Source organism: Paraburkholderia sp. BL25I1N1 (assembly GCF_003002025.1).
Taxonomy (GTDB): Bacteria; Pseudomonadota; Gammaproteobacteria; order Burkholderiales; family Burkholderiaceae; genus Paraburkholderia.
The window spans coordinates 1-57,671 of the sequence record NZ_PVZB01000021.1 but is presented as its reverse complement, the minus strand read 5'-3'; the positions used below and the strand labels follow the sequence as shown (position 1 = coordinate 57,671).

At 63.3% G+C, this 57,671-nt stretch carries 49 protein-coding genes (1 of these 49 running past the window's edge); 26 read left to right on the top strand and 23 right to left on the bottom strand.

Going from position 1 to position 57,671, the window contains the following annotated elements:
* Positions 1-288, bottom strand: the 5' portion of a protein-coding gene (locus tag B0G73_RS28080) for a TAXI family TRAP transporter solute-binding subunit (RefSeq protein ID WP_106284446.1). Its footprint begins 1,206 nt before the window's first position; the window shows 288 of its 1,494 coding nt (coding positions 1-288); its start codon is at positions 286-288; its stop codon lies off the left edge, out of view.
* A 605-nt stretch (positions 289-893) separates the two neighbouring features.
* Between B0G73_RS28080 and B0G73_RS28075 the strand changes: the two genes are divergently transcribed.
* Both B0G73_RS28075 and B0G73_RS28070 read left to right on the top strand, forming a co-directional pair.
* Complete coding sequence (locus B0G73_RS28075; protein ID WP_106284445.1) at positions 894-1,247, top strand: BON domain-containing protein; 354 nt, start codon at positions 894-896, stop codon at positions 1,245-1,247.
* A gap of 250 nt (positions 1,248-1,497) precedes the next feature.
* The gene (locus B0G73_RS28070) at positions 1,498-1,746 is read left to right on the top strand and encodes a hypothetical protein (RefSeq protein ID WP_106284444.1); all 249 of its coding nucleotides are present in this window, start codon (positions 1,498-1,500) and stop codon (positions 1,744-1,746) included.
* Between the two features lie 57 nt (positions 1,747-1,803).
* On the opposite strand, the gene B0G73_RS28065 is transcribed toward B0G73_RS28070, so the two are convergent.
* Positions 1,804-2,592: a sulfite exporter TauE/SafE family protein gene (locus B0G73_RS28065; RefSeq protein ID WP_106284443.1), complete on the bottom strand. Its 789-nt coding sequence runs from the start codon at positions 2,590-2,592 to the stop codon at positions 1,804-1,806.
* A gap of 389 nt (positions 2,593-2,981) precedes the next feature.
* On the opposite strand from B0G73_RS28065, the gene B0G73_RS28055 reads away from it, so the two are divergent.
* Complete coding sequence (locus B0G73_RS28055) at positions 2,982-3,884, top strand: DMT family transporter (protein WP_106284441.1); 903 nt, start codon at positions 2,982-2,984, stop codon at positions 3,882-3,884.
* A 52-nt stretch (positions 3,885-3,936) separates the two neighbouring features.
* On the opposite strand, the gene B0G73_RS28050 is transcribed toward B0G73_RS28055, so the two are convergent.
* Positions 3,937-4,584 (bottom strand): LysE family translocator, encoded by a 648-nt coding sequence (locus B0G73_RS28050; protein ID WP_106284440.1) that lies wholly within the window; start codon positions 4,582-4,584, stop codon positions 3,937-3,939.
* Between the two features lie 345 nt (positions 4,585-4,929).
* Between B0G73_RS28050 and B0G73_RS28045 the strand changes: the two genes are divergently transcribed.
* From B0G73_RS28045 to B0G73_RS28030, 4 genes are all read left to right on the top strand, one after another.
* Positions 4,930-5,823 carry a LysR family transcriptional regulator gene (locus B0G73_RS28045; protein ID WP_106284439.1) on the top strand — a complete coding sequence of 298 codons (894 nt, stop codon included), beginning with the start codon at positions 4,930-4,932 and terminating at the stop codon, positions 5,821-5,823.
* Between the two features lie 235 nt (positions 5,824-6,058).
* Positions 6,059-7,036, top strand: a complete 978-nt coding sequence (locus tag B0G73_RS28040; protein WP_106284438.1) for a hydroxymethylglutaryl-CoA lyase — start codon at positions 6,059-6,061, stop codon at positions 7,034-7,036.
* Positions 7,033-8,277, top strand: coding sequence for a CaiB/BaiF CoA-transferase family protein (locus tag B0G73_RS28035; protein WP_106284437.1), 1,245 nt, complete (start codon positions 7,033-7,035; stop codon positions 8,275-8,277). The genes B0G73_RS28040 and B0G73_RS28035 overlap by 4 nt, the downstream gene beginning before the upstream one ends.
* Positions 8,278-8,349: 72 nt before the next feature.
* On the top strand, positions 8,350-9,834 hold the full coding sequence (locus tag B0G73_RS28030; protein WP_106284436.1) for an MFS transporter: 1,485 nt from the start codon (positions 8,350-8,352) through the stop codon (positions 9,832-9,834).
* Between the two features lie 47 nt (positions 9,835-9,881).
* Here the strand turns inward: B0G73_RS28030 and B0G73_RS40675 are convergent, their stop codons facing one another.
* The 3 genes from B0G73_RS40675 to B0G73_RS28020 all read right to left on the bottom strand — a co-directional run bounded on the left by B0G73_RS40675 (position 9,882) and on the right by B0G73_RS28020 (position 12,415).
* A complete protein-coding gene (locus B0G73_RS40675) occupies positions 9,882-10,022 on the bottom strand; it encodes a hypothetical protein (RefSeq protein ID WP_166679071.1) in 141 nt (46 codons plus the stop codon).
* A 126-nt stretch (positions 10,023-10,148) separates the two neighbouring features.
* The gene (locus tag B0G73_RS28025) at positions 10,149-10,616 is read right to left on the bottom strand and encodes a hypothetical protein (RefSeq protein ID WP_106284435.1); all 468 of its coding nucleotides are present in this window, start codon (positions 10,614-10,616) and stop codon (positions 10,149-10,151) included.
* A gap of 257 nt (positions 10,617-10,873) precedes the next feature.
* Complete coding sequence (locus B0G73_RS28020) at positions 10,874-12,415, bottom strand: hypothetical protein (RefSeq protein ID WP_258193586.1); 1,542 nt, start codon at positions 12,413-12,415, stop codon at positions 10,874-10,876.
* On the opposite strand from B0G73_RS28020, the gene B0G73_RS41425 reads away from it, so the two are divergent.
* A complete protein-coding gene (locus B0G73_RS41425) occupies positions 12,390-12,836 on the top strand; it encodes a hypothetical protein (protein WP_258193585.1) in 447 nt (148 codons plus the stop codon). The genes B0G73_RS28020 and B0G73_RS41425 overlap by 26 nt on opposite strands.
* A gap of 834 nt (positions 12,837-13,670) precedes the next feature.
* Positions 13,671-14,756, top strand: a complete 1,086-nt coding sequence (locus B0G73_RS28015; protein WP_106284433.1) for a glycosyltransferase family 4 protein — start codon at positions 13,671-13,673, stop codon at positions 14,754-14,756.
* Positions 14,757-14,786: 30 nt separating this feature from the next.
* Here B0G73_RS28015 and B0G73_RS28010 read toward each other — a convergent pair whose 3' ends face one another.
* From B0G73_RS28010 to B0G73_RS28000, 4 genes are all read right to left on the bottom strand, one after another.
* Entirely contained in the window at positions 14,787-17,177 is a 2,391-nt protein-coding gene (locus B0G73_RS28010; RefSeq protein WP_106284432.1) for a PIG-L family deacetylase, read from the bottom strand.
* A 131-nt stretch (positions 17,178-17,308) separates the two neighbouring features.
* Positions 17,309-17,761, bottom strand: a complete 453-nt coding sequence (locus tag B0G73_RS28005; protein WP_106284514.1) for a GDP-mannose mannosyl hydrolase — start codon at positions 17,759-17,761, stop codon at positions 17,309-17,311.
* A gap of 45 nt (positions 17,762-17,806) precedes the next feature.
* The gene (locus tag B0G73_RS40670; protein ID WP_166679073.1) at positions 17,807-17,956 is read right to left on the bottom strand and encodes a hypothetical protein; all 150 of its coding nucleotides are present in this window, start codon (positions 17,954-17,956) and stop codon (positions 17,807-17,809) included.
* A gap of 113 nt (positions 17,957-18,069) precedes the next feature.
* Entirely contained in the window at positions 18,070-20,358 is a 2,289-nt protein-coding gene (locus B0G73_RS28000) for a hypothetical protein (protein ID WP_106284431.1), read from the bottom strand.
* Positions 20,359-21,160: 802 nt separating this feature from the next.
* Between B0G73_RS28000 and B0G73_RS27995 the strand changes: the two genes are divergently transcribed.
* The 9 genes from B0G73_RS27995 to B0G73_RS27955 all read left to right on the top strand — a co-directional run bounded on the left by B0G73_RS27995 (position 21,161) and on the right by B0G73_RS27955 (position 33,529).
* Positions 21,161-22,150, top strand: coding sequence for a helix-turn-helix domain-containing protein (locus B0G73_RS27995; protein WP_106284430.1), 990 nt, complete (start codon positions 21,161-21,163; stop codon positions 22,148-22,150).
* An 85-nt stretch (positions 22,151-22,235) separates the two neighbouring features.
* Complete coding sequence (locus tag B0G73_RS27990; RefSeq protein ID WP_106284429.1) at positions 22,236-23,783, top strand: mannose-1-phosphate guanylyltransferase/mannose-6-phosphate isomerase; 1,548 nt, start codon at positions 22,236-22,238, stop codon at positions 23,781-23,783.
* Positions 23,784-23,836: 53 nt separating this feature from the next.
* Positions 23,837-25,222 (top strand): undecaprenyl-phosphate glucose phosphotransferase, encoded by a 1,386-nt coding sequence (locus tag B0G73_RS27985; protein ID WP_106284428.1) that lies wholly within the window; start codon positions 23,837-23,839, stop codon positions 25,220-25,222.
* Between the two features lie 65 nt (positions 25,223-25,287).
* Positions 25,288-26,427, top strand: a complete 1,140-nt coding sequence (locus tag B0G73_RS27980; RefSeq protein ID WP_106284427.1) for a polysaccharide biosynthesis/export family protein — start codon at positions 25,288-25,290, stop codon at positions 26,425-26,427.
* 49 nt (positions 26,428-26,476) lie between these two features.
* Positions 26,477-28,711, top strand: coding sequence for a polysaccharide biosynthesis tyrosine autokinase (locus tag B0G73_RS27975; RefSeq protein ID WP_106284426.1), 2,235 nt, complete (start codon positions 26,477-26,479; stop codon positions 28,709-28,711).
* An 88-nt stretch (positions 28,712-28,799) separates the two neighbouring features.
* Positions 28,800-29,918, top strand: a complete 1,119-nt coding sequence (gene gmd, locus B0G73_RS27970) for a GDP-mannose 4,6-dehydratase (RefSeq protein ID WP_106284425.1) — start codon at positions 28,800-28,802, stop codon at positions 29,916-29,918.
* 5 nt (positions 29,919-29,923) lie between these two features.
* Complete coding sequence (locus tag B0G73_RS27965) at positions 29,924-30,883, top strand: GDP-L-fucose synthase (RefSeq protein WP_106284424.1); 960 nt, start codon at positions 29,924-29,926, stop codon at positions 30,881-30,883.
* 112 nt (positions 30,884-30,995) lie between these two features.
* A complete protein-coding gene (locus B0G73_RS27960) occupies positions 30,996-32,138 on the top strand; it encodes a glycosyltransferase family 4 protein (protein WP_106284423.1) in 1,143 nt (380 codons plus the stop codon).
* A 56-nt stretch (positions 32,139-32,194) separates the two neighbouring features.
* Positions 32,195-33,529: a glycosyltransferase WbuB gene (locus tag B0G73_RS27955; RefSeq protein WP_106284422.1), complete on the top strand. Its 1,335-nt coding sequence runs from the start codon at positions 32,195-32,197 to the stop codon at positions 33,527-33,529.
* A gap of 31 nt (positions 33,530-33,560) precedes the next feature.
* On the opposite strand, the gene B0G73_RS27950 is transcribed toward B0G73_RS27955, so the two are convergent.
* Positions 33,561-34,085 (bottom strand): hypothetical protein, encoded by a 525-nt coding sequence (locus tag B0G73_RS27950; RefSeq protein ID WP_308706151.1) that lies wholly within the window; start codon positions 34,083-34,085, stop codon positions 33,561-33,563.
* 173 nt (positions 34,086-34,258) lie between these two features.
* Between B0G73_RS27950 and B0G73_RS27945 the strand changes: the two genes are divergently transcribed.
* Both B0G73_RS27945 and B0G73_RS27940 read left to right on the top strand, forming a co-directional pair.
* Complete coding sequence (locus B0G73_RS27945; protein ID WP_106284420.1) at positions 34,259-34,879, top strand: DapH/DapD/GlmU-related protein; 621 nt, start codon at positions 34,259-34,261, stop codon at positions 34,877-34,879.
* Positions 34,880-35,098: 219 nt separating this feature from the next.
* A complete protein-coding gene (locus B0G73_RS27940; RefSeq protein ID WP_106284419.1) occupies positions 35,099-36,838 on the top strand; it encodes an FAD-dependent oxidoreductase in 1,740 nt (579 codons plus the stop codon).
* Positions 36,839-36,940: 102 nt separating this feature from the next.
* Here B0G73_RS27940 and B0G73_RS27935 read toward each other — a convergent pair whose 3' ends face one another.
* Both B0G73_RS27935 and B0G73_RS27930 read right to left on the bottom strand, forming a co-directional pair.
* The gene (locus tag B0G73_RS27935) at positions 36,941-38,161 is read right to left on the bottom strand and encodes a glycosyltransferase (protein WP_106284418.1); all 1,221 of its coding nucleotides are present in this window, start codon (positions 38,159-38,161) and stop codon (positions 36,941-36,943) included.
* Complete coding sequence (locus B0G73_RS27930) at positions 38,158-39,651, bottom strand: hypothetical protein (RefSeq protein ID WP_106284417.1); 1,494 nt, start codon at positions 39,649-39,651, stop codon at positions 38,158-38,160. Before B0G73_RS27930 ends, B0G73_RS27935 begins: the two co-directional genes overlap by 4 nt.
* Positions 39,652-39,936: 285 nt before the next feature.
* Between B0G73_RS27930 and B0G73_RS27925 the strand changes: the two genes are divergently transcribed.
* Positions 39,937-41,091, top strand: coding sequence for an acyltransferase (locus tag B0G73_RS27925; protein WP_106284416.1), 1,155 nt, complete (start codon positions 39,937-39,939; stop codon positions 41,089-41,091).
* A 122-nt stretch (positions 41,092-41,213) separates the two neighbouring features.
* Here the strand turns inward: B0G73_RS27925 and B0G73_RS27920 are convergent, their stop codons facing one another.
* Entirely contained in the window at positions 41,214-42,419 is a 1,206-nt protein-coding gene (locus B0G73_RS27920) for a glycosyltransferase (protein ID WP_106284415.1), read from the bottom strand.
* A 330-nt stretch (positions 42,420-42,749) separates the two neighbouring features.
* On the opposite strand from B0G73_RS27920, the gene B0G73_RS27915 reads away from it, so the two are divergent.
* Together B0G73_RS27915 and B0G73_RS27910 are read left to right on the top strand one after the other, a co-directional pair.
* Positions 42,750-44,003, top strand: a complete 1,254-nt coding sequence (locus B0G73_RS27915; RefSeq protein WP_106284414.1) for an oligosaccharide flippase family protein — start codon at positions 42,750-42,752, stop codon at positions 44,001-44,003.
* Complete coding sequence (locus tag B0G73_RS27910; RefSeq protein ID WP_106284413.1) at positions 44,003-45,076, top strand: glycosyltransferase family 4 protein; 1,074 nt, start codon at positions 44,003-44,005, stop codon at positions 45,074-45,076. The genes B0G73_RS27915 and B0G73_RS27910 overlap by 1 nt, the downstream gene beginning before the upstream one ends.
* Before the next feature lie 65 nt (positions 45,077-45,141).
* Here B0G73_RS27910 and B0G73_RS27905 read toward each other — a convergent pair whose 3' ends face one another.
* From B0G73_RS27905 to B0G73_RS27865, 9 genes are all read right to left on the bottom strand, one after another.
* Positions 45,142-46,197: a hypothetical protein gene (locus tag B0G73_RS27905; protein WP_258193561.1), complete on the bottom strand. Its 1,056-nt coding sequence runs from the start codon at positions 46,195-46,197 to the stop codon at positions 45,142-45,144.
* Positions 46,198-46,448: 251 nt separating this feature from the next.
* Positions 46,449-47,042 (bottom strand): hypothetical protein, encoded by a 594-nt coding sequence (locus B0G73_RS41420; RefSeq protein WP_106284411.1) that lies wholly within the window; start codon positions 47,040-47,042, stop codon positions 46,449-46,451.
* Between the two features lie 408 nt (positions 47,043-47,450).
* Positions 47,451-49,241, bottom strand: coding sequence for a chloride channel protein (locus B0G73_RS27895; protein ID WP_106284410.1), 1,791 nt, complete (start codon positions 49,239-49,241; stop codon positions 47,451-47,453).
* 6 nt (positions 49,242-49,247) lie between these two features.
* Positions 49,248-49,661 carry a MarR family winged helix-turn-helix transcriptional regulator gene (locus tag B0G73_RS27890; RefSeq protein WP_106284409.1) on the bottom strand — a complete coding sequence of 138 codons (414 nt, stop codon included), beginning with the start codon at positions 49,659-49,661 and terminating at the stop codon, positions 49,248-49,250.
* Positions 49,662-49,750: 89 nt separating this feature from the next.
* A complete protein-coding gene (locus tag B0G73_RS27885) occupies positions 49,751-50,917 on the bottom strand; it encodes an HPP family protein (protein WP_181196657.1) in 1,167 nt (388 codons plus the stop codon).
* 194 nt (positions 50,918-51,111) lie between these two features.
* Positions 51,112-52,572: an efflux transporter outer membrane subunit gene (locus tag B0G73_RS27880; protein ID WP_106284407.1), complete on the bottom strand. Its 1,461-nt coding sequence runs from the start codon at positions 52,570-52,572 to the stop codon at positions 51,112-51,114.
* A 12-nt stretch (positions 52,573-52,584) separates the two neighbouring features.
* Entirely contained in the window at positions 52,585-53,727 is a 1,143-nt protein-coding gene (locus B0G73_RS27875; RefSeq protein ID WP_106284406.1) for an ABC transporter permease, read from the bottom strand.
* Positions 53,724-54,668 (bottom strand): ABC transporter ATP-binding protein, encoded by a 945-nt coding sequence (locus tag B0G73_RS27870; protein ID WP_106284405.1) that lies wholly within the window; start codon positions 54,666-54,668, stop codon positions 53,724-53,726. Before B0G73_RS27870 ends, B0G73_RS27875 begins: the two co-directional genes overlap by 4 nt.
* A complete protein-coding gene (locus B0G73_RS27865) occupies positions 54,665-55,648 on the bottom strand; it encodes an HlyD family secretion protein (protein WP_106284404.1) in 984 nt (327 codons plus the stop codon). The genes B0G73_RS27870 and B0G73_RS27865 overlap by 4 nt, the downstream gene beginning before the upstream one ends.
* A gap of 264 nt (positions 55,649-55,912) precedes the next feature.
* Between B0G73_RS27865 and B0G73_RS27860 the strand changes: the two genes are divergently transcribed.
* From B0G73_RS27860 to B0G73_RS27845, 3 genes are all read left to right on the top strand, one after another.
* Positions 55,913-56,599, top strand: a complete 687-nt coding sequence (locus tag B0G73_RS27860) for a TetR/AcrR family transcriptional regulator (protein WP_106284403.1) — start codon at positions 55,913-55,915, stop codon at positions 56,597-56,599.
* A 472-nt stretch (positions 56,600-57,071) separates the two neighbouring features.
* The gene (locus B0G73_RS27850; RefSeq protein WP_106284402.1) at positions 57,072-57,356 is read left to right on the top strand and encodes a YtcA family lipoprotein; all 285 of its coding nucleotides are present in this window, start codon (positions 57,072-57,074) and stop codon (positions 57,354-57,356) included.
* A gap of 19 nt (positions 57,357-57,375) precedes the next feature.
* A partial coding sequence (locus tag B0G73_RS27845) for a biotin/lipoyl-binding protein (RefSeq protein ID WP_146144243.1) occupies positions 57,376-57,671 on the top strand: 296 nt, incomplete at its 3' end.

Below are 57,671 nucleotides of genomic sequence, written 5' to 3'. Positions count from 1 at the left end.
GAGATTCTGCAACGAGCCTTCAGACGGCAGCACGTTCAGCGTGATGCGGTTGCGCGCCAGGATCTCTTTGTACTTTTGCGCCGCGGTCCAGAAGGTGCTGCCTTCGGGGCCGGCGCTGATGGTCAGTGTGCTGGGCGGCGCGGGCTGGATCAGCCGCACGGCGACCCAGATCGCGACGGCGGCGATCAGCAGGATCGGTCCGAACGAGACGGCGAGATCGCGCCAGGAGATCGCGACGAAACGGGCGACGAGACGGGGAGGGCTTTTGCGGCCGGTGGCTGGCTTCATCGGATGACGTGACGGCTACGGTCGAAGGTGAACAAGGGCGGCGCTTTGGCGGTGCGCAAGCCGGGCGAAGCGCTCGCGCCGGCCCGCTTGCCGTGAGTGGCGCGCAAGCCGCGCCGCAGCGCGCGTCGCGCCGATGGTACCTGAGATTGACCGCCCGGCGAAACGCGTGGCGGCAGGCAGCGCCGACAAACCCGTAACAAATCGTGAACGTGGCGTGACAGCCCGCGCGCCTGACGCGATTCGCATCTTACGCGTCTCGAGTATGACTAAACCCGTCTAAACCCTTTGCGCTTCTGGCCCGGCTAGATTAAATTGTGCATCGCTGCCGCGAACGGATGTTTGCGCGGCGCGACCCGGCACGACACACAAGTGAACCGGGCGCGTCGGCGGACCTCGCGGCTTGCCGGTTTTCGTACCGCACTGCATGCCCGCCATCGCGGGCGGCAACGGCAATCGGCCTCTCTCGCCTCTCGCACATCGTGTTACTGCCATAGTCGGCCGTTTGCCGGCCGCGCCTTGTCGCGCGCGCCTGGCATGGCCGCCGGAAGTCGTAACGAAGCCGCTTGTAGATGCGGTCCAATGTGAAGCAAAGGAGAAGAAAAGCTATGAAATCGGTCGGTTTTCTGAAAACGCTGGGTTCGGTTGTGGCAATGGTGGTGGCGTGCAATGTGTACGCTCAGGCAAGCGACGCAACGGCAACCGGCACGATGGCCGCGCCCGCTGCGAGCGCCAAGTCGACCAAGAAGGCGAACAGCCAGCTGGGCCGCAAGGTGCGTAGCGCGCTGGCCAAGACACAAGGTGTCGACGTGTCGAACATCGCCGTGCGTGCTCGTGGCGGCGCGGTGACGCTGACGGGTTCGGTGCCTGACCAAGGCCAGATCGACGCTGCCGGCCAGGCCGCCAAGGGCGTCGCCGGCGTGACGTCGGTGTCGAACAAGCTGACCGTTGTGCAGCAGTAAGCAGGCTGCGGCAACTGGCGCGGACGGCTCGCGCCGTCATGCGCCAGTGTGAGGCAGGCGTGCACCAGGGTTCCGGCAAAAAAACCGGAGCCTTTTTTTATTTTCTCTGGCGATTATTGAAGCGGCGATGATAGGGCTTAGCCGTTTCGAACTGAACGGCGGCACGGCCACGGTCCGTCTGTGCGCTGTGACACACTGCCGACGCACTTCAGAGCGTACTGTGAGGCGTTGGGAACCGGAGTCAAACGCCATGGAAACCCCGCTTTTGCGTTATACCGATCTACCCATCGGCGATCGGGCGGCTTTCGAACTGGTGTGCGCGCGACACGGTTTCGCGCCGGCCCATTTCGACATCAGTGCCTGCGCGGATCCGGGCGATGTGGCGCACGAGCGTCTCGTCACCGTGCGGCGCGGCGGCTGGGCGCAGTCCTATCACGATCATCACGGTCAATGGATCCGGCAGTTCGAGTCCGATCTGACCTGCCGGTTCTTCAAGTAGCCGCGGGACTTTCGCATTGCCGAGCGTCGAATTTGCTCGTTTCGGCGTCAGCCGGTTTCAGGCCAGCACGAGGCGCACGCCGACCAGCGTGAGTGTGGCGGCGAGCAGGTTGCGCAGCAGCGCGTCCGGCGCGCGCGAGGACAGATAGCTGCCGATCGCGATGCCCGGCAGCGATCCCACCAGCAACGACAGCAGCATCGACCAGTCGACCGAACCCAGCAGCCAATGGCCCGCGCCCGCCAGCAGGGTGAGCGGCACCGCGTGCGCGATGTCCGAGCCGACGATGCGCGTGGTGGGCAGCAGCGGATAGAGCAGCAGCAACACCGTCACGCCGATCGCGCCCGCCCCGACCGAAGTCAGCGACACCAGCACGCCGAGCACCGCGCCGGTCAGCATGGTGAGCGCGAGCGTGCGTCCCTGACTTGGCGTGCGCAGTTTGCGCGCGCCGAGTGCCGCGAGTTGCGGACGAAACACCAGCGCCACCGCCGTCACCAGCAATGCCACGCCGAGCACGACCTGGATCAATCGGCTGGCGCCGGGCGTGTCCATCCCGTAACGATGCAGCAGGATCAGCGTGATGGTGGCCGCCGGCACGCTGCCGGCGGCGAGGCGCAGCGTGACCTGCCAGTCGACGGAGCCTTTCAGGCCGTGCACCAGCGTGCCGGTCGCCTTGGTCGCCGCCGCGTACAGCAGGTCGGTGCCGACCGCGGTGGCCGGATGCACGTTGAACAGCAGGACGAGGATCGGCGTCATCAGCGAGCCGCCGCCGACGCCCGTCAATCCGACCAGAAAGCCGACAAACAGGCCGGAGATGGAGTACAGCAGATCGATGTGGGGAAGTGCCATTGAGCGGACCGCTAACGGTCGGGTGGGTTGGACGGGTTATAGGCGGCAAGGCCGGCGCGCCGGCCTTCGACAGTCGATGGAGGGCGGCGGGAGGGCCGCCGCGGCGCGGCGAAAGCCGCTATTGTCGCAAAACCGCTGCGTTTGCGTATGAAGCGATGCGCGTACGGTCGATCAGCGTTGGCATTTCGGGCTGGCTCGCGGCTTTCGCGTGCACGAAGTAATACACCAGCGGCGAGGTACAAGCCTTCTCGGGCGACGAGACAGACGCTTTCGAGGCTGGCAAGTGGCGGCCGGGCGGCCGCCGCGTGCGGCGAGGTGTGAGCCACATTTACATCGCAGTGTTCATTTGTGTTCTAGCTTAGCAACTCATCTCAAGGCACGATCACGCTATGAACACACTGACTTCGCCCCGTCCCTCGCGCTTTGCGCGTCAGCCGCTGTTGGCGGCCGGTGCGGTCGCCTTCACGATTGTGTCGTGGGCGTCCGCGTTTCCATTCATCCGCATCGGCTTGCAAGGCTTGCCGCCTTTGCAGCTGGCGTCGGCGCGATTCGCTACCGCTGCGCTGCTGGTGCTGGCCTGGCTCGCCTACCGGCGCCCGCGCCTGCCGACCTGGCCCGACAGCCTGCGTTTCGCGTTGTGCGGTTTCCTCGGCATCGCGCTCTACAACGCGCTGCTCAATACCGGAGAGAAGACGGTGGCCGCTGGCGCGGCGAGTTTCATCGTCAATACGCTGCCCATTTTTACTGCGCTGCTGGCGGCCGTCATACTCGGCGAGCGTTTCAACCGCTGGGGATGGCTCGGCTCGCTGATAAGCCTCGCGGGTATCGGCGTGATCGCGCGCGGCCAGCCGGGCGGCCTGACGCTCGGCGCGGGCAGCACGCTGATTCTCGGCGCCGCGCTGTGTTCCGCCAGTTACTTCGTGCTGCAACGGCGTCTGATTCCGGTCTACGGCGCGCTGACCTGCACGGCCTACACCTTGCTGGCCGGCGCTCTACTGCTGACGCCCTGGCTGCCGGGCGCGTTGCATTCGCTCGACGGCGCGCCACAGGGCACGCTGCAGGCAGTGCTGGTGCTCGGCGTGTTTCCGGCGGCGCTCGGTTATGCGACGTGGACCTTCGCGCTCGGCCATTTCGGCGCGGCGCGCGCGGCCAATTTTCTCTATCTGACGCCGGCCGTGGCGACAGCGTTGTCCGCGCTGCTGACCGGCGAGCGCCCGGGGCTCGCGACGCTATGTGGTGGGTTGATGGCGATTGCCGGCGTGGTGGTCGTGGCGCTGCGCGGGCGCTCGTAAAACTGAGGCCGCAACCGCAGCGCCAGGGTAAGGCAATGTGTTCCAACGCCGCTCAAAGCGCCCGGCGAATTTCCACGACGCCGAACGCCGCCAGCGTGAACCCGACAACCCGGTCGATGGCCACGCGCAGTTTGCTGCCGATGGCATGGCGCGCGAGCGACACCACGGTCACGAGAAAACACCACCACGCGATCGAGCCGCAAAACACGCCGCCTACCGTGGTCAGCGCAACGCTCGATGAAAACGCGCCGCGCGGGGCGAGCGTCGTGAACAGCGCGGCGAACATGATGACGGTTTGCGGATTGGTCAGCGTGAGCAGCAAGGAACTCGCGTACGCGCGCAGCGCGCCGGCGCGGCCCACTTGCGCGAGTTTGCCGTTGCCTTCGCCGTTGCCGTTCGGCGCATCGGCGGGCGCCTTTTGCAGCAGCGTGCGCACACCCAGATACAACAGGAACAACCCGGCCAGCAGATGCAAGGGCCGGTCGTACGCGAGCATGAATTGCGAGATGCTGACGAGGCCGAGCGCCGCGATCAGACCATAGGCGGCGTCGCCGGTTGCGATGCCGAAACCGATGGCAAGCCCGGCCTGCGGACCGCCGGTCAGCGCGCGGCGGATGCACAGCATGCCCATCGGGCCGACCGGCGCGGCAATCGCGAGGCCGACGCCCGCGGCGGTGAGGAAGAGACTGGTGGTGGACATGGCTATCTCTGGTTGATTGTTCTGGTTCGTGCCGCGATTCGCTTGCTGCGCAAAGGTTCGCGGCCGGCAAGGCCCTCAGGATAGCCAGACCGGAAAAGCCGGGCAAGTGCGGATGGGATTGCAGGTTGAAGCGAGGCGGGTGGTCTAAGCGGCTGCATGGCCAAGTGATCCATGCGCCGGCCCGGCTGAAACGATTCCGGCAGCCTGAGCGAACCGGCCAACTCAAGCGAACCGGCATCCCAGGCACCCCAAGCAACTCCCGCGGTGGATACCCTGGGATGGCCTCGGCCGCGGTCATCGTCGGGCATAATTTTCCCACTTCAAACCGTGGGAGCACGCCCGCTCATGTGGCAGATCGATCAGGTGACCTTGCGCTTGTTCATTGCCGTCTGCGAGGAAGGCACGATCGCGCGCGCGGCCGAGCGCGAGTTCATCGCGCCGTCAGCGGTCAGCAAGCGGCTCGCCGATCTCGAGGCGCTGGTCGACGTCGCGTTGCTGTCGCGCAGCCAGCGCGGCGTGCGCGCGACCGCCGCGGGCGAGGCGCTGCTGCGGCATGCGCGGCTCATCATGCGCGGCCACGAACGCCTGCAGGCCGAACTCAGCGAATACGCAGCCGGCGCGCGCGGCCATGTGCGCGTGCTGGCGAACGTGTCGTCGATGGTCGAGTTTCTGCCCGAGGCGCTCTCGGCGTTTCTGAAAGCGAACCCGCGAATTCGTGTGGACGTCGAAGAGCGCGTGAGCGCGGAGATCGTGCGAGGGCTGGAGGAGGGCGTCGCCGATCTCGGCATTTGCCGCGACGCGGTGCCGCTGGGCAGTCTCGACGTCGTGCCCTATCGCTCCGATCATCTCGCGCTGATCGTGCCGCGCAATCATCCGCTCGCGGGCGAGGCCGCGATCAGCTTCGAGCAGACGCTGGCGTTCGACCACCTCGGACTCTCGTCGAATGCATCGGTGAACGCGCTGATGCAGCGCATCGCGGTGGAGAAGGGCCACGAACTCAACTATCGCACCTACGTGTCGACGTTCGACGCCGCCTATCGTTTCATCCAGGCCGGTCTCGCCGTGGCGATCCTGCCGCGCGAAGCGCTGCCCCGCCATGCCGCCGACGAATACGGCATCATCGCCGTGCCCTTGCGCGAAGCCTGGGCCGAACGGCGCTTCGTGATTTGCATGCGCGACCGCCAGGCGCTAACGCTCGCGGCGTCGCATCTGCTCGATCATCTGTTGAACGCGGTGTGAGCCGAAGCCCGCGGACCCAGCGGCGTCCGCGCATCAAGGCCCTCTGAAAAGCCCTTAAGGGTTTCCCCTTTGCGACGGCTCACGCCCGTCCCGCCTGCCTGAGCCGTCATCGTGAGCGGCGATGGAGTGCGTCGCCAACGCAGACTTTCGCGCACGCCGATGCGCGGGCACGCTGTCACTCAGTTGCTTCATCTCCCCGCATTCTCCGCGGCATTAAAGACCGGGATTCAAGACCATGAGTGACATCCAGGAGCGCGTCGTCGTGACCGAAGTCGGTATGCGAGACGGTCTGCAAAGCATCGCCCGTACGATGCCCACCGAGTTCAAACGGCGCTGGATCGACGCCGCCTATGCGGCCGGCGTGCGCCATATGGAAGTCGCCTCGTTCGTGCCGGCGAAGCTGCTGCCGCAGATGGCCGACGCCGACGAAGTCATCGCCCACGCGCTCACCTACGACGATCTGATCGTGACGGCGCTGGTGCCGAACGTGAAGGGTGCGCAGCGCGCGCTCGAATCCGGCGTGCACCGGATCGTCGCGCCGATTTCGGTGAGCACCGCGCATAGCCTCGCGAACGTCCGGAAGACGCCGGCCGAGATGATCGAGGCCTTCGCGGCGATGCGCGAGTTGATCGACGGCGCGTCGAAAGCGGGCGCGCGGCGCGTCGAATTGATCGCGGGGTTATCGACGGTGTTCGGTTGCACGCTGCAAGGGGCGGTGTCGTACGCGGATATCGCCGCGATCGCCCGCGCCGCGGCGCAAGCGGGCGCCGATGTGATCGCGCTCGGCGACACCACCGGCGAAGCGACGCCGCGCCAGGTCGGCGAGATCATCGAACTGGTGCGCGACGTCGTGGGCGGCAAGCTGCGCTCGCTGCATTTCCACGACACGCGCGGTCTCGGTCTCGCCAACACACTGGTCGCGCTGCAACACGGCATTCGCGAATTCGACGCGTCGCTCGCCGGGCTAGGCGGTTGTCCGCATGCGCCGGGCGCGACCGGCAACGTCAACACCGAAGACCTCGTGTTCATGCTCGACAGCATGGGCTATGAGACCGGTATCGATCTGGACCGTCTGCTCGCGTCGCGCGCCGTGCTCGCCGACGCTTTGCCCGGCGAACCGCTGTACGGCTATCTGGCGCGCGCCGGCTTGCCGAAACAGTTCAGCGCCGCCCGTCAACGTTTCGAATCCTCCGACTCGCAGGTACTGCAATGAATCCGCTTTCTTCTCCTTCTCCTTTTTCTTCGGCGCCGCAGCCGCAGTCTGGCACGCTGCCGCTCGCGGGTATTCGCGTGGTCGAGTTGTCGCATATGGTGATGGGCCCGACCTGCGGGATGATTCTCGGCGACCTCGGCGCCGAAGTGATCAAGGTCGAACCGCCGCGCGGCGACGGCACGCGTCGTTTGCTCGGCACCGGCGCGGGCTTTTTTCGCACCTTCAATCGCAACAAGAAAAGCGTGGCGCTCGACCTCGATAGCGAAGCGGGACTGGCTGCGCTGCACAAACTGGTCGATACGGCCGATGTGTTCGTCGAGAACTTCAAGCCCGGCCGCATGGCGAGCCTCGGTCTCGATTACGCCTCGCTGCGCGAGCGCAATCCGAAGCTTATCTACGTCTCGCACAAAGGCTTCCTGAACGGTCCCTACGAACACCGTCTCGCGCTCGACGAAGTCGTGCAGATGATGGCCGGCCTCGCTTATATGACGGGACCGGTGGGCCGCCCGCTACGCGCGGGCAGTTCGGTCAACGACATCATGGGCGGCATGTTCGGCGCGATCGGCGTGCTCGCCGCCTTGCACGAACGGCACGCGAGCGGCCGCGGCAAGGAAGTGCAGAGCGCGCTATTCGAGAACTGCGTGCTGCTCTCCGCGCAGCACATGCAGCAGTTCGCCGCGACCGGCGTGCCCGCCGCGCCGATGCCCGAGCGCATCAGCGCATGGGCCGTGTACGACGTGTTCACGCTCGCCAACGAAGAGCAGATGTTTATCGCCGCGACCGGCGACGGTCAGTGGCGCGCGCTGTGCGCGATTCTCGGCCGGGCGGATCTGCTGGCCGACCCGCGCCTCACCACCAACAACGACCGCGTGCAGGCGCGCGAATGGTTGCTGCGGACGCTCGGCGAAACGCTGAGCCAGTTCGAAGGCGCGGCACTGGTGCCGCAGTTCGAGCGTGATCACATTCCGTTCGCGTCGATCACGAAACCCGAAGAGCTGTTCGACGATCCGCATCTGAACGAGAGCGGCGGTCTCGCTCGCCTGACGCTTGACGACGGTAGCGAAACCGCCATGCCACTGCTGCCGATTTCACTCGACGGTGCGCGTCTGCAACCGCGTCAACCAATCGCGAAGATTGGCGAGCACACCGCTCAAGTACTACGCGATCTGGGCTACGACGAAGCGCAGATCGCGGCGCTGAACGGCGGCTCGAATCAGATGCCGCGTGAAGTCGCTGCCTGAGTGCTGTGCCCGAGGCATCGAACTTAGTCAATCAATCTCATCCGGCGCAAGACCGGACCAAGGAGACAGACGATGAAGTCGTCGAATCAAGCGGTATATGCAACGGCGGTCGGCGATGCCGGCGCGCTCGGCGGATTGCCCTCCGGCGCGGGCGCATCCGCGAATGGCCTTGCCGACGAAATCGCGCGAGACGGCGCGCGCATTTCGGCGCGGCTCGACCGCCTGCCGGCCACGCGTTCGATCTGGAAGCTGGTGATGCTGCTGAGCCTCGGGCTGTTCTTCGAACTGTACGACCTCATGTTCTCCGGTTACATCGCACCGGGACTCGTGCGCAGCGGCATTCTCACCGCGACGACACACGGGTTGTTCGGCACGAGCGGTGTGGCGAGTTTCATTGCGGCGTTGTTCGCGGGTCTGTTCATCGGCACGGCCGCGTGCGGGTTTCTCGCCGATCGCTTCGGCCGTCGAGCGATCTTCACGTGGTCGCTGCTCTGGTACACGGCGGCCAACATCATCATGGCGTTTCAGGATACGGCGCTTGGGCTCAATCTGTGGCGTTTCATCGCGGGAATCGGCATTGGCGTGGAGATCGTCACGATCGGCACGTACATCTCCGAACTCGTGCCGAAGCATGTGCGCGGCCGGGCGTCGGCATGTGCGCAGGCAGTCGGGTTTTGCGCGGTGCCGATTGTCGCGTTTCTCTCGTATCTGCTGGTGCCGCATCGTTACTTCGGTATGGATGGCTGGCGTCTGGTCGTGCTGACCGGCGTGGTCGGCGCGATCGTGGTGTGGTGGATTCGCCTGCGTTTGCCGGAGAGCCCGCGTTGGCTCGCGCAGAAAGGCCGGATCGACGAAGCGGACGCGATCATGACGCGGCTGGAAGCACGCGTCGAGCGTGAATACGGACGGCCGCTGCCGGAACCGGCGTTGCCCGAACCGGTGCGCGCACGTGCGGCGTTTCGCGATCTGCTGGTGCCCCCGTATCGCAGGCGCACGTTGATGCTGATCGTCTTTCACGTATTTCAGACGATGGGGTATTACGGCTTCGCGAACTGGATTCCGACCTTGCTGATCAAACAGGGCATTACGGTGACGACGAGTCTGATGTACGCGAGCATCATCGCGATTGCCGCGCCGCTCGGGCCATTGCTGGGACTGCTGATTGCCGACCGCTTCGAGCGTAAGACGGTGATCGTCTGCATGGCGGCGGTGAACGTGGTGTGCGGCCTGGCGTTCAGCCAGGCGCGCGAGACGGTCTTGCTGGTGAGCCTGGGCGTGTGTCTCGTGCTAGCGGGAAATATTATTTCGTATAGCTATCACGCGTATCAGGCCGAGTTGTTTCCGACCAGTATCCGGGCGCGGGCCGTGGGATTCGTTTATTCGTGGAGCCGGATTTCGGCGATGTTCTCCGCGTTCGTGATCGCGGGATGTTTGAGCCGCTTTGGCGTGGACGGCGTGTTCGTGTTTATTTCCGGAGCGATGGCAGTGGTGATGCTGGCCATTGGAATGCTCGGGCCGAAGACACGGGACGTGGCGCTGGAGGATATTTCGAAGTAATTCGCTGATGAGAATGCCCGCCTGTGTGTGGCGGGCTTGCTTGCTTTTTAGTGCTTCTTCTGCGTTGCCGACACGCTCGGTGCTACGCGGATCGGCGGCGCGCCGGATGGCGAAGTGGCAGGTTGGGGTTTCTTCGCTTGCTTCGGTTTCTTGACTTCGCGGTTACTGCGCATTTGACCTTTTGCCATGATGGACTCTCCAATTGGCGGTTTTTGCTCTACATACGAGCAATACGCTAGTGTGCGCCTGTTTTAGCACTTAATGTTGGGGTTTCTGTTTTCAAGGCGCTTGCCTGGCTTGGGTCGCAGCGAAACTTACATCAAGCCCAGCAGCCTGGCCGGCGCGCAAGTCACGCAAGAAATCTGGCCGGTTTTTTCCAGTGCGATGAAAGCAATTGCCAGCGCCACGAGAATAATCGACGCGACGGCGAATATGTGTTTCTTGCGCGAGCGTCGCGAAACGGCGTCGGCAGCGGTCGCGATCTCAGGCACGGCAGCCACGGTCTGGACCGCTACTGCGGGCTCCGCATGCAGCGCGTCGACATCCTTGACGAGTTCCGAGAGCACGCCCAGTTTTTTGCCCACAATTTTTCGCTTGAGATGGACGCGCTTGAGTTCGCTCTCGAGTTCGGTGAAATACGACTCCAGCGAATTCGATTCGGCTTTCAACCGTTCGAGCATCGACGATACGTCTTCGGCTGCTTCGGGTGTGGGGAGGGGAATGTTGTGATTCCAGCTTTCAGCGATCGGATTTCTGTAGTTCATCTGGTAGGTGTTGCTCACGTCTTACCTCGCCCGCTGAGATTACTGGCCTATCGACCGTTTAAAGGAATAGTGGATTGTAGGCAGCCCAAACTTGCTTAGCTATAAGACAAATCTCAAGGTATTGGTGCGATCCTGCGACATCGTGGCTCGTTTTCGATACCGACCTTGCGGTGCCTGTTTCGAACGGTCAAAAAAAGAACGTCAGCCGGCCCATGAGCCGGCTGACGTTTTCATGTCCGCCGAGTACCCGAATCCGGGTCTGTCAACCGCGCGTCTTACATAGCGGCGTAACCCACCGGCGTCGTCGCGTTGGCCTTGGCGACCGACGCATTGTTCGACACCACATACACCGGCGATTCGGTCAGGTTTAGCGTCAGCACACCATTGCTGTAGTTCGCATTGGTTGCGTTGCCCATCATGTCCACCACCTTCACGGTGCCGCTCGTGCCCGGCGCGTCGACGTTGAGGCTGTACGCGACGCTATAGGTCGAGCTGAAGCCCGCGCTCGCGCTCCACACGTTATTGTTGTGCGCCCACAAGGCGGTGACGACCGCGCCGTTGCCCACTTGCTGGAACGCGTAGGCGTAGACGCCAGTCGGCGTGCCGTTCACCGGACCGAGTGTGGTGGTGCCGTCGAGCGTGTGCGTCATCGCGCTGATCGCCATGGCGACCGGCTTCGGACTGATATTGGTCGCGCCGTACGCGCCTTGCGCATCGCTTAGGTCGAAGAAGGTGCCGTAGCCGACTTCATCCGGATAGTCCGCGCCGTAGAACACGTAGGTCTGATCCGCGCCTTCGCCGAGCGTGATGATGTGCATGCGCGCCGCGACCGCCGCTTGTGCGTACAACACGTTCGCCGTCGGATAGTTCGGACCGTACGACGTGCCGAGGTCGTAGCTGATGCCCGCTTCCGTCGAGAACAGATGCATGCCGGTCCGATAGTCGGTGGCCATTTCCGCGCGCAGGTTGCGCATCTGGCCGCGCAATGAACCGTCGGCGGTGGACGGGTCGCTGTCGTAGCGCTCAGGCGGATGCGACGGCGACGTGCCCGCGTCGTAGTAACCATGCGTGGCGACCGCGTCGATGTATTGGCCGAAGCCGAGCGACGCGAGGCGCTTCAGGTGCGAAGTGGTCAGGCTCGGGAAGGCATCGGCCGGGCCCATCACCATCGCGTGCGGGTCGGTCGAATGAATGCCCTGGTAGGCCGCCTGGTACAACGCGACAAAGTTGGCGTCGGTGTCGGTCCACATCTGGTTCGGTTCCCACGTCACCTGATAGTAGTTCGCCGACTGGGTCGGGAAGTACGCGGCGCGAATCGCGTTCGATTCCGTGCCGACACGGCTCATATAGCTCTGGTAGTACGACATGTCGGTCGGCAGCCTCGTGTCGTCCTGGAAGGCGCCGGTGCTGCTCGCCCACGCGGGAATGCCGTCGAGGCGGATCAGGCGCATCACGTTGCCGCTCTTGTAGAACGAGTCGAGATTATTCGCCGACGGGTTGAACGTGTTCGGTCCGTTCGGTTCCGTGCTGGAGAGCTGGCGATCGTCGATGGTCGACGAAATGCCCAGCGCGGCGAGCAGCGGACCGTTGTCGTTCGCACCCTGCATGCCGAAGCGATGCTGCTCCTGGCGGGCATACGTCACGGCCGGAACGACGCCGGACAGGTTCGGCGTGACGCCGAAGCTGGCGATGCCGACCGGACGCGTGCCGGCTTGCGGCAACTGTCCGCCGTTCTTGGCCAGCGTGCCCGTCGCCGCGAAATAGCCGGCGAGTGTCGAGGTGCAATCGAACGTGATGGTTTTCGCGCCGCTCGGCACGGCGGTGCTGCCGCTCGCGGCGACGCGGCCGAGCGTGTCGGTGACGGCCCAGTTCAGCGTGTCCGCGCTCGGCGCGTTGGTGTTGAAGACGAGCTGGAAGGTGCTGCCGGACGCGAAGATGCGCGTGCCGTCGGCGCTCGGCGTATCGGCCGAGATCGTTGCGCTGCCCGAGCCGCCCGAGGTGGTCGGCGAGGCGCAGCTCATCGCCGCGGTGGCGCCCGTGGCGCTCAATGCAGCGGTGCCGGTGCTGGCGTTGCCGGCGGCGGAGGTGCTGGCGGAACTGCTTGAACCGCTGGTGCCGCCGGACTGCGCTGCCGCGGTGCTGGCGGCGCCGTTACTGCCGCCGCCACCGCCGCCGCATCCGGCGAGTGCGAGAGAGAGTGTCGAGAGTAGGAGTAGTCGTGATTTCATCAATCTGTAAGCAATGCGTTAGCTGATCATGCGTCTACGTCCTCGCGCAAAGCGCGTTGGGGAGGTCGAGCGAACAGCGGGGTTCATTTGCAAGCCAGCCGATGACCGAGGCTTCGACACTGGCGTCCTGAGTGCGCAGCGTCGTGACTGCGCGAGGGTGATGCCTTCCCGGGATGCCGGCTCCGAAGCGCTTCTGTGCAAGAAGCGTTTGTCATACGAAACCGCACCGCTGACATGAGCGGGTTTTGGCGGAATCGGACGACCGGGGAAAGTACGACGAAAACGGCCAGCCTATTGAGGAGTAGCGCGATTCAAATCGCAGCACGTGAAGTCACGGCGCGAGCCGACGAACTTTTTACTGTCCGTAGGCTGAAACAACTCAGTTTGGGAAGAATCGACCGCAACGATACGCATTAGTATGCTTAAAAGACGTAACGAGTCGTTACGTATGAACATTCATGCAGTACTAATTGCTTTGATCGCATCAATATATCTGTCAGGCGAGAATAGTATTTGTCCGCCACATCGAATTAGGGTCGTAAAAATTTGAAACGGATGCCTAACTATCCAGCGCGATCAATCGACTGAGAAATGGGCGTTAGCGCTCATTGGTCAGCCGAAAAGCTCTTAGGGTTGGCGTAAAAGTGCTGGACCTTGGGTGTAAGGTTTCTTCGCGACATGGACTTCGTAGCGGAACTGTCGCTGTTTTACAAAAGTATTGATGCGCTCCGAAAAGCGGAACGCGCCAACCACGATGTTGGATGCCGGCGTTATTTTGCGTCTGCAATAACGGGGGCGGCATCCCTCCGCTGCGCAAAAAGGCGGTTATCCAGAGAGATAGATCGTGAGGATTCTTCAACTGGTTCATGCACCGCGTTTGTCCGGGGCGGAAGTACTCGTAAAGGGATTGGCCATTCATCATCAGCGCGGTGGCCATGAGGTCTGCATGACATCGCTGCTCCCGGAGCAGGAGGATTTCGCCGCCATTCACGCAGAACTTCAGGCAGCCGGCGTCACGTGTCTGTTTCCCGAGGTTCGCTACGGCAGGGTGGGAAAGCTACTGCATCTGTATCGCGTGGTGCGGCGGTTCCGGCCGGATTTCATCGTGGCTCACGCCACGCTTGCCGCGCTCTATGTGCGCCTTCTGCCGGTCCATACGCCGATCGCATGGGTCATGCATTCCGGCGTCAACGATTTCGAGAACGGGGCGCTCAAGCGCGCCGAACGCCTGCTCTCGCGACGCGCGAGAGCTGTCATCGGCGTGTCGCAGCAGAATATCGACGACTACCTTCGCGAGATTGGCCGGCATCCCTCCATGGTCGTGATTCCGAATGGTGTGGATGCGCAATTGTTCTCGGAAGACAACGACGTCGTCGCGCCGGATATCGGCGTGCACCCGAAGCAGATCGTCCAGCTCGGCCGCTATATCGAAGGCAAGAGCCAACTGGACACGATCCGCGCGTTCGAGCGCGTGCTGCAATCGGAGCCGGAGGCGCGGCTGTTGTTGTGCGGCGTCGTCGAAGATCTCGACTATCACAGAGCGGTGCTGTCGCTGGTTCGTCAGCTCGGCCTGGAAAGCAAGGTGACGGTGGGCGGGCCGCGTTCCGACGTCGCCGCGATTCTGCGCGCCTCGCGTGTCTTCGCGATGCCGTCGCGTTTCGAAGCACAGAGCATTGGTTTTCTCGAGGCGCTTGCGTCGGGCATTCCAATCGTGGCGAGCCGGATTCCCTCGTTCGGTTTTGCGAGCGCGTTTGCCGGTGTCAGCCTGGTCGACACGACCGATGCGGAAGCCTATGGCCGCGCGCTATTGCACGCACTCGACACACCGCGCGCGAACCGGCAGCTGGCCGGCTACACGCTGCACGACACCGCGGATCGTTACATGACGATCGCACGCAAGTTCGTTCACCCGCTCCGGGTTTCGGCCTGACGTCGATCGGGCCGGCCGGCTTGCGTTACGTTATTGCGCGAGCCGGTCGATTCGCACGGTTTCCGAGAAAAGCCCCGGCAGTTTGCCGAGTTCCTGCGCTTCGCCCAGCGCCAGGCCGTTTCCGGATGGATAGCGCGTGATTGCCGGTGCGCCGCCGGTGAAATAGAAATCGCCGAGGGTGGCGTCGGTCCGTCGAAACAGCACGAGTGCCGCCCCCCGTTTGTCACGCACGAATTCCGGAAACACATCCGACCACGACATGCCGTGCAATGTCGCCGCCTGGGCCGGCGCGCTCGCCGCGCCGCTCAGGTCGAGCGTGGCGACGTCGATCATGGCTTCTTCGCTCGATTCGTCCAGATGCGGCGTCAGCAGAATCAGCGTATTGCCGTCGCGGCCATGCACGGCGCCCATTGTCACTTTCACGAAGCCGGGGGCAAAAGTCGCCGGCAACACGTTGCGCTCGCCGACGCTCATGCGCGTGCCCTCGTTGGCGATCGGCGTGATCGCGAGGCGTCCGTCGGCGCCCTCCACCGCGACCAGCGAGGCGCGCGAGCCGGCCGTTTCGCGTGTCAGCAGATTGACGTTCTGCGGCAGATTTCTGGCCTGCGCCCAGAGCACCGGCGCCGATCCCGTTGAGATGCCCGATCCTTGCGCAGACGCCATCCATAGATCGAGCCCGCTGTCGGGCCGCTTCTGCGCGATCAGCACGCTGGCCCGTCCGGTGCCGGTAAAGTCAGCCGCCACATATTGCTGCGTCAGTTCCGGCCTGAACGCGTTGCTCGTTTGCAGCCACAGGCGTGGAGGCTCGAACGATTCGCCGGTACTGCGAAGCAACCAGAACGCGGTCCCGCCCTGGCGCGCCGCGACGATCATCAGATCTGCCTTGCCGTCGCCGTCGAAATCAGCGAGCAGGAAGCGCACGCTGTCGAAACACAGTTTGTCGCCGGCGCAACTCGGCGCGCTCGCCAGGGGATCGAAGGGGACGGCGCTCGCGTACCACAGCGCGGGCGCCGACGCCTTGGTGAGCGACGCGGCATACACGTTGAATCCTGGACCGTCGTGTTGCCGCTGCACGTACACCACAGACTGTTCGCCCGAGCCGGCGATGTCGCCGACCATCGCCGCGGCGAGCCTCAGGTCGTTCGCCTGCGTGTGTTGCGTGGTGGCCCAGCGGTAGCGCGTGGTGAGCGCGGTGCAGCCGCGCATGGTGAGCTTGCCGTCGTTTTCGCCGAGACAATGCCGCATCGGCGTATAGACGAGGCCGAAGTCCCACGGCGTCCAGCTTTGCGCCACATCCCATTGATCGCAAGTCTCGGCGACCAGGTAGCCGTCGCGCTCGGCGATACATTGCGAGGTCGCGACGCTCACGAGCGCGGCGTTGCGCGTATTGCCGGGATACACGGTCAGCGGATCCCATCGCCATTGCTGCGCGGACGAGTCCGTGCAGGCGGCGAGCGTCGGCGCGCGGCCTGGTCCCGCGGAAGTCAGGCAGCGGCTCGCCGCCGCGTTGAACAGCTGGATCGGATGAGACACGAAATCCGGCACGCGGCGATCGGTGCGATCGGCAACCACATAGCGGCGCGAAATCCAGTTGCCGTCCCACTGAAACTCGCCGAATACGTGGGACGACTCGCTGCCGTCGATGGAAAAATAGCTGGCGACGATGTCACGCTTGCGCTGCACTTCGGCAGCGGGAAGATTACCGGGCCAGCCGCCGGTCGGATAGGTGACGTGGTAGACGATCGGCACGCCTTTGCCAAGTGTCTGCGCAACGTGGCGAGTAATACGCGCCGAATAGATATGATCGGGATGCTCGATAAACGGGACGGTGTCCGGATTGAGCGTGTAGATCAGCGTGGCCGGCGCAAGCATCGCTTTTAAAGTAGCCGACAAGGAATCGCGATCGTATTTCACACGCACGGAGCCGTCCGCGTTCATCGGATACGTGGAGATCGTGGCGTGTTGTTCCCACAACAGGCCGAGCGGTACGCGGCCGCCGCGCACGGCGCCGCCGGGCAGGCGAAGTTCGAGCAGGCGCACTTGCGGCCTGGCCTTCAGCACCATCTGATGCACGAGCTTGCCGGCAATCGTAACGTTTGATTCGAGCCACTCGTCGGGCACGCCGGCCATGCGCGCGTAAGCGAGCCGCGAAGCCCGCTCGCGGGTTTGAACGTATGCGAAATCCGCACCGTTGGCACCGCCGATCAGATGCACCGTAGTGATGCACCAGCCCGCGTCGAGACGCTCGCTGATGGCGGGGTCTACGAAGAGCAGATCGTCGTCGAGGTGCGCGACTACCGTGACCAGTGTGCCGGGGCCGCACTCAGCCGCGCGCGCCGCGCCCGGCGGGAAGGCGAAGAAGAGCACCGCGAGAAAAGCAAAGAATGCATCGCGAACGAGCGGGCTTGCCGATAATCGCATAGTGATTCGAACTCTGACGGTGAGCTCGCATCATACTGCGGCGGCCATGACCGGCGCGTTGCCGAACTCACAGTCGGTGACAAATCGCGATCCGGCGTGGGTTCAGCCTCGTGCGACGGCCTGCGGCTGCGTTAGAGGAAGTAGGCTTTGGTGTTGTCGTGGACGTCCGCGCGCGCGAGCAGTTCCGAACGCGCAAGCCAGAGGTATTCGCTGTGCTGCTCGGGCCGTCCGAGCGGCGCGGTGCCCGGGAGCGTGAGCGAATAGGCGAGCACGATGTAATGCGTCGACACGTCCGGCTCGCCCGCGAAGTTGTCGCTGTAGTGATGCTCGAACACGCCTTCGAAGCGTGCCGTCGAGCGCGACAGTTTCGCGACGCCCAACTCGGCGTCAGCGATGCGGGCAAACGCGGCGTCGAGTGTTTCGTCTTTGTGGATGCGGCCGCCGGGAACGAACCAGGTGCCACGGGCAGGGCGGTTGCGGCGGCGGCCGACCAGCACGCGCCCTTGCGTATCGCTGACGATCAGATCGAACGCGACCAGAGGCGTGAGGCGGACCACGTCCAGGAAATCGATCTCGGTCAGCAGCATGTCATCTCCCGCGTTTCTCGCGCCGGTTGAACGCGTCATCAGCTAATAGTCGCGATGGTGATCATCGTGTCGCGTGAGCCGGCCCGAGACGCTCGTCAGAAAAAGCGCGAGCACAATTGCGCCGATCGTCGCGAAGAGAAACGCGCCGATCAATGCGGCCAGTATCAGCGTCATCCATGCAAGGCCGTTCATGTCTCGGCTCCGGCGTGTTGGTAGGCATGCTAACGTGCATCCGCTTGCATACTATGTGCGCCAGTCGCCGCAGAGGCTGTCCCATCACGCCGAAGTATCGGCACATCGCGCCGCTAATGCGTCACGTAACCCTCGGGCGTGGTGACAGCGTCCTTGAAGACGTCGGCGTTGCCGGAGACGACATAGACCGGCGCGGGCGAAAGTTTCAGGTTAGCCACGCCGTCGCGGTACGGCAAGCTCGTCGCGTTGCCCATCATGTCGAACACCGTCACTTCGCCGGCCGTGCCCGGCGCATCGACTCGCAGACGATAGTCCACGCTGCGACTCGCGTCGAAGCCGCTTTGGGCGTTCCACATGTCGTTGTCGTGCGTCCATAGCGCGGTGACGATCTTGCCGCCGCCGAGCCGGCGGAACGCGTAGGCGTAGACGCCTTTGGGCAGATCCTTGAGCGGGCCGAGCGTGTCGGTGCCGTCTATGATCCGCGTCATGGCCGCTACCGCGAGCGCCGCGGGTTTCGGGCTGATGCGGGCCGGACCGTAGGCGCCCTTCGGATGATCGAGCTCGAAGAAAATCCCGTAGCCGGGCGCGGCGTCCGGCATATCCGCCAGATAGAACACGTAGGTCATGTCGGCGCCTTCGCCGAGCAAAATCAGATGCGTGCGCGCCGTCACCGCAGCCTGTGCGTACAGCACGTTCGCGCCCGGATAGTTCTTGCCATACGACTGCCCGATGTCGTAGCTGATGCCGGTTTCGGTCACGAAGAGCGGTGCGCCGGGCTTCAGGTACAGACGCATTTCGTGGCGCAGCGCGCGCATTGCGGAGGGCAGCGCGCCCGGCACGGTGCCCTGATTGCCGGTATCCGCGACGCGCTCGGGCGGGTGCGAGGGCGTGGTGCCGATGTCGTAGTAACCGTGAATCGTCATGCCATCCATATAGCGGCCGATGCCTTGCGGGCCGAGTTTGCGCATCCACGTGACATTACCCTGCACTGACGAATAGGTCGGACCCATGACCACCGCATGCGGATCCGTCTGATGGATGCCCTCCCAGACGGCCTTGTACATGGCGATGAAATTCGCGTCCGTGTCGCGCCACGGCAGACCGCCGTCCGCGTCCGGTTCCCACGTCACCTGATAGTAGTTATCGCGCTGTTTGGGAAAGTAAGTCGTGCGCACGCGATTCGACTCGGCGCCCACCTTGGCCATGTAGTCCTTCATCTGCGCGGGCGATTTCGGCGCATAGCTGTGCGTCTCGGTCTTCGTGGGACTCGCCCACTGCGGAATGCCGTCGAGCTGGATCAACCGCAGCAGGTCGCCGCGCCGGAAGAACGGCGTGAGCTGTTTGCTGGCGGGCTCGAACGTGCCCGCTTGTTTCGGCTCCTCCATATACCAGTTGCGATTGTCGTTGACCCACGTGAGGCCGAGCGCGGTATAGACCGGCCGGTAGCCGTCGCCGTCACAGCAGTGTTGCCCCGGCGCAAGATAAGCCGCGCCCTGTCCGCCGAAGCGGTGCAGATCTTCATACGGAAAGCGTACGACGGGTAACGCAGCGGACGCATCGGGCAGCACGCCGAATGTCGCGATACCCGCGGGGCGCGTGCCGCGCGAATCGAGCTGACCATGAGCACGTTCCAGCGACGCGGACACCGCGAAGTAGCCCGCCACGCTGGACGCGCAACTCAACGTGGACAGCGTCGCTCCCGCCGCAACGGGAAAGCGTCCGCTGGCGCGCACGGCATTCCACGTGTCGCGTATCTGCCAGTTGAGCGTGTCGCCTTGCGTCGGGCGCGTGGCAAAAACCAGCGCAAACGGTTTGTTCACGGCGAACAGGCGCGTGCCGTCGCTGGGCGTATCGGCTTCGAGCAGATCGCCGTTCGCGGCAGCAGGTACTTGCGATGAAGGCGACGAGCAACGCAGCCCTTGTCCGGGCGGCGCCTTCAGGTTCGTGGGCGCGGCAGATTGCATTGCCGCACCCGGCGCTGCGTCGGGCTTTGCGACAGGCGCCGGTGCGTTGCTCGCCACCGTCGGTGCCATCGCGCAACGTTTCTCCACCCCGGGTGCAGGATCGCCGAATACGCCGTTATTGCACTCCGCACTGGTCGAGAACGTTTTGACGACGTGTTGCTCCGGCGTGCCATACAGCACGTCGCGCGTGCCGTTGAAGCGGCACGTGCCGTACTCCGCCGCGCACGGCGTCCACTTCCTGCCGTCTGCGGTGAATGGGCCATTGCTCACACCATTTGCCTGCGGCGCAGCATCGGCGGCCATGCATCGGCCGGCGGCGACGCCAAGCAGAATGACGGCCACTGCCGAGATAGCGAGGGCCATTTCCTGCCGTACTCCGCCGCCGGTAAAGGTGCCGTCGCGGCTTCGCGGCGCGCGCTGTTCGCGTACATTCGACATGTGCTCCCCGTGTCGTTCGCTGTCCTTCCAAGGCCACAGACGCGTCGCCCAATTACTAGTTCACCAGGTCAGAGCCGCCTCGTATGACACCTTCGTGCAATGTGTTGCGGAAACCGCATAGTGTATTTCCGCACACCGCTGGCGGAAATAGTCCGGTCCCGTCTCGACACATTCCGCCATTGGCCCGTCTATTGCCGTGCGACCTAAAGGTATCTTATTTGTGTGTTTCAGGTTTGAAACATTAATCGTCGTGTTTATATGCGTGCGATCCAATAACAACCAAGTAAATAATTTTGTCGAACTCTCAAGTGTTTATATTGGTTGTTCGTTTTACTTATTGCCATCCCCGCGCATATATCGTCAGAAGAAACCTTAGTGGGCACGGGCTACGGCAGACGTCGGGATTGTAAAGCCGGTTGCACTCATTCTGACGCCCTGACGGGGAAAAGTCACTTCAAATCCACTTCGCGATGGATAGATCGAATTGTAACTGCGCCGTTTTCGAGTAGTCGTGGTGTGTGCGGTGGCGTACGAAATGGCGTTTTTATTTGCATTAACATTCGCAGAATGCAAATTCATTCCTATGCGGAATCGGCAATTAATTCGTTGAAAAGACGGCGGTTGCGGGGTTGTTCCGAAAATCCCTGGTTGGTCACCCTGTCCATACGCCAACATGTCTGCGCTTTCGGTCATGGCGGCTAAGTGCTTGAAGGGCGGTGACTATGATGCGCTGCACAGAGGATGGCCTCTTTGCGGCCTTCCAAGGTGAAAAGTAGATCCGTTTTCTGGTGAGAGGATGACTATGACCTGCGCGAGTCTCGAGTCCGCAATGCTGCGCTGGGTGCACGCTCCGAGCAAGGGTATGCGTCGCATCGCGATACTGATGTTCAACGACTGCTCGCTGCAGGGAGCAGGGGTTGTCGCCGAGGTGTTCCAGGCAGCCAACGAAATGGCTTCGTCCGGCTCGGGCGGTTGGTTATACGACGTTTCGTTCCTGTCGGCCGACGGCGGCATGGTGACTTCGTCGTCCGCGCTGCGGGTCTGGACCGACGGACTCGACGCGCGGCATTACGGCGGTTTCGACGCGTTGTATGTAGCGGGTGGCAAAGGCGCATTGGCTGCCGCCAACGACGAACGCCTGATTGCGTGGCTGCGCCGTGTGCGCCGCAATACCGGCATGATCCGGCCGATCGCGGAAGGTCGCGCGTTGCTCGAGGCGGCGTTCGTGCCCGACAACCACGAGCTTGGCGATGCGCATGCACAGTCGGCGCCGACGCCGGCGCGCCAGCCTGAGCAGACGGCCGATGCGGGCGATCGTCTCGAATCGATGCGAAGCGCGCTCGCCATGATCAAGCGCGATCTCGGCGGCGCCACGGCGCGTACCGTCGCCGAGCGTCTGCTGGCGGACTCATGCTCGAATCTCGCGCCGCTGCTCGGCGAAGACGGCGGCCTGAGTCCCGGCGACAAGGTGCGCGCGGCAGCTCGCTGGCTGCAAGAGAATTGCCAGCAGGCGATTTCGATTGCCGACGCGGCGCAGTTCGCCGCGATGAGCGAGCGCAACTTTCTGCGCCGCTTCAAGATGGAAATGGGCATTACGCCCTCGAGTTTTCTGTTGCACGAGCGCCTTGCGGTGACCTGCAGCCTGTTGACCGAATCGGAATTGCCGGTCGACAAGATAGCCCGCCGCACCGGCATGGGCAACGGCGATCGACTCGCGAAAGTGTTTCGTAAGCGGATGAGAATTTCGCCGACCGAATTTCGAATTCAAAGTCGCCGACTAGTCGGCGAATAGCGACGGGGCCAGCCGGCGAGCCGTGTGGCAACACGGCATCCGGTCCGTACTTCCATCGACTTTGGGAATTATAAGGAATGCGAATATGTTGACTCAGGGAGCTGTAGGCGCCGCGTCGGCCGGCACGCATGCGGCGGGTGCCGCGACGGCGGGCGCGGGTTCCACGCGCATTGTTCCAGTCATTCTGGCGGGCGGCTCCGGCACGCGCCTGTGGCCGGTATCGCGGGAAAACTATCCGAAGCAACTGATCGACGTCGTCGGTTCCGACTCGCTGCTGCAAGCTACCGCGCGGCGCATGGACGGCTTTCCGGCCGGCTGGAGCGTGGATGCCTCGCCGATCATCGTATGCGGCGAAGAACATCGCTTCGTGATCGCAGAACAACTTCATGAAAATGGCGTCGACGCTCGTCTTATTGTCGAGCCCGCTCGTCGCGATACGGCACCCGCATTGACGCTGGCGGCGTCGCTGGCGTGCTCGGAGGGCCGCGACGCGATTCTCGTCGTCATGCCGGCGGATCATTCGATCGCCGACGTGCCCGCCTTGCAGGCCGCGCTGGAACTCGCAGCGCGCTACGCCGAGCAGGGTTCGATCGCGACACTGGGCGTGCCGCCCACGCGCCCCGACACCGGCTTCGGTTATATCCGCGTCGGCGCCGAACTGGCGGGCGGCGGTCATGCGATCGACGGTTTCGTCGAAAAGCCCGCGGAAGAACTCGCGGCGAAGTATGTGGCGGCGGGCATGTACTGGTGGAACAGCGGCATCTTCATCGTCCGCGCCAGCGTGTGGCTGGACACGTTGAAGCGTCTGCAACCGGACATGCACTCGGCCTGCGAACGCGCATTCACGGGCGGCCGCATGGACGGTGCGTATTTCCGGCCATTGGTCGATGCATTTCTGGGTGCGCCCGCCAACTCGATCGACTACGCGGTGATGGAGCGCCTCACCGAGACTGTCGGCCCCGACACACCAGACAGCGCGCCGGCGACACCGGCAGGCGTCGTGATCGGACTGAATGCCGGCTGGTCCGACCTGGGTTCCTGGGACGCCGTTTGGGCCGCGATGGAGAAGGACGCCAACGGCAACGCAGGACGCGGCCGTGTGACGTTCGAAGGGGCGTTCTCCAGCTATGCGCATTCGGAAGGCCGGCTGGTTGCCTGTGTCGGCACCACCAACGTCGTGGTGGTCGAAACCGCGGACGCGGTGCTGGTGGTCGACCGCTCGCACGTGCAGGACGTGAAGGGGCTGGTGTCGCGCATCAAGGCGCAGCACGCGCCGGAGGCCGACGCGCACCGCAAGGTGCGCCGTCCTTGGGGTTTCTACGATTCGATCGACCATGGCGAGCGTTTCCAGGTCAAGCGCATCGTGGTGACGCCGGGCGCGCAACTGTCGTTGCAATTGCATCACCACCGCGCGGAACACTGGGTCGTCGTGCGCGGTACGGCGCTCGTCACGCGCGGCGAAGAGCAGTTTCTGTTGAGCGAAAACGAATCGACCTATATCCCGCTCGGCATCAAGCACCGGCTCGAAAACCCGGGCAAGGTGCCGCTCGAAATCATTGAAATCCAGTCAGGCGCTTATCTCGGCGAAGACGACATTGTGAGGTTCAACGACAACTACGGCCGCTGCTCCTAAACAGCACGCCGGATTCAACTGCGGACAAGAACGGCAAGAACGAGGTGACCAGAATGCGCAAGTTTCAGGATTTGCTCGCGCGAGTTTTCGATGTTGCATTGGTATTGGTGGGTGCGGCGGTGGCGTCGCAGATCCGCTTTGACTACCTCGCTCAATCCGGATTCTATTGGGCCCTCGTGATGTTTTCCGCCGCTTTCGCGTTGGCTATCTTTCCGGCGTTCGGCGTCTACGAATCATGGCGCGGCCGCTCCAAGCTGGTGCTGGCCGGCCAGGTGTCGCTCGCGTGGCTGATGGTGCAGGTCAGCGCGCTCGTGCTGATGTATTCGCTGCATCGTATCGACTTCGTGTCACGGCTGTGGTTCTCATACTGGACGGCGGTGACCGGCGGCCTGCTGATCGCGTACCGCCTGATGACGCACGCCGTATTGGCGAGGGCACGCAGCGCGGGACTGAATCTGCATCAGGTCGCGATCGTCGGCAGCGGCTCGCAGTGCGACGCGATCATTCGCCGGATCAACGCCGCGCCGACTACCGGTTTTCGCGCCACGGCCGTGTACAACGCGCGTCCGGATGTGTCGCCGGTCGCGAGCCCCGGAGTCCCGGTGTTCGACACGGTCGACGCGCTGGCCGGCTACATGCGGACCAACGACGTCCACGAACTGTGGCTGATGCTGTCGCTTTCCGAAGAGCCGCTGATCTGTTCGCTGGTCAGCGAATTCCGCGACGACCTGGTGAACATCCGTTTCATGCCGGACGTGCGCAGCCTCGCGCTATTCGAGGGCAGCGGCGTGATCGATCTGCTCGGCGTGCCGGCGATCAATCTGGTGGCTTCGCCGCTGTCCGCGAACTCGATGCTGAAGAAGGAAATCTTCGACCGCCTGTTCGCCTTGACCGCCTTGATCGCGCTCGCACCGGTCATGCTCGTCATCGCGATCGCGGTAAAGCTGTCCTCGCGCGGTCCGGTTCTGTTCAAACAGAAACGCAAAGGCGCCGACGGTCGCGTGTTCACGATCTATAAGTTCCGTTCTATGCGGTTGCACACGGAGCAAAAAGGCACCGTCAGGCAAGCTACGCGTAACGATCCGCGAGTCACGAAAGTGGGCGCCTTCCTGCGCCGCACGAGCCTCGACGAATTGCCTCAATTCTTTAACGTGTTGCGTGGCGACATGTCGGTCGTAGGACCGCGTCCCCATGCACTCGAGCACGACGACCTCTATCAGAAAGTGGTCGCGGGCTATATCAATCGCTACCGCATAAAACCGGGGATCACGGGGTGGGCACAGATCAACGGTTTTCGTGGCGAAACCGACCGCATCGAGAAGATGGAACGTCGCGTCGAACATGACCTGTATTACCTGGGCCATTGGTCGTTCGCGCTCGACATGCGGATTATCGGCGCGACGATAGTCGCCGGACTGGTGCATCGAAACGCTTATTAGTTGTTAACAAAACGCTGCGCGCTTCGTCCCTTGAGGAAAAACGCCGTGGCACAAGGAGGAACATCATGAGCTCGCTTGGTCTACGCACGGGAAGTCTCCTGGTTTTCGCTACGGCAACACTGCTTTCTGGATGCGGAATCGCGCCCGGCCAGCGGATGATCACACCGGCCGCCATTCAGGACACCGGTGGTGATTACAGTACTGAGCCGTCGCAGCAACAGCAGATTCCGATTACCGATATCAATCTCTCGCTGCTGCGCAAGATGAACCAGGCGCAAATGGCGTCGACGCTGCCGCCGGCAACGACCGCACTGTTCGGCAAGCCGACCGCTTACAAGGTCGGCCCCGGCGACGTGCTGCAGATCGTCGTGTGGGATCACCCGGAACTCGCGGCCGCGCTCGGCCAGCCGCAGCAGAACGCGAAAACGTCGGACGCCGCAGCCGGCTTCCTGATCGACGAAAACGGCGACGTGCAGTTCCCATATGCCGGTACGGTACATGTGGCCGGCAAGGACGCCACGACGATCCAGAAGGAGCTCTACAAGCGTCTGAGCAAGGTGTACCAGAAGCCGGAAGTGACGGTGCGGGTGGCTTCGTTCCGCGCGCAGCAGGTTTATATCGACGGCGAAGTGCGCACGCCTGGCGCGCTGTCGGTTACCGACATTCCGATGTCGCTGACGAACGCGATCGGCCAGGCCGGCGGCCTCAGCGCCAATGCGGATCGCAGCCGCGTGGTGTTGCTCCGCAACGGCGTGCCGTATCACTTGAACGTGGACGACCTGATCAAGCGCGGCCGCAATCCGTCGGACATCTACCTGCAACCGGGCGACGTGCTGCGGGTGGCGTCGCGTGAAGACAGCGGTGTCTACGTGATGGGCGAAGTCAACAAGCCGGCGACCATCCTGCCGATGCGCAACGGTTCGTTGACGCTTTCGCAGGCCATCTCGGACAGCGGCAGCTTCGACTCGAACACGGCCGCGGCGCGGCAACTGTTCGTGATCCGCAACTCGACGAGCGAAACGCCTGAGGTGTACCACCTCGACGCGACCTCGCCGGTGTCGATGGTGCTCGCGAATCAGTTCGAACTGCAGCCGAAAGACGTGGTGTATGTCGGTCAAGGCGGGTTGGTCCGCTTCAACCGTGTGTTGAACCTGCTGCTGCCGGCGATCAACGCGGCTGTGACGGGCGCCGTCCTCGCGAAATAGTAACCGCACAGCGTGAACTTGAACCTCCGGACCTTGTTGGGTGAAGAAAATGGCAATCAACTTTGAAAACCGTTACACCGACGTGTCCGGTCCGGACGAGCTTCACCTGTCGGACTATCTGCGCACGATCGTGCGAGGTTGGCGCACGATCGTCGTGGTGACGCTGATCGCGCTCGCGCTGGGATGCGCGTACGCTTTCCTCGCGCCGCCGACGTACCGCGCGGATGTTCTGTTTCACGTAGAGGACAAGACGGCGAATGCCAATGCGAACGGCAAGGATTCATTGCCGCCGCTCACCGGCATGTTCGACACCAAGCCTTCGACGGCGGCGGAGATCGAGTTGCTGAAGTCGCGGCTCGTCACGGAAGAGACCGTCAAGAAACTGCACCTCGATATCACGGCTGCGCCGCGCTATTTTCCGTTTATCGGCGGAATGATCGCGGGGTTGGTGAACGGGCAATGGGGCTTCAAGTTGCCGCAGTTCATTAACCTGTCCGGCTATGCATGGGGTGACGAGAGCATTTCGGTGTCGCAGTTCGACACGTCGAAGGAAATGTACGACACGACCTTCACGCTGATTTCCGGCAATGACGGGTCGTACGTACTGCGGGACAAGAACGGCATTGCGATTCTGTCGGGGAAAGTCGGCGAAACCGTCGAAACGGATACGGCCGACGGCCCGATCACGCTGCGCGTCGATAAGCTGGTCGGCCCTGCCGGCTCGCGTTTCGAATTGCAGCGCGCCTCGACGTTAAGCACCGTGGACCGTTTACAAAAGGCTTTGCTGGTGCAGGAAACCACGCTGCAATCCGGTGTGATCCGCGCGAGTCTGGAAGGCGGCGACGCCGGCTTGACGGCGGCGATCGTCAACAGCATGGCGCGCGAGTTCGTGCGTCAGGATGTGGAGAGCCGTTCGACCGAAGCCGAGCATATGCTGGCCTTCCTCGATCAGCAACTGCCGGGCTTGCGCAAGGAACTCGACGACGCCGAGCAACGCTACAACAAGTTCCGCAACACGCATGGCACGGTCGACCTGGGCGAAGAAAGCCGCCTGCTGCTGCAACAGATCGTCGATAACAAAACCAAGCTGATGGATCTGCAGCAGCAACGCGCGGAGATGTCGCAACGCTTCACGGCGAATCACCCGGCGGTGGCCTCGCTCGACGCGCAGATCGCCGCATTGCAAGGCGCCGCGGCCAACATGAACCGCAGCGTGGCGGTGATGCCGGATACGGAGCAGACCGCCTTGCGTCTGCTGCGCGACGTGCACGTCGATACGGAGCTGTACACCAATCTGCTGAACAGCGCGCAGCAACTGCGCGTGGCGAAGGCGGGACAAGTGGGCAACGTGCGCGTGGTCGATTTCGCCGAAGCGCCTGATGAACCCGTGCGGCCGAAACGCGTGATCGCGATCCTGATCGCGCTCGGCGGCGGCCTCGTGCTCGGCATTCTGCTGACCTTCTTCAAGCGCGCGATGTACGGCGGCGTTGAACGTCCGGACGAACTCGAAGGCATGCTCGGCGTGCCGGTGTTCGCCGTGGTGCCGCGCAGCCAGACGCAGTTGAAGCTGCAGGAAAACGTCATGCTGCGCCGTCGCGGACTGCATGTGCTGGCGCAGCAGGCGCCCGAAGACATCGCCGTGGAAGGCGTGCGCAATCTACGCACCTCGCTGCAGCTCTCGCTCGATCACGCCGAGAACAACGTGGTGATGATCACCGGCTCGCGGCCCGATTCCGGCAAGTCGTTTCTGTCGGTGAATCTGGCGGCGCTGGTGGCGTCGGCGAACAAGCGCGTGCTGATTATCGACGGCGATATGCGGCGCGGCGACGTGCATTCGCATTTCGGTGTCGCGCATCAGCCGGGTCTGTCCGATGTGCTGAGCGGCGGCGACCTGAGTTCGATGATTCAGCGCGATGTGCTGCCGGGTCTCGACGTGCTTGCCAAGGGCACGCTGCCCTCGCATCCGGCCGAACTGCTGATGAGCAAGCGCTTCGAAACGATGCTCGAAGAACTGAAGTCGCACTACGACCTCGTGATTGTCGACACGCCGCCGGTTCTCGCGGTGACCGATTCGACGGTGATCGGCAAGTATGCGGGCACGACGCTGCTGGTGGTGCGCCACGGCCGCCATCCGCTCAACGAAGTCATGGAGACGGCCAAGCGGCTGCGCAATGGCGGCGTGGGGCTGAGAGGCGTTCTGTTGACCGATGTGCCGCAGGAAGGTGCGTTCCTCGGCTCGGGCTATCAGGGCGGCTACTACGGCTACGACAGCATTGCCGGTTGAGGCAGCGGCCGACGGCGGGCGGCGCAACAAAGCCGCGCAGCCAGGCTTCCGGCACTCGGATTGCACAGGTTAACGAGGAGAAGGCTCCATGAAACGTAAGGTCGCGCTGATCACCGGCATCACTGGACAGGACGGGTCGTATCTGGCGGAGCTGCTGCTCGCCAAGGATTACGACGTACACGGCATCAAACGCAGGTCATCCCTGTTCAACACAGACCGGATCGATCATCTTTACCGCGATCCCCACGATCCGGACCAGCGGCTCTTTCTGCACCACGCGGATCTGACTGACTCGACCAGCATTTTGCGCGTGATCCAGCGCGTCGAGCCGGACGAGATTTATAACCTCGCCGCGCAGAGCCACGTCGCGGTGTCGTTCGAGGAGCCGGAATACACCGCCAACGCGGACGGCCTCGGCGCCTTGCGGATTCTCGAAGCGATCCGCATTCTCGGCTTGCAGGAGAAAACGCGCTTCTACCAGGCCTCGACCTCGGAGCTATACGGTCTCGTGCAGCAGGTGCCGCAGTCGGAGACGACGCCGTTCTATCCGCGCAGCCCATATGCGGTCGCCAAGCTGTTCGCGTACTGGACCACCGTCAATTATCGCGAGGCTTACGGTCTCTACGCGTGCAACGGGATTCTGTTCAATCACGAATCGCCGGTGCGCGGCGAGACGTTCGTGACGCGCAAGATCACGCGCGCTGTCGCGCGTATCGCGGTGGGCATGCAGAAGACCCTGTATCTCGGCAATCTGTCGGCGCTGCGCGACTGGGGCCATGCGCGCGACTACGTGGAGATGCAATGGCGCATGCTCCAGCAGGAGCAGCCGGAGGATTACGTGATCGCCACCGGCGTGCAGTACAGCGTGCGTCAGTTCGTGCAGCACGCCGCCGCTGAACTGGGCGTCACCGTGCGTTTCGAAGGCACCGGCGTGGACGAAATCGGCATCGTCGAAAAGGTGGAAGGGCGCGAGATCAGGATGTCGCCGGGCGACGTGATCGTGCGGGTCGATCCGCGCTACTTCCGGCCCGCCGAGGTCGAGACGCTGCTCGGCGATCCGTCGAAGGCGCATGCGAAACTCGGCTGGCAGCCGACCACCTCGTTCGCCTCGCTCGTCAAGGAAATGGTGCGCTCTGACTATCAGATCGCTCGACGTGACGCGCTTGTCACGCTGGCCGGATTCACGGCGCTGGAACATCACGAGTAACGGCGATGAACAAACAAGCACGCATCTTCGTCGCGGGCCACCGTGGCATGGTCGGCTCCGCGCTGGTCAGGCGTCTTGCCGCCGAGGGGTATCAGAACGTGATTACCCGCTCGCGCAAGGAGCTCGATCTCACGGATCAGGCGGCCGTGAACCGCTTCTTCGAAAGCGAAAAGATCGACGTGGTGCTGCTCGCGGCCGCGCGCGTGGGCGGCATTCTCGCGAACGCGACGCAGCCGGGTGAGTTCATCTACGAAAACCTGGTGATCGAAACCAACGTGATCCATGCCGCGTATCGCGCCAAGGTCGAGCGGCTGGTGTTCTTCGGTTCGTCGTGCATCTATCCGAAGCAATGTCCGCAGCCGATCCGCGAGGAGTATCTGCTGACCTCGCCGCTGGAGCCGACCAACGACGCCTATGCGATCGCGAAGATCGCCGGCGTGAAGCTGTGCGAAGCGTACAACCGCGAGTACAACACGCAGTACGTCGCGTTGATGCCGACCAATCTGTACGGCCCGAACGACAACTACGATCTGAAGAGCAGCCACGTGTTGCCGGCGCTGCTGCGCAAGGCGCACGAAGCGAAGCTGAACGGCGACGCCGCCTTGACAGTGTGGGGATCGGGCACGCCGCTGCGCGAGTTCCTGCATGTCGACGACCTTGCCGCGGCCACGCTGTTCGTGCTCGAGCACAACGTGACGGAAGGTCTCTTCAACGTCGGCGTGGGCGAGGATCTGTCGATTCGCGAGCTGGCCGAATGCATCTGCAAGGTGGTCGGCTTCGAAGGCGAACTCGTGTTCGACGCCTCGAAACCCGACGGCACCCCGCGCAAGCTGCTCGACGTTTCACGCCTGACGCAAATGGGCTGGCAGGCCACGATCGGCCTCGCCGACGGCATTGCCTCCACCTATCGTGACTTCGTCGAATCACATGCTGGTTCGACGCCCGCCGCCGCCATCGAAGCGTAGGCGCGTGGATGGCCGCCACGACGCGGCTTTGGATTGACGGACCAAAGGGGACGCTGTGCCTGCGCAGAATGCGCAATGCACGCAGGACGATATTTCTAGGAGTGGCATAAAAATGACAGCGTCAGTCACGATCTTCCACAACGTCGTGTGGTCGCGCCACAAGGGTGTCGTGTTTTCCGCCTTGCATAACATTTCGGCTTCCGGAGCGATTCGCTATTCGATGGTGCAGATCGCCGATACCGAGCACGACCGCGTCGGGTTTTCCGACGTCGATTATTCGTTTCACCGCTATCCGATGCAAAAGCTGTTCGATGGCTGCTACGAAGACGTGCCGACCCTGAAGCTGATCGCGCGGCTCACATGGGAAGTGCTGCGCACCAAGTCGGATCTGATCGTGCTGCCGGGCTACCACCGCCCGGAATACTGGGCGATGCTCGCGGCGTGCATCGTGACCGGCAAACGGCGCGCGGTGTTCTGCGATTCGACCGCACGCGACCGGCCCAAAAAGTTGCTGACGTCGATTCCGAAGCGCGTGTTTTTCGCGCTGTGCGACGGCTATTTCGGTTTCGGCGAGCGTAGCCGCGAGTATCTGCTGTCGCTCGGCGCGAAGCGCGACAAGATTTTCGTGCCGTGTCAGGCCGCGGCAATGCCCGGTTCGTTTTCGCCGGAACGTGCGCTGGTCGAGCGGGTCGCCGCTCGCGCGGGTAATCCGCCGGTGTTTCTGTTCGTGGGGCGTTTGTCCGAAGAGAAAGGCATCGGCACGCTGATCGACGCGTTCGCCGGTTTGCGGCGGCGGATTCCGGCGGCGAAGCTGCGCATTGTCGGCACCGGCCCGATGAGCGACGCGTTGCATGCGAAGGTGGCCGAGCTCGAACTCGGCGACGCGGTGACGTTCGTCGGCAGTCTGCAGGACGAGCCGCTGACGCGGGAATATTACGGCGCCACCTGCATGGTGTTGCCGAGTTACAGCGAACCTTGGGGACTCGTGGTCAACGAGGCGCTCGCGCATGGCTGCCCGGCCGTGGTCAGCGAAAGTTGCGGCTGCGTGCCGGAACTGGTGATCGACGGAGTGAGCGGCTACGCGTTTACTGCGGGCGACGTCGCCGGCCTGCAGCGCACCATGCTCAAGGCCATGGAGGCGTTCGCCGACGCGGGCGGTACCGCGCGCCGCTGCATGGATGTGATTCGCCGTTTCGATCCGCCTTCCGCGGCTGCCAACATCGCCCGCGGCTGCGCTTTGATGTTGAGCGACTGAGCCGCTCCGCACAACCAGGCCGCGCCACAACGCCCTTACTCGCTCCGGCAGTTACGATGAAGATACTGATCTACGGCATCAACTATGCGCCTGAGCTGACGGGAGTGGGCAAGTACACGGCGGAAATGGCCGTGTTGCTGGCGAGCCGCGGACATGACGTGCGCGTGGTGTGCGCGCCGCCGTACTACCCCGAGTGGCGTGTCGGCGAGGGCTACGCGTCGTGGCGCTATCAGCACGAAACGCGCGACGGCGTGACGATCTGGCGCGCGCCGCTGTGGGTGCCTGCGCGTCCAAGCGGCCTGAAGCGCATGCTGCATCTGGCGAGCTTCGCGGCGACCTCGCTGCCGCTTCTTGTGAGGCACGTTCTGTGGCGCCCGCACGCGGTCATGCTGATCGCACCGACCTTGATGTGCGCGCCGGGCGGGCTGATGCTCGCACGCATCACGCGCGCGCGCGCCTGGTTGCATATTCAGGACTATGAGGTCGATGCGGCATTCGATCTGGGCTTGCTGAAAAGCTCATTCGCGGCCCGCATGGCACGCCGGGTGGAAAGCGCTTTGCTGCGACGCTTCGACGCCGTGTCCTCGATCACGCGGCAGATGAGCGAGCGCGCGACGACCAAGGGCGTCGACGCATCAAAGGTTGTCTGTCTGCCCAATTGGGTCGACGTGTCGACGATTTTTCCCCTTACACGGCCGAGCGAATTCCGGCACCTGCTGGGGATTCGTGACGACCAGAAAGTGGTTCTGTACTCCGGCAACATGGGCGCGAAGCAGGGCATCGAAACGCTCGCCGATGCGGCGGTCGCGCTCGCGGCGCGCGCGGATCTCACCTTCGTGTTCTGCGGCAGCGGCGCGGCGAAAGAGGGACTGCGCGAACGCTGCTCGGGACTGACGAATTGCGTGTTCCTGCCGCTGCAACCGTTGGACCGCCTGAACGAACTGCTCAACCTCGCCGATATTCACGTGCTGCCGCAACGCGGCGACGCGGCGGACCTCGTCATGCCGTCCAAGCTCACCGGCATGTTCGCGAGCGGACGCGCGACCGTGGCGATGGCGCGTCGCGGCACGGCGCTCTACGAAGCCGTGGCGCCGCGCGGCGTGGTCGTGCCGCCGGACAACCTGAAGGCGTTGACGGCGGCGATCACCGCGCTGGCGAACGACACGGAACGACGTGCGGCACTTGGCAAAGCGGCGCGCGCTTATGCGGAGCGCACGCTCTCGCCGGAGTCGACGATTCGCACCTTCGAGGAACGGCTCGCGATGCTGTTGCGTGAGTTGGGAGGCAAACGCGAGAAAGGCGGCACGCCGTCTTTCGGCGCGCGGCCTTCAGGTGCTGCGGCGAGGCGCCGGCGAAAACCGGCTACCGCGGAGGAAGCCGCGCCGGATTGATCCGGCCCGCGGCGGTGTCATGAAGACGATATCACCAGGGAGAGCGGTAGACGCCCTGCTTGCCGGCGTAGGGGTCGGTGTAGGTGGTTCTCGTGGCGCCCTGGGGCGTCAGACCGGCGGCCGCGTTCGGGCGTCCCGGCTGACCGGCCACACGCACCTGGCCGTCGGCCGCAGCCGGCGCTTTGCCCTTGCCCTTGGCTTTGCCTTTGCCGACCGCTGGCTGTGCGGCCTGGTCGCCGCCCAACACCGTCATGCGCTGCGTGTCGAGCAGCGCCGCGCGTTGAGCGTCGTTCGTATCGCCTTGCGCGCCGTCGGTGCTGTAGGGGTTCGGGGAGCCGAGCAGCGCCTGCTCGCTACTGCGATGCGCGGCGCGCCGGTTGGCGGGGAGTTGTGCATTGAGACCGTAGCCGTTGGCCGCCGTCGCGGCGGGCGGGAGGGCGGGCGCCGCGTTATTGGGCGCGGCGTTCTGCGCGAAGGCCGGCACCGCGCACGATGCGATCGCGAGAAGCGTCCAGGTAGCAGTGTTTCGAAGCGAGGTGATCATCTGATTCCCCAAGGAAATGCTGTCGGGATAAAGCTATCGTGCGCCAACCACTACGCGCGTAGCCGCCAAAACGCTTGCCTGCACGGCCACCGCGTGAAGCCGGGCCAGGCGCCGCAACATAATGTAAGAGATTTGCCTGGCATGCCTGCCTATGTTTACCACTGTTCGTGGTTCGGAGAAAGCTGATGGGTAACGTAGCCGACGATCCTCACGTCGGGCGCATGCCGCCGGCCGAGGGCGCGCGCGAGAACGGCCGCGTGATCGATCTGTCGCAGGCCGGAAAAGGAAACTATCAGGCTAAGCGCGGTGCGCTGGTCGAGCTTGTCTGGTTCGCGCTGGAAGCCTGTGTGATCAACAACAAACTACTGCCGTTCTCCGCTGTGCGCGTGGCGTTGCTGCGTCTGTTCGGCGCGAAGATCGGTACAGGTTGCCGATTCGTGCATCCGCTGCGCGTGAAGGCGCCGTGGAATCTCGAAGTGGGCGACAACTGCTGGTTCGGTGTCGATGTGTGGATCTACAACCAGACGCTGATCCGCATCGGCTCTAACGTGTGCATTTCTCAGGGCACGTTTCTCACCGCGGGATCGCACGATATGAGCACCACCATGGATCTGCATGTCGCGCCGATCATCATCGAGGACGGCGTCTGGATCACTTCGAAGTGCGTGGTGCAAATGGGCGTGACGATCGGCCGTTCGGCGGTCGTGACGCCTTTGTCGGTCGTGCATCGTTCGCTGGAAGCGGAAGGCGTGTACGGCGGCAATCCTTGCCGTTTTATCAGGAAACGGTTCGACTCCGTGACCTGAACCACAGACATAAATCCACAGCGTTTGTACGCTGAGGACGCCGAGGTCGTTTTGCCGGAATGCCGGCCGTTGCAATGGGATTGACGCACTGCGTGATGAACGGCATTCGCGGCGCGCCCTTGCAAGTTCCGGTCGCGACGTCTGCGTGGTCTGGTTGCCGGCTCCGCCTGGCGAACCGCACCGCGCCCAGGAAATGCGTGAAGCAGATGGGAGTAGCGGATGTTCATCGATACACGTACTGTTGAACAGAACACCGTCGTCGAGACGACGATCTGCATCATCGGCGGAGGCGTAGCGGGTATCACGCTCGCGCTGGAAATGTCGAGGGCGGGTATCGACGCCTGCATGCTCGAAAGCGGTGGTTTTGGACCTGACGACGCAACTCGCGACCTCTATCGCGGCGAGAACATCGGGCTTCCCTATACGTTCGCGGACGGCTCGCGCAGCCGCTATTTCGGCGGCAGCAGCAACTGCTGGGGCGGCTGGTGCCGCCCGCTCGATCCCTGGGACTTCGAAAAGCGTGACTGGATTCCGCACAGCGGCTGGCCGTTCGGCCTCGATGAACTGGCGCCTTACTATGCACGCACGCATGAACTGCTGAAGCTCGGCCCGCAGAATTTCGACCCCGCTTACTGGGAGCGCGAGATCGGGCGTCAGGACGTGCGCCGTCTGCCGCTCGCCACCGGCGACATGCGCGATACCGTTGCGCAGTTCAGCCCGCCGGTTCGCTTCGGCAAGGTGTATCGCGAAGAACTGTCGCATTCGACGCGGGTGCGCGTGTTCCTTCATGCGAACGTGCTCAGTATCGACGCCGACGCGCAAGGCACGACGATTTCCAGGCTGAAGGTGGGCACCATCAGCGGCCGCGCGATAACGGTGACCGCGAAAATTTTCGTGCTGGCCACGGGCGGCATTGAAAACGCGCGCCTGCTGCTGGCGTCGAACAACGTGCAGGCCGCCGGGCTCGGCAATGCCAACGATCTGGTCGGCCGCTATTTCATGGATCATCCGCGCATGATGTCGGGCAAGGTGCGCTTCCGTCCTGGCATCGCGCGCAACAAGCTGTACGACATCAAGTACCACTACCAGAACGTGGCTGTCTCGGCGCACGGCACGAAGATATCGTCCCAGTTCGCGCCGAAGCAGGAATGGATGGAACGCGAAAAGCTGCTCAATTCACGCGTGTGGCTCTACTCGAAATGGTACGGCGAGGGCAGCGCGGGTTCCGAGGCATTGATCCGCTTCAAGGAAGCGCTGATGGGCAAGGACCAGCCGGGCCGCAGCGTGAAACGCGACATCGAGACCATGATCGCGCACCCGCTGCATACCGTCGGTTTTGGTTTGACGCGGCTGTTGCAATGGCCCGCGTTGATCACCGACGTCACGCTGCAGGCTATCGTCGAGGCGGTGCCCAATCCTGATAGCCGCGTGACCCTGTCGGCCGACAAGCGCGACCACTTCGGCATGCCGCGCGTGCGGGTGGAGTGGCGCCTCGGCGACCAGGTGCAGCGCACTTTTGACAAGACCTTCCAGTTGCTCGCGAAGGAGTTGCAGATGGCGAACGTCGCGGACGTCACGCTCGATGAACCGCTCGAAGGCCGCACGTGGCCGGCGAAGCTCGAAGGCACGTGGCACCACATGGGCACCACGCGCATGCACGATTCGCCTCGCGAGGGTGTGGTCGATCGCGACTGCAAGGTGCACGGCATCAGCAATCTGTACATTGGCGGCAGCTCGGTGTTTCCGACTGTCGGCGCCAATTTCCCGACCATCACGATTGCCGCGCTGTCGTTGCGTCTCGCCGGCCATCTGATGCGGCAACTCGATGTGCCGGACGCCGTCGGCAGTACGCGGGTTGATGCGGCGAACAGCCCCACCATGTCACTTCACACACCGTCTCAGGTCGATACGTTGCCGATCGCGGCCTCGACCTTGACACCCATGATGAAAGAGCAGTGAACGTGTGATCAGGACAAGCGAAAATGGCGCGCACAAGGCGCGCCATTTTCGCTTTTGGGTGGCCGGTTCGAGAGTCTTCCGCCTGGTGAGAGACGGCGCGCGTCAGTGAGTTGGCTGGGTCGTTTCGCGCAGCGTGGTGAGCGTGCTGTCGTTGTTGCGCGCGTCGTCGTGGCCGCCCCTGGCTTCGAGCAGAGCGGTCAGCGCGCTGACCATAGTCTCGACACGGAAGCGCGCGCTGAAGGTCTCGGCCGCCTGCGCGCGCATCGCCGCGCGAGCCGCATCGTCCAGTTCGAGCCAGCGCGTCAGATTCTTTTCCGTGCCGTCGACGGTATCCGCGGCCACCATCCCCGCGCCGTCCGCTTCGATTTCGCGCCACACGTTGACTTTATCGGAGATCAGCGCCGGCAATCCGCAGCCCAGCGCCTCGGCCACCGCCACGCCGAAATTCTCCTGATGCGACGGCAGAACGAACACGTCGCTCGCATGAAAAGCGCCCCACTTGAGTTCGCCCTGAAGCATGCCCGGCAGGCTCACGCGATGCGCGATGCCGGCCGCCTGCGCCTGGGTGCGCAGCGTCGAGGCCCAGCCGGTTTCATCCGGACCGGCGATCACGAGGTGCAGCGCCGGATCGCGACGGGCAATGCGTGCGAAAGCATCGATCAGCAGATCGCAGCCTTTCTTCGCGTGGACGCGGCCGAGAAACAGCACGATGCGTTTGCCGCGCAGGCTCGGTATGGCCTGCAGGAACGCTTCGCGCAGTGGCGCCGCTTCGAGTTGCGGCACCGTCGTGCCGAACGGCACGATCCGTTCATGCGCGCGGTACAGCCAGAACGACTTGCGTGCGCGCGTGCGTTCTTCCTCAGTCGTGAAGATGACAGCGCGCGCGTCGCGCAGTACGCGATACTCCGCCCACGGCCAATACAGCCATTTCTTCAGATGCTTGAGCGGGTAAGCCTCCTTGAACCACGGGTCCAGCATGCCGTGCACATACACGTAGTACGGCACCTCGCTCCTGTGCAGCGCTTTCCATGCCGCGAAGCCGTGGTATTGCCACAGGCCGTGCACGATCACGGCGTCATAGCGCTTCGCGTTGGCGGCGAGCCACGGCGCGAGGCGTTCGCTGAAGCTGTAGCGGCCTTTGGTCGGGCCGAAGACATGGACCGGAAAGGGGAAGGACGCAAGAAAGGCGTCGCGGGGCGCGTCGCAAGTCGCCACTTCGATCTCGTGGCCGGCTTCGCGCATAGCCAGGCCGCTGCGGCGAACGCCTTCAACGGGACCGCCGGCGCGTGGGTCGACGCTTGCTAGCAGGTGGAGGATCTTCATCGGGCGATATTCGGTCGGTTGGAGCGATGTCTGGGCGGCGAATGCGGGACGAGGGCGCCGAACTGGCCCGTTTCGGATGCGGAACTCGCGGTGCGCGATACGCCGAGCGTCGACGGAAGGTCGGCGCGGCCCATGCCCGGCTGGATCCGGCCGGGCAACTCCGGCATCGCTTCCGGACGCACAGACGGCGGGCTGCGGAAGCGCCGTGCGCGTGCCGGCAGCGCACGCTGCAAACGCGCGTGCGTGGCGATCATCAGGCCGAGCGCGACACCGAAAATCAGCCCGGAAAAACGCGGCCCGAGTGGATTGCCGCCGATCGACGTGGCCGGCAACGCGGCAAACAGCATGATGGCGCGCCCGAGCACCGGCAGCATCGGCGCGTCGGGCACGACTGAGCGCCAGTAGCGATACGAGAAGAAGCAGACCGCCAGCGCGGCGAGCGTGGCCAACGGCATGCCAATGCCGAACAGAAGTCCGCCCGCGAACAACTGATAGACCCAGAAGTTGTGGCCCGCAGCCCATTCGTTGATCGCGTAAAAGTCTTTCTCGCTGATCTGGCCGGCAAGGTCAGGCAGATAGACCGGCGAGTAGCGGTAGTAGTGGCCGTAGCCTTCGCCGAACAGCAAGGTCGTCGGCTCCGCGGTTACCTGATCGTACTGGTCGCGCATTTCCGCGAGACGCGTGATCGTGGTCGGATCCTTGCCGGAGCGGGTTTCTTCGGAGAAGAAGATGCGCTGCGCCCAGTGCTCGGCGACGGTCGGGAAAGCCAGGGCCGCGGCGCCGGCCACGCCGGCGAGCACCGCACCAATGATCACAGTGCGGCTCATCGCGCGCCAGATATGCCGGATCGACGGCGCGCTCAGGCCCATCGCGATCAGGAATAGCAGCACCGTGCCGACCATCACGCTGCGGGTCACGCTCAGCAATTCGATGATCACGCTCAGGGCGAAAATCGATACCGTGAAAAGCGAATAACGCTTTGCCACGATGAATTCGTGCAGCAATACGCCTTGCAGACCCAGCAACGTCACGGAGAGGATACGGAAGCGCACGTCGTCGAGACCGCCGCCCGTCGCCATGCCGTAGACCAGGGTGAACAGCAGGCTGATGACGTTCGCGACAAACAGGGCTTTTTCGAACTGGGCGATGCGAAACTCGCTCCACGGGCGGCACGCCACGAGATAGCCCAGCATGAAGAGAATGAACGGCAGCAGCACGCGCAGATAGTTGCCGGTGTCGTTATCCTGAACCAGCTGCGCGACGATGCTGCCGAACACGCACAGGATCACGCTCCACGTGACGATCGAGCGCAGCCGCGAGCGTTCATGAAAGCGCGGCGCGATGAGAAGGAGAGCAATACCCGCGGCGATCGCCGGCAGCACGAAGATGAACTGCGCAAAGTGACCCGTATTCGCGTCCGTCGCCTTATAGTCGAAAGCAAGCGGCAGCAAAAAAAACCATATCCAGGGCGTTGCATACTGATGGCGCATTAACGATTCCCTCCCCGTCGCCGTAGATTCGCCGCGGTCTATAGCGGACGGTCTCGCATCGGGTTATTTTGAAGGAATCGCTACGCCTGTTAGTTGGCTGGGCCGCATTCGTCGAACAATGCCTGGGTTTAGGCGTTAGCGGAAAGCGTAAGCTCTGCAAGACGCGCGCACACTTGCGCAGGTTGTCGGTGAATGCCTTGAAGTTGGCGCGCACGCACGCTTGCCGACACCGAATATGCAAAAAGGGCCGCGTGCCTTGCGAGAGAGACGACCGAGGGGAACAGCATGAAGTTATTCGGCGGGGCGGGACCCGCAAAAGCCGGACGGGCGATCGAACTCGACTTCGTCCGCGGCATCGCCATCATCATGGTGATGGGCTTTCACTTTCATGCGGTTCATACCGGCAATTACCTCATCCAGATTATTGAGTACCCACTGAAGAGTTTCGGCCGCGAAGGCGTGAACCTGTTCTTCACGTTGAGCGGCTTTCTGGTGGGCGGCCTGCTGCTTCGACAGTACGCCGAAACCGGCCATGTCGATGCCCGGCGCTTTATCATCCGGCGGATTTTCCGCATCTGGCCCGCGTATTACGTGCTGATCGCCTTCCATGTGCTGGCCGGACGCCACCCGTGGAATACCTTCCTCGTCCAGAACCTGACGCACTTGCAGAACTACCTCGGCACGTCGATTACGCAGACCTGGAGCCTCGCCGTCGAAGAACACTTTTATCTGGTGCTGCCGGCGCTTCTGCTCATGTTCTCGCGCTGGCGTCTCGGCGCGTGGACGATCGTCAGCGTGCTCACCGGCATCTGCGCGGTGGTGCTCACAGCGCGCTGCTTCGCGGTGGCGGGCGGCAATCTGGACGGCGCCTTTGCTTACACGCAATACCGCATCGACAGCCTGCTGGTGGGCGTGATTCTTTCCGCGATCTACTGGATGAAACCCGGCGTCTATCATCAACTCGCGAAGCGCAAGTGGCTGCTGATTTTTAGCGTCGTCCTGCTCTGCGCGTGGCTCGCATTCGCCACCAAAAACCTCGCGCTGGACGAAAGCATCGGCTACACGATCCAGGCGCTCGGATTCGCCGCGCTGATCGTGCTGGTGCTCGAATACTCGGGATCGTTGCGTACGTCGTGGATTTATCGTGGCGTAGCGTGGATCGGCCTGTATTCGTACGGTATTTACTTGTGGCATTCGCTCGCGCTCGCGCCCGGCGACATGCTGATCCGGAAAGCGACCGCGCTGGGTCTCACGCCGAGTCTCATCTGGGTCGTCGCGATCGCGACGCAGTTTGCGATCGCGATCGCAATCGGCTATGTGACCACACGCGCCGTCGAGTATCCGTTCCTGCTGATGCGCAACGCGCTGTTCCCCGAAAAGCGCAGCAGCTCGGTGCGCGAGGAGGTGCCTGCTGCTGCTGCCGGTGGGCAGTTATCCTGAGCATGCAAGCGCATGCGGCCGCTTACTCGCGTATGCAGCCATAAACCGACGTCACAAGTGACGAGGCGTCCATCGCACTGATGGACGCCTCGTTTTGTTTGAAGAGCCTGCTGTCTGCTGATTCAAGCCATCTGCTGCAACAAGGTCTGCTTGAATTGCCCGAGCGTATGTCGTGACAGCAGGTCTTCACGCGCGGAGGGCATGGCCTGAGCGGTGTGCGGCCAGGACGTCATGGTCTCGGTGATCGCACGGCCGATCGACGCGGAACTCAGGTCGCTCAGAATCGGCCCCAGTTCGCAGCGCCGGCTGAACCAGCCGATCAAACCGTCTTCAGTTGCGATCACCGGCTTGCCGAAACGGTAGGCCTGGACCAGCACGCCACTCATGCCGTAGTGCCCCTTATAGCCGAGCCAGACCGCGTCGCACGCGGAGAACAGATCGCGTTCCATATCGTTGGAAATGAAGGCGTCGAGTACCAGCGGCGCGGGATTGAGGCTGCGCACGTGATTGCGCATGAAATGACGCGTGCCCGCATCCTGCTCGCCGGCGACGATCAGCGTGGGCGCATGCTCGAGACGCGTCAGCGCATGCACCAGTTCGTAGATGCCCTTGCGTTCCGTGATCGCGCCGTACACCAGCAGATAGCGCTGCCCGGGATCGAGCCCTAGACGCTCGCGGGCCAGCACGGGGTTTTCCGCGTGCTCATCGGGAAACGGGTCGGCCACGTAGGCGATCGCCGCGCTGTGCTTCGACGGGCTGCGCGCCGACCATTCCGGCAAGGTCGGATCGATCGTCAGCAGCGTGCGCAGGCCGGTGGTGCGGATCGCGCGCTTGAAGAGCAGCGCCTTGATCGCATTGACGACCGGACGATCGGGCGCTTTGATGCCGACCTTGTGATGATGGAATGTGGAGCGCATGGTGATGCCGATCCATGGCGTCTTGCCGAAAGGCGAGCCGAGAAAAGGCAGCGAATAGAAAAAGTAATCGACGTAGGGGACGACCACGAGCCGGATCGACTGCATGCGGGTGATGATCGTATGCACGCGCTTGAAATAGCGGTGAAAGCGCCAGTATTCGTTTGGGTCGGGCAGGCGGTTGCGGGGCCGCTCCTCCGGATCGACGAAAGCGATCTGCTGATCCGGGCGGTTGGCGGCGGTGATCTGTCTTGCGAGCCGGTGATCTTCGTTGGCGCACTCGGTCACGAGCATGCACGGATAGCCGGCGTCCGCACAGGCCTGCATGATCCACTCGGCGTATCGCCAGCGGTGGCCGGTGAGATTCGGTTCCACGATCAGGACGTAGTCTTGTTCCATTGCGTCGGTAACCATTTGCGTTGCTGAAATAAGTACCCGAGCGCCACTTCTCGCATGGCGCTGGCTGAACAACGTTAGCATCGCTGGAATCCGTGTAACTACTAATTTGTCCGGCTTTGTGGTTCAGCGTACTAGGGGCCGTCGCCTTAGGCCGAACCGGCCTAGCTGATGGCGGTTGTGGGCGATTCTCTCGCGGTATGGTCGTGTATGAAATTCGACGAAAAAACTCGCCAGCTTGCTGGCGCAACCTAACAAATCATGCGCTGGCGGCGTTCGCAGGGCGATCCACGAAATCGCTCTGCGCGCGGCGGATTCAACGGCGCTCCGATTCGACGGAGAGATAGCTTGCGGGCGATCAGGCTTCCGGCGTTCTCGGTGGCGGGCAGCTTCGGCGCGAGTGCGGCGACGTGGGTCCTGCTCCAACAGTTCGCCGTGCGTGGACTTGTAGCGATCAAATTTCTTGCGATTGGCCGGATGCTCGGACCGGCGGCAGTCGGTAGCGTGAGCGTGGCTCTGCTTGCGGTGGCGATTGCGGAAGCGCTGTCCGATACCGGCCTCGCGCAAGCGGTCATTCAAGGCGAACATCCACCTTCGCGCTCGCAACTCGGCGCGGTGTGGACCACATTGACGGCGCGAGGCGTGCTCATCTCGCTGCTGCTGGTCGCGCTCGCCCCACTGCTGAGCAGCCAGTTCCACCTGAACGGCTCGCTGATCCTGATCCAGCTCGCGGCGCTGCTGCCGTTGCTGCGCGGTCTGGCGTCGCCGGCTTATTACGTGGTGCAGCGCGAGCGGCGCTTCCAGCACATCGCGGGCGTGGAGGTGGCGGCGTCGTTCGTCGATTGCGCGGTCGGACTCGCGCTTGCGTATTTCGGCGCGGGTGCGTCGTCGGTACTGATCGGCCTCGTAGCCGGCGAAAGCCTGAAAAGCTCGTTGACCTGGGCGACCATGAAACCGCGTCCGCCGATCCGCGCCGTGTGGTCGGGGATCGGCCACTATGTCGGGTTCAGCCGCTGGATCTGGGCCAGTAGTGTGATCAATCTGCTGCTCAATCAGTTCGACAAGGTCGTGGTCGGCAAACTGCTCGGGCCGGCGCAACTGGGCAGCTATCAGATGTCGTCGCGGCTCGCGCAGATGCTGCTCGCCGACGCCGCGATCGCCATGTCGCAATACCTCTTTCCGACCTTCGCGGCGCATCATCGCCACAGTCCGCAGTCGGCCTCGCGCATCATCAAGATTTATTTACTGGTGATCGCGCTCGGGCTCGCGGCTTTCGTCACGTTGCTCAGGCTGATCGCCGAGCCGCTCTTCTCGCTGATACTCGGCGCCGCATGGCTGCCGGCGGTGCCGCTCTTCAGGATCCTCGTGATCAACATGGCGATCGGCGCGTTGATCGCCGTGCTGGTAGCCTATCTGCGCGCGGTGGGCGACGCGAAGGCGACCGTGCATGCGTCGGCGATTCAGGTGGTGGTGCTGCTGTTGAGCGCGCCGCCCGCGGTGCACTATTGGGGCGTGACAGGCATTGCGTGGTCCATGACGCTCGGCCTTGGCTGCGCCGCCGCGTGGATGCTGTTCAGGACGTTGACGGCAAGGACGTCGTGATGCGCGTCTTTCACCTGGTTCTTGCGCCGCGTCTGTCAGGAGCAGAAGTTCTGGCCAGAGACCTTGCGCTCGATCAGTGCGCCGAGGGCATGGCGGTGTGCGTGGCTTCGCTGTTGCCGGCGCACGCCGATTTCGCACCCTTGCAGAACGAGTTGGAAAGCCACGGCGTGCAGTGCTTCTTTCCAGAGCTGCGCCATCGTTCGCTCATCAAGCTGTGCCATTTGTTCGGAGCGGTGCGGCGTTTTCATCCGGATGTGATCTTTGCGCACGCGACCATTCCGTCGTTTTACGCGCGCGCGTTGCCGCTGCGTGTACCGGTGGTCTACGTCATGCATTCGGCGACCAACGACTTCGAGCGCCCGCTGTTCAGGCGCATCGAACATGTTCTGTCGGGACGCGCGCGAATGGTGATCGGTGTGTCCGAGCAGGGCGTGACGGATTACGTGCAGGCCATCGGGCCGCATCCTTCGATGACCGTGGTGCCGAACGGCGTGGATCTGGCGCGCTTCGCATTCACCGACGGCGTGGAACGCGACGGCCGCGCGCCGCAGGTGGTGCAGATCGGTCGGTACGCCGCAGTGAAGAATCAACTGCTGACGGTGCGTGCTTTCAGCGAAGTACTCATGCGCGAGAAAGACGCGCGGCTCGTGTTGTACGGCGTGATCGAAGACACCGACTACTGGCGCGCGGTCATCGCGCTGGCGCAGACGTTGGGCATCGCGGAGCGTGTCGCGGTGGCGGGCCCGCGCACCGATGTCGCCACGGTGCTGTCGGAGTCGAACGTGTTCGTCATGCCGTCGCAATCCGAGGCGCACAGCGTGGCGTTTCTCGAGGCGCTCGCATCCGGTGTGCCGATCGTCGCGAGCAAGATTCCGGCTTTCGCTTTCGCGAGCGGATTTCCGGGCGTCCAACTGGTCGATACCGCCAACGTGCAGTGCTATGCCGAGGCGGTGATTGTTGCGCTAGGGCAGGCGCGGGCGCAACGCTCGCTGGCCGGCCTGACGCTCAGGGATACCGCCGACCGCTATCGCGCGATCGCGCATCAGGTGGGTCTGGCCGTGTCGGCCCGCTAGCGCGGCGCATGGCGCGCCTGTTCCTGTTGTCACTGATTCATTGCCCGCCGCGCGCAGCGCTGACATCAATGATGGGTGCTCACGTCACGCGTCTCGGGCGCCGGCTCGGGTGCGGGCTCCGCGGGCGGCGGAATCTGGAGTTCCGTTTCGCGCTGCGCGAGTGTCACGAGACGCTGTGCTTCCTTGCTGCTCGAATCGATCTGCAGCGCGGTGCCGGCATTGTGCGAGACGCATGTCCATCGCGCGATATATCCGCAGCCTCTTGCGAGGCTCAATAGCGCGTCGCGCTGCTGTTCGCGCGTGCTCAGCATGGAGCGCAGGTTTAACGCGTCGCGATTGTCCGGTTGCGCGGCGATGACCGCCGCAAGGCGCGCTCGGGTCGCCGATAGGTTGTTGCGCTGCAGATTGGCCCGTGCGGCTTTGAGATGCCGCGACACATCGGCGCGCGGTTGTTCCGGTGGGTTGCCTGACTGTCCGCCCGGATTGCGCTTCGCCTCGGGTTCCACGGATGCGACGCGGCGCGAGAGCGGTGGCGAAGCGGCCGGCGGCGCAATCGGCGGCGCAATCGGCGGCGAACGCACGGGAGCGGACCGCACGGCGGCGACGGCCGTGGCAGTCGTGGCGCGCGGTGCGACGACTGCCACGGCAGGTTTCTGCGCGGCGGCAGGCGGCGCGGTAGCGGGCGTCTGGGCGACGACCGTGGCCGGTTTCTGGCCGACGGCAGCGGCGGGTTTCTGGACGGTGACGGCGGCAGGCTTCTGAACAGCGACAATCGCGGGCTTCTGCTGCGCGGCGGGCGTGGGCCGCTGCGCGACGGTGGCCGCCGGCTTCTGCGGAATGGCGACGAGCGGCGCGACATTTTGTGTCCGCACCTTGCCGGACACAGCGATTGGCGTGCCGACATTCGAGTCGTTGCTATGGATGAAACCCAGGTACACGCCGCACGTCACCACCAGCACCGAAGCGCCCAGCACGAGGGGCTGGCGCAGCCGCTGATAGGCGGATACGGCGACCTCGGGCTTCTCGACGAACTCGTAGGGATTGACCAGTGCGCGCGAGGACGGATTCCAGATTTTGCGTGCCGGCAGACGGCTGTCGACGAGCGGCTGCGAGTCGTCCAATTGACCGTTCAGCGGGACTTTGAGCGAGGCAGGCGGCGCCGGACGCGCGCCGAACGAATCGGCTGGACGCCGATGGCACGAAGGACAGGGCGTGAAGCGACCGGCTAGCGGGACACCGCAGTGCCCGCATCGGAAGGGATCGTGCTGATCGGAAGTAAAGTCGCTAAGCATCGCCGTGTCGCAAAGGGGCGTCGAATGCCGGCGCCACAATCAGAAAAAACAAGGCACCGTAACGAGGCTTGCAAGCAGGGTTACTGTGCGACTACGTAACCCCGCGCTTGCATGCACGCGCCATACGCGGCCCAGTACTGTGTCATGGGCGGCTCGGGCGCCGGCAGAGGCGGCAGCTTCACGCTGGACGCCGCAGCCGTCTGCGCCGCGCTCGCGGCTGCCGTTTCCGAGGCGCTGTTGCCCGCGGTCGTCGCCGATCCCGCCGTGGCGGCCGTAGTCGTGGTGTCCGCCGATGTCGCGCTCGCCGCCGTGGCGGCCGAAGCCCCCTTCGCTGTCGCCGCCGTGGTCGCTACGGGCGCACTCGCGCCCGGCGCGGCGGCGACCGGCATGCTCTCGCCGATTGGCGCGGACGAGAAAGTGCTGGACGGCAACGGCGGCCGCGACGGCGCGCCGGTCGACGAAGTCTTGGTGGCAGCCGGCTTGCGCGGTGGAATCTGCGGCTCGCGGACGATGTTGACCTTAGTCTGTTTGTTCGCCGTCGCATAGCACATCGCGGAATCGACGCTGCGCTGATAAGGGCTTTGACTTCGGATTGGATAAGTGAGCGGCTGCCATGCGAAAGCAGCACTGCTAAACGCCAATAGCGTCAGTAGGGTATATGTTTTGATTTGCATCGCAGTCTCTCCCGCAGCGATGTTTCGCCTTTCGTAGGCAATGGCGCTTCGCGGTGTGTTCTATGCCTGCTAATTTTGCCGCTGGACGGCGGCTCATTACCGCGAAGGCTGCTTTGGTGAGCGTAACACCCTGTATTGTCAACGCAATACACTGGCATAGCGCGCGAAACCGCCATCCTGCAGTCGAATCAAGACAGATCGACGGGAAGTGGCGGAAAACGTAGGGGTATCCCCAGGCGATGCGGCCGTGCCGTGTTGAATGCGCGGGCGCTTCTGCGTGCAGGCAAGGGAGTCGGACATGAGGAAATGGCAGAACTGCTATCGGATGCTGTTGGCGGTGGCATCCGTGTCGCCTCCGGATGCGCCTCTGGGAAGGGGCACGGAAGAATTGCTTGCCGATCGTGTGGCTTACGGAACCGGCGGGAAGTGCCGCTTGCCGGTGTGCACCCGCAAACGCCGGAAGCGCTCTTTCTTGTGCTCTTCGTCGAAATGCGCAAGAGACGGTTTGATCAGATCGCTGCGCGACACAATCCCGATTAATTGCAACGTGGTGGAATCCGCAACCACGGGCAAACGTTCGAGACCGTGCACCGCAAGCCGTGTTGCGACGAGACGGCACGTTTCACCGGGCAGCGCGAAAGTGGCCGAACGGTGTCGCAATACATCGGCGAGTTGCGAGTCGAGCGTACTGTGCGCGTCGCCACCGCGGATTGTCTCCAGCGTCGCGCGATCGACGACGCCCAACAGCGCGCCCTGATGCACGACCGGATAGGCGCGATGTGTCTGCGTCGCACCGAAGTACGTTGCTAGCGCTTCTGCCACGGACATGCTGCCATCGATCGTCTTGACCGCGCGCGACATCACCTCGTCGACATGGTGGCGCTCGAGTGGGTCGACGCCGTATTCGCGGTAAATGTGATAACCGCGCCGGGCAATTTTCTCGGTCATGATGGAGCGCTTCATGACGACCGTTGCGAACCCATGCGCGATCAGTGTCGCGGCGAGCAGCGGCAATAGCGCGTTACTGTCGTGCGTGAGGCCGAATGCGAACACGATGGCGGTCAACGGCGCGCCCAACGTGGCGCCGAGCGTGGCCGCCATGCAGACGAGCGGCCACAGCGCGGGTTCGCCGCCCGGCAGCACGTGGCCGAGCAGGACGCCGAGTCCCGCGCCCAGCATGAGCAGCGGAGCAAGGACGCCGCCCGAGGTACCCGAGCCGAGCGCGACGACCCAGATGACCGCCTTCACGATGAGGATCGCCAACGCGATCTGGATGGCAATGTGCTGATGCAGCAGATCGCCGATCACGTCGTAACCGACGCCCAGCGCGCGCGGTTCGAGAAAGCCGCCAATGCCGACGACAAGTCCGCCGAGCGCGGGCCACCACATCCAGTGGATTGGCAGCTTGCCGAACAGGTCCTCGACTTTATAAAGTGCGGCCGACAAGCCCGAGGCGAGCGCACCGGACAGCAAGCCGGCGATGACGCAGGACAGCAGCGATAGCGCGCCGGGCGGCGCCGTTTCAAGCGGAAAGAGCGGGCCGTTGCCGAACAACGCCGCACGCGCAAAACCCGCGACGGCACATGCGAGCGCGACCGGCAGAAAACTGCGCGGGCGCCATTCGAACAGCAGCAGTTCGACCGCCAGCAGCACGGCAGCCACTGGCGTGCCGAACACCGCCGTCATGCCCGCCGCCGCACCGGCCACCAGCAGCGTCTTGCGCTCCGCGGACGTGACCTTCACACACTGCGCGATCAGCGACCCGAGCGCGCCGCCTGTCATGATGATCGGGCCTTCCGCGCCGAACGGGCCGCCGCTGCCGATCACGATGCCTGACGAGAGCGGTTTGAGAATCGCCACCTTCGGCGACATGCGGCTCTTGCCGAACAGGATGGCTTCAATCGCTTCGGGAATGCCGTGACCGCGAATCTTCTCAGAGCCGTAGCGCGCCATGAGACCGACGATCAGGCCGCCGATCACAGGGATGACCACCACCCAGACACCCAACGTATTGACGGCCGGTGAGCGGTCCGCAAACGAAAACTGCTGGAAGAAAAACAGATTGGTGAACAGATGAATCAGGCTCAGCAGCACGAACGCCGCGAGCGTGCTGAGCGCGCCGATCCCCGCGGCGAGCGCGGAAATGCCGGGAAGCCTCGCGTTGACGGAAAAATCGCGTTTGTGGTGGTCAAGACTCATGGCGACTCAAATATCGATCTGGGGGACGCTAAACGCGCCTTTGAGCGACTTCAATTCGGCACGATGCATTTCGGCGAGACGGGCGAGCACCTGCTCGCCGGCTTTCAGCAAATGAACCTCGACCTGGCGGCGATCCGTCTCGCTGACTTTTCTGCGCACCAGATCGAGCGCCTCGCAGCGGGACACGAGCGCAACCACGCCGTGATGCTGCGCCTGCAGCCGTTCCGCAAGTTCGCCGACGGTGGCCCAGTCGCGCTCCGGATAACCCTTGATGTGCAGAAGCAGCAGATACTGCAACGGCGTGATGCCTTCGCCCTGAGCAGCCTGCTCGGAAAAACGCTCGAAGCGCCGCATCTGATAGCGAAACTCGGACAGTTGCTCGAAGTTCGCCTTGGTCAAACCGCGCGTGAGTGTTTTCATCGAAGTGCCGTGGAGGAAGAGATAAAGCGCGAATTATATCATGACGTGATATGTATGTCCGTACTCGATCCCTGTGTCGGCGACAGTGGCTATGCTGCGGTCCGCTGCCTGGCGTAAGCTTGGCGATACAGTCCCGCAATAAGATCGGCCTGCGTGATCATGCCGGCTAGCCGCTGTTGCGAGTCCAGGACCGGAATATGGTGGTGCCCGTAGTTCGCGAACACCGGCACCAGTTCGACGATGGGCGTCGTTCCTTCGACTGTCTGAACGTCCACGTTCATCAGTGCGCCGACGAGCGGCGCCGGAGTGACACTGCGCCTGAACCAGCGCTGCACGGGAGAAGTCAGGCCGGGCGCTTTGCCGAACGCGCGTTTGCCGACGAGGTCCGCGCGGGTCACGATGCCGATTACGTGCTGCTTCTCGTCAGTGACCGGAAGCGCCTTGATATGACGCCGTTTCAACAGACTCCATGCGGCGGAAGCACGCGTGGTCGCCGACACAGCGACGAGCGAGCGCGACATGATGTCCGCGCAGGTCAGTTCATTGAACGTGCGCGCATAGGCCTGCAACTGAACGTCGCGCAGCAGGGATTCCAGATCGTCTGTGTCGATGTCGAGCAATTCGCCGCGGCGGCTCAGCACCGCTTCGAGGTCCGCCCGCGTGAAACCTTCGCTCGACGCCGAAGCCGATGCTCCCGCGCCTTTGACCGAACTCGCCTGGGCGACGTGGGGGTATCGATGTCCGGTAGCGGCGTGATAGACGATGGCGGCGCATAGCAGTGTCACCGACTGGATCGCAATCGGCTCGGCCACAAAGCGATAGCCCAGCGCATGCACCGCCGGACCGCCAAGAACCGCGGTCAGCGCAACCGCGCCTGACGGCGGGTGAACACAGCGCAGCGCAAACATTGCGCAGATCGCGAGCGCGACGGCCAAAGCGGCGGCGCCCACCGGATCGCCGATCCAGCTTGCACAGGCCACGCCGACCGTAGCAGAGACGATATTGCCGCCAATAATCGACCACGGTTGCGCAAGCGGACTAGCCGGCACCGCGAACAGGAGCACGGCCGAAGCGCCCATTGGCGCGACGAGCAGCGGAATATTCGCCGCAGGTCCGAGAAGGACGTGCATGGTCCCGCCGGTAAACGCAATCCCAAGCAATGCGCCGAGACACGATCTCAGGCGTTCTGGCCATCGGACAGCCATGGGGTGGGGCGCGAAGCTGGCGAGCCAGCGGATGAAAGCGTAGCGGGACAAGGTTCGAATAGGAAAATGGAAGGCAGTGTCAGATTAGAGGAGGCCGCACATTACGGCCAAATCCCAAGGAAACGAAAGAACGCACCGTCATGATTATATTTCATTGTGATATAAAACTGCGTTGCGGGTTGCCGCAACGCAGCAGAAGCGGCCGGCGGCCAAGGGTCAGGCCTGGTCCGCAAGTTCTTCCGCCGTTACCGCGCGCTTCCTAAGGTCAAGTCGGATTCGTTGCTGCCCAGCGATTGAAATAGCGCGGCCGTATCGCTTAACCGGGCCGCCTGCGCGCGCGTCTGATCGAGAGCGGTCTGCCACGCCTGACGTTGCGTGTCGAGCAAGCTGAACTGGCTGACGCCACCCGCCGAATACTGCGCACGCGCAATGTCGAGGTTGACTTGCGCTTGCCGGGCGGCGTCGTCGCGAGCTTGCAGTTCGTGCGCGTCGTTACGCAACGCCGTCAGCGCGTCCGCAACCTGTTGCAAGGCCTGCAGCACCGTTTGCTGATAGCTCGCGAACGCAGCGTCATAGGCCGCCTGGGCAGCGCGCTTCTTCGCATGCAACTCGCCACCACGAAAAATGGGCTGGGTGAGATTCAGGCCGATATTCCAGATATTCAGGCCATTCACAATGTCCTGGACACTCGTACGTTCAGAGCCGATTCCCGCCGACAGCGAAAACTGCGGGTACAGGTTCGCGGTCGCGACACCGACGTTCGCGCTGGCCTGGTGCAGCAGCGCTTCAGAGGCGCGAATGTCAGGGCGTTGCCGTGCGAGTGACGAAGGCAGCGTGACGGGTATCTCAGTTGGCAGATGAAGCGAGTCCAGCGTGAGTCGATCGAACTCCGCTTTGGACGGCACGTCGCCCACCAGGATCGCCAGTTGGTGATCCGCCTGCGCGAGCTGTGTGGCGAGCGGCGGCAGCGACGCGCGCGTTTGCGCAAGCAGCGTGCGCTGGCTATTTACGTCGAGTTGCGACACGCCGCCGGCGGCGAGGCGTGCTTCCATGATGCCGAGTTGCTGCGCCTGCGCGTCGGCGAGGCGTTGTGTCAGCAAGACCTGCCGCTGCAATGAAGCGCGCTGCACCGCCGTCGATACGACATTGCCCGCAATGGACAGGCGCGCTGCCTCCAGTTGGAATGCCTCGTAGTCGACCTGCGCCAACGTCGCTTCGAGCGCCCGGCGATTGCCGCCGAAAACGTCGAATGTATACGCCACCGTCACTGACGCATTGAATAGCGAAAACGGCCCTGGGTTCTCGACATGCGGGATGCCGAACGCCGCGAGATCGACCTGTTGACGCGTTCCGGAAATCTTCGCGTCGACGCTCGGAAATCGTGTCGCGCCCGACTGCGCATTGTAGTTTTCGCGCGCCTCGATCAGCTTTGCGCGGGCTTGCGCCAGCGAGGGGCTTCGGCTCAGCGCCTGATCGACGAGACGGTCTAGTTCCGCCGAATGAAATTGGCGCCACCATAGCGGCAGTGGCGCATCCGCTGTTGTGAAGGTTTGGGCGGAACTCTCGGTGCCGTCGGTCGATACTGTGCGTGCCGGTTCGGCCTTGTGCGTGTAGATTTGCGTGTCCGGTGCCGCGGGCGCGTGAAAGTCGGGTCCCACTGCGCAGCCGCACAGCACGAGTGAACAGAGGAAAGCAAGTGGCTTCATGATCGTGTTTTCCTAGTCGAGCGTGCGCCGGTAGAAGCGCAATGCAATAGCCATGACGATCGCGGTGAACAGCGCCATTGGCCACACAGAGGGCCACAGGTCGACCCAACCATTGCCCTTGAGCAGGATGCCGCGAATCAGCCGGTTGAAATAGGTCAGCGGCAGGAGGTTGCCGATAAACCGTGCCCACGCCGGCATGCCCGCGAAAGGGAACATGAAGCCCGAAAGCAGGATGTTGGGCAAGAAGTAGAAGACAGTAAGCTGCATCGCCTGCAACTGGTTCTGTGCGAGCGAAGAAAGCGTGATGCCGACCGTCAGATTCGCCGCAATGAAAAGTAGCGCCGAGAGATAGATGGCCAATGCGCTGCCGACAAATGGGACGTGGAAAACGTAACGTGTCGCGGCAAGAATGATCGACGCCTGAATGAGCCCGATGACGACATAGGGCACGATCTTGCCGGTCATCACTTCGATTGGCAGAACGGGAGTGGCGAGCAGGTTTTCCATCGTGCCGCGCTCGCGTTCGCGGGTCACGGCGAGGCCGGTCATCATGACGAGCGTCATGGTGAGGATCACGCCCATCAGCCCGGGCACCACGTTGTATTGCGTCACGCCTTCGGGGTTGTAGAGGTTGTGAACCTGCACGTCGAAGGCGTTTTGCGTGCCGTTCAGATGTGCGAGCGGACCCGTGAGATCTTTATTCGCGACCGGTTGGACGAGTTTCGGCAGCGCGCCGACGGCGGTGTTCGTTGCGGTGGGATCGGTCGCGTCGGCTTCGACCAGCAGTGACGGATGCTCGCCACGCAGCAGTTTGCGCGAGAAATCCACGGGGACATTGAGCACGAATTGCACCTTGCCCTGGGCGAGCGCGCGGCGCCCGGCCTCTTCGTCAGGCAAGATTTCGACGATATCGAAATAGGCCGAGTTCGTCATCGCCGCAACGAAGCTGCGGGAAAACTCGCTCTGGTCGTGGAGGATAACGGCTGTCGGCAGATGCTTCGGGTCCGTATTGATCGCGAAGCCAAACAGTGCAAGCTGGACGATCGGCAGTCCGACAATCATGCCGAACGTGACGCGGTCGCGCCTTAGCTGAAGAAACTCCTTGAGGACGATGCTCCACCAGCGTGTCAGAGAGAAGACGGTGCGATTGCTCATGACTGCGCTCCGAAGTTGTCCTTCGAATGGCTCATCAGATAGATGAATACGTCTTCGAGTCCTGTGCCGATCGGTTCGATGCGCAGCGAGGTTCCGGCAACCGCGTGCCGCACCGCGGTTTCGAGCGCTTCGTGGTCGCGCCCGCTGACGTGCAGCGCGGAACCGAACACGACGGTCTGGTCCACGCCGGGCGTCGTGCGAAGCTGCTCGGATAGTTTGCTCAGGTGTTCGCCGTGGATGGACCACGTCGACAGACCTTGTGATTCGATCACCTCGCTCGCGGTGCCGCGCGCGAGCATCTTCCCGTAAGCGATATAAGCGAGCTTGTGACAGCGTTCCGCTTCGTCCATGTAGTGGGTGCTGACGAGCACGGATATGCCGGTGGCGGCGAGGCGATGCAATTCTTCCCAGAAGTCGCGCCGTGCGGTGGGATCCACGCCGGCGGTGGGCTCATCGAGCAGCAGCAATTTTGGCTCGTGCAACATACAGGCGGCCAGCGCGAGCCGCTGCTTCCAGCCGCCCGATAGCGAACCGGTCAACTGGTTCGCGCGTGTCTGCAGGCCGAGCGATTCCAGCGAGCGATCCACCGCTTCTCGCCGGTTGCGCATCTGGTAGATGCGCGCGACAAAGTCGAGATTCTCGCGGATGGTCAGGTCTTCCCAGTAGGAAAAGCGCTGGGTCATGTACCCGACATTGCGTTTGATCTGCTCGCTCTCACGCACGATGTCGTAGCCGAGGCAGGTGCCGCTGCCCGAATCCGGTGTGAGCAATCCGCACATGAGGCGGATTGAGGTCGTCTTGCCGCTGCCGTTCGGCCCGAGAAAACCGAAGATTTCACCACGGCCGACCTGCAACGAGACGTTGTTGACAACGTGCTTGTTACCGAAGCGCTTGTTCAGGTCATGCACGTCGATCACGTACTGGTGGGCGTCGTCGTTCATTGCAGCACCACCGAGACAGGTTGGCCCGGATGAAGCTTCGTTGCGTCCGCAACCGAGGGGTGGGCTTCGACCATGAACACGAGCTTGGCGCGGCTCTCGTTGCTATAGATGACGGGCGGCGTGTATTCGGCCTGACTCGACACATAAGTGATCTTCGCGGGCACGTCGGCCGCGCAGCCGTCGCAATGCAGCGTCACGCCGCGATTGAGCGCCAGTTGCCCGACGATCGTTTCCGGAACGAAGAATCGCACCTTGATGTTCTGCGGCGGCAGCATCTGGACGACCGGACTGCCGGCGGCCACCCATTCACCCTGGCGATAGAGCGTGTCATAGACAAGGCCTTCCGATGGGGCGGCGACGCGTTTCTGATCGAGTTTCCATTGGGCCTGCGCGACGGCGGCATCGGCGGCGGCTACTTGGGCCTCCTGCCCGACGATCTGTTGTGAGCGGGCCGGCAGGCGAGCCACGTCGACCTGATGGGTGAGTTCCCGAACCTGCGCGGCGGTCGAGTCGGCGTTAGCGCGCGAGTCGTCGAGTTGACCTTTTGCGATGCCACCTGCGCGGTATTGGGCCTCGTCGCGCGTCAGTTGCAGCGCGGCTTTGCGGGCGTTGGCGACGGCCTCCGCCAGTTGCGCGCGATTGACGTCGACCTCGGGCACGCGCTTGCCGGTCCGGATGTCGGCGAGTTGGGCGCGGGCCGCTGCGAGTTGCTGCTGCGCCTGGACGAGTGCGTGGGCTTCGTCGTCAGACTCAAGGGAAAATAGCGAGTCATTCGCCTTGACCGTTTGTCCGCGAGAGACGGATAGCGCCGTAAGCTTGCCGGCCTGTGTTGAGCCGAGATAGACGAACTCACCTTCGACATAGCCCTGATAAGTTGCCGTTTCGTGCCGTGAACAGGCTGATAGCAGGGCGAGAAGCAGCACTGAAAGTGCGGTTCCGGCAAATCGTTGCGCTCGCCTGGAGTTGGATGGAACTTCCATTGAGAGGCGTTTATTTAGTGAGTAATACATAATTAAAATCCTATGGAGCCGCGATTCGGCACACCAGGCGGATCGAGTCAGCACGACAGGAAGCGCGCGATGAGTTCGATCTGCGGTCCCCGCGAGGGCGATCCGGCTGCCTTGGTGACTCGGCCTTCCATGCCGGCGCGTCCGTTCGCGGACCGGACGCAGATGAAGTAGAATGGATACTATGCGAATTTGAATTCAAATTCAAAGTATTTTTAGGAATGTAAGCCTTCGACCATGCCCACCAGTCCGAGAAAAACAGCCGCGACGCAGCCTAAGCGGGCCTCGCGCCCCGACGGCGCGGCGACCCGTCAGCACCTGCTCGCGACTGCGGGCCAGGTGTTCGCCGAACGCGGTTTCGCGGATGCCACCAGCAAGGAGATTTGCCAGCGCGCGGGCACACCGATGGCGTCGGTGAACTATCACTTTGGCAGCAGGGAGGCGCTCTACGAAGCGGCGCTCGTCGAGGCGCACCGGCAAGTCGTGGGTCTTGACGAATTAGCGGCGCTTGCCGCGAGCCTCGATGACCCTAGGGATCAGTTGCGTGCCATCCTTTGCCGTTTCGTCGGTCTTTCAACGAGCGCGGGTACGCCTTGGGGCTTCATGCTGATGTTGCGCGAAGTGCTGTCGCCGTCGAAAGCCATCCCGGCTCTCATCGAAAAAGCAGTGCGTCCGAAAGCCGCATTCCTGCTCAAGGTGATCGGCGAAGTGCTGGGGCTGGACCCGACCACGCCCGTGGTTCAGCGGGCTGTGATGTTCACGGTGTTGCCCTGCATCGCCATGATGATCGCGCCCAAGCAGATGCAGTCTGCGCTATTGCCTGCTGCCGCGAAGGACAAGGATGCGCTTGCAGAGGATTTTGTGCGATTCGTGCTGGCGGGGCTCGATGCGATCGCAGTCGCTCATCGTTCAGAAGCCAGGTGAATCCGGCATTTCGGACAGCTTCTTCCACGGGAGTGGCTTGCATGACGATAGCCAGAATCAACGCTTCGACATTTCGTGACGCAGGGCGAGTGCGCCTCGGTCGATACACTGCGTCGCCTCTTGCAATCCTCTGGCCACTCAACGCCGAGTTTGACTAGGAAGCAGAACGATCGCAACATGTCATATTCATATAGTCCGGGATGCCTGTTCGGCGTTATTGTGTCGATTTGGTGCGCCCGTCATCTGTCGGCGGGCGGACCCACGGGCTAGAACCTTGCAAATGCGCCGTGGGTTTTTTCAGACTGTCTTGAACGACGGCGCGCTGTTGGAGATGTAAGGCAAGCGGCGGCTCGCTAGTGCGCCCGAAGCCGTTTCCCTTGCTGCCCAACACCCGAATCCGGGGCGAGAGGCATCGGCATATCTGCAAGGTGAGACATTGATTTCAACCACAGAGTCGACTTTGAAACGACACATGCCACCAGCCAGAGGCAGATATTCAAAGCGTGCGATCGGCGCGGCCGCGATTGCCGCGATTCCAATTACAGGGTGTACAAACTCGCCGTCCATCGGGGTGCTTGGCGCATACTTTCCCGACTGGCTGTTCTGCATTGTCGCGGGCGTCGTGCTCACGGTCGTCATCTATCTGATTCTCAAGCGCTTGCAGCCCGACCATCTGATGGGACCTTCCGCCGTCGTGTATCCCACGCTTGTCGCTTTGCTGGCGCTCGTTGTCTGGTTGATCTTCTTCCAACATTGAATCTTTGTCGGGTGGATGAATGGCGACCCCAGCCAGCAAGACATCGAAAAGAAAATGGCCAGCCATCGTGATCGTCGTGGTGACGCTGTTGCTGCTCGTCTATGTGATCCGGCAGTGGGACCGCACGCCTCGCACCGACGACGCTTATGTCTACGCGGACACGATCGACGTCGTGCCGGAGGTCAACGGCCGCATCGTCGAACTGGCGGTGCGCGACAACCAGGCGGTGAAGCAGGGCGATCTGTTGTTCCGTATCGACCCGCGTCCGTATCAGGATGCGCTCGCGCGGGGCAACGCGTCGCTCGTCGCGCTCGA

Excerpts from the sequence above, each read along its gene's own strand:
- B0G73_RS28075 (WP_106284445.1), top strand. The coding sequence starts at position 894 with ATGAAATCGGTCGGTTTTCTGAAAACGCTGGGTTCGGTTGTGGCAATG.
- B0G73_RS28070 (WP_106284444.1), top strand. The coding sequence starts at position 1,498 with ATGGAAACCCCGCTTTTGCGTTATACCGATCTACCCATCGGCGATCGG.
- B0G73_RS28065 (WP_106284443.1), bottom strand. The coding sequence starts at position 2,592 with ATGGCACTTCCCCACATCGATCTGCTGTACTCCATCTCCGGCCTGTTT.
- B0G73_RS28055 (WP_106284441.1), top strand. The coding sequence starts at position 2,982 with ATGAACACACTGACTTCGCCCCGTCCCTCGCGCTTTGCGCGTCAGCCG.
- B0G73_RS28050 (WP_106284440.1), bottom strand. The coding sequence starts at position 4,584 with ATGTCCACCACCAGTCTCTTCCTCACCGCCGCGGGCGTCGGCCTCGCG.
- B0G73_RS28045 (WP_106284439.1), top strand. The coding sequence starts at position 4,930 with ATGTGGCAGATCGATCAGGTGACCTTGCGCTTGTTCATTGCCGTCTGC.
- B0G73_RS28040 (WP_106284438.1), top strand. The coding sequence starts at position 6,059 with ATGAGTGACATCCAGGAGCGCGTCGTCGTGACCGAAGTCGGTATGCGA.
- B0G73_RS28035 (WP_106284437.1), top strand. The coding sequence starts at position 7,033 with ATGAATCCGCTTTCTTCTCCTTCTCCTTTTTCTTCGGCGCCGCAGCCG.
- B0G73_RS28030 (WP_106284436.1), top strand. The coding sequence starts at position 8,350 with ATGAAGTCGTCGAATCAAGCGGTATATGCAACGGCGGTCGGCGATGCC.
- B0G73_RS40675 (WP_166679071.1), bottom strand. The coding sequence starts at position 10,022 with ATGGCAAAAGGTCAAATGCGCAGTAACCGCGAAGTCAAGAAACCGAAG.
- B0G73_RS28010 (WP_106284432.1), bottom strand. The coding sequence starts at position 17,177 with ATGCGATTATCGGCAAGCCCGCTCGTTCGCGATGCATTCTTTGCTTTT.
- B0G73_RS40670 (WP_166679073.1), bottom strand. The coding sequence starts at position 17,956 with ATGAACGGCCTTGCATGGATGACGCTGATACTGGCCGCATTGATCGGC.
- B0G73_RS28000 (WP_106284431.1), bottom strand. The coding sequence starts at position 20,358 with ATGTCGAATGTACGCGAACAGCGCGCGCCGCGAAGCCGCGACGGCACC.
- B0G73_RS27995 (WP_106284430.1), top strand. The coding sequence starts at position 21,161 with ATGACCTGCGCGAGTCTCGAGTCCGCAATGCTGCGCTGGGTGCACGCT.
- B0G73_RS27990 (WP_106284429.1), top strand. The coding sequence starts at position 22,236 with ATGTTGACTCAGGGAGCTGTAGGCGCCGCGTCGGCCGGCACGCATGCG.
- B0G73_RS27985 (WP_106284428.1), top strand. The coding sequence starts at position 23,837 with ATGCGCAAGTTTCAGGATTTGCTCGCGCGAGTTTTCGATGTTGCATTG.
- B0G73_RS27980 (WP_106284427.1), top strand. The coding sequence starts at position 25,288 with ATGAGCTCGCTTGGTCTACGCACGGGAAGTCTCCTGGTTTTCGCTACG.
- B0G73_RS27975 (WP_106284426.1), top strand. The coding sequence starts at position 26,477 with ATGGCAATCAACTTTGAAAACCGTTACACCGACGTGTCCGGTCCGGAC.
- gmd (WP_106284425.1), top strand. The coding sequence starts at position 28,800 with ATGAAACGTAAGGTCGCGCTGATCACCGGCATCACTGGACAGGACGGG.
- B0G73_RS27965 (WP_106284424.1), top strand. The coding sequence starts at position 29,924 with ATGAACAAACAAGCACGCATCTTCGTCGCGGGCCACCGTGGCATGGTC.
- B0G73_RS27960 (WP_106284423.1), top strand. The coding sequence starts at position 30,996 with ATGACAGCGTCAGTCACGATCTTCCACAACGTCGTGTGGTCGCGCCAC.
- B0G73_RS27955 (WP_106284422.1), top strand. The coding sequence starts at position 32,195 with ATGAAGATACTGATCTACGGCATCAACTATGCGCCTGAGCTGACGGGA.
- B0G73_RS27945 (WP_106284420.1), top strand. The coding sequence starts at position 34,259 with ATGGGTAACGTAGCCGACGATCCTCACGTCGGGCGCATGCCGCCGGCC.
- B0G73_RS27940 (WP_106284419.1), top strand. The coding sequence starts at position 35,099 with ATGTTCATCGATACACGTACTGTTGAACAGAACACCGTCGTCGAGACG.
- B0G73_RS27935 (WP_106284418.1), bottom strand. The coding sequence starts at position 38,161 with ATGAAGATCCTCCACCTGCTAGCAAGCGTCGACCCACGCGCCGGCGGT.
- B0G73_RS27930 (WP_106284417.1), bottom strand. The coding sequence starts at position 39,651 with ATGCGCCATCAGTATGCAACGCCCTGGATATGGTTTTTTTTGCTGCCG.
- B0G73_RS27925 (WP_106284416.1), top strand. The coding sequence starts at position 39,937 with ATGAAGTTATTCGGCGGGGCGGGACCCGCAAAAGCCGGACGGGCGATC.
- B0G73_RS27920 (WP_106284415.1), bottom strand. The coding sequence starts at position 42,419 with ATGGTTACCGACGCAATGGAACAAGACTACGTCCTGATCGTGGAACCG.
- B0G73_RS27910 (WP_106284413.1), top strand. The coding sequence starts at position 44,003 with ATGCGCGTCTTTCACCTGGTTCTTGCGCCGCGTCTGTCAGGAGCAGAA.
- B0G73_RS41420 (WP_106284411.1), bottom strand. The coding sequence starts at position 47,042 with ATGCAAATCAAAACATATACCCTACTGACGCTATTGGCGTTTAGCAGT.
- B0G73_RS27895 (WP_106284410.1), bottom strand. The coding sequence starts at position 49,241 with ATGAGTCTTGACCACCACAAACGCGATTTTTCCGTCAACGCGAGGCTT.
- B0G73_RS27890 (WP_106284409.1), bottom strand. The coding sequence starts at position 49,661 with ATGAAAACACTCACGCGCGGTTTGACCAAGGCGAACTTCGAGCAACTG.
- B0G73_RS27880 (WP_106284407.1), bottom strand. The coding sequence starts at position 52,572 with ATGAAGCCACTTGCTTTCCTCTGTTCACTCGTGCTGTGCGGCTGCGCA.
- B0G73_RS27875 (WP_106284406.1), bottom strand. The coding sequence starts at position 53,727 with ATGAGCAATCGCACCGTCTTCTCTCTGACACGCTGGTGGAGCATCGTC.
- B0G73_RS27870 (WP_106284405.1), bottom strand. The coding sequence starts at position 54,668 with ATGAACGACGACGCCCACCAGTACGTGATCGACGTGCATGACCTGAAC.
- B0G73_RS27865 (WP_106284404.1), bottom strand. The coding sequence starts at position 55,648 with ATGGAAGTTCCATCCAACTCCAGGCGAGCGCAACGATTTGCCGGAACC.
- B0G73_RS27860 (WP_106284403.1), top strand. The coding sequence starts at position 55,913 with ATGCCCACCAGTCCGAGAAAAACAGCCGCGACGCAGCCTAAGCGGGCC.
- B0G73_RS27850 (WP_106284402.1), top strand. The coding sequence starts at position 57,072 with ATGCCACCAGCCAGAGGCAGATATTCAAAGCGTGCGATCGGCGCGGCC.